The organism is Aromatoleum aromaticum EbN1 (genome assembly GCF_000025965.1).
Lineage (GTDB): Bacteria > Pseudomonadota > Gammaproteobacteria > Burkholderiales > Rhodocyclaceae > Aromatoleum > Aromatoleum aromaticum.
Map to the genome: position 1 here is coordinate 1,704,311 of NC_006513.1, position 54,906 is coordinate 1,759,216.

Here is a 54,906-nt window from a genome sequence, read left to right on the forward strand (position 1 = left end):
CGCTGCAAGCAGTTGTTAGGCACGTTGTATCAGCAATCATCTCACCTGGTTGGAAACCGCATTAATTTGGCCGCCCTAACGAACGAATAGATCAAGCTCGCTGTGGCGCAATGAGCAATACATCGACGAGCAACTTGAGTTTTGTGCGTTCGCGAAAGAGACAAGTCTTGCGCAAAACGCTTCGCGCTTTAACTCCTTATACGTCACCGCTTTTTTGCCCAAGCTGAAGGTATATTAGAATGGTAAGAAATAACAGGCCGATACCCCAAATTGGAGCCAATAATATCGAAACAATGTATACGAGTTTCTTTTGTCCGCCGGTCATTCGTCTGTACCAGTTTTGCATCGACAAATCTCCTTGTTAGCTGAAGCTTACAAAAAATATCGCGTTTGCCAGCGTCTCAACTCAGACTGAAAGTCGGAAAATAACCTCGCCGTCGACAATGCACTCTCCATCTACAAATTCCCCAATTAAAATGCATTGACCTTTATTGAATATTTTCAAATCGGAAGTGGTGTAATTTGCCGGCGCAAACACTTCATTATCCGAGATCCAATAAACGATATTACCGTTGCACTTGATCGTAGCCCCGTCAAACGCCCCAATTTCAAGTCCATTAGGATCCAGTACTCTTTTCAAAACTTTCTCCATATTGTGTTGTAGCTTACAGCGTCAACTGCATGAGTATCGAGCGTAAATGCCACGCGGTCTAGCAATTGTATTACGTAATCTTCCTGTTTTGGACCCACAATATCTCACGGCAAATAACGCTGCGGATCTTGCCAAGGCTGATGGCCTTTAACAAATTGTTCTTGGAAACGCGGTACTTTTCAAGATACCGGATAGCCTTTATTGGGTTTCCGAGGTATTCAATTTCTTCCTCGGACAGACCGCACGCGGCTGCCTCGTTTTTCGGATCGGACAACAGGGCTCGTTGTCGCGTAGTTTCTGAAATCAGTTCGTTACGCAATTGCGTGAAGCGCATCTTTACGTAAAGAGCTTTGGCTCTGGCTTCGTCCCAATCGCTGTCTGATAGAGCCTTCGTCCACAAACCTTGTTTAACCGCTGAATTTACTAGTTCGGCAGCGACGAATTCATAAAGGGCTTCATCGGTCGCATTTGGAGTGGAGCCGCGCTCTCTCAAGAAAGCCAGTATGTCCATCTATTGATCCTAAGTGATGCTAGGGGCTGACTACCTAACGGTCCGCTGCAAGCAGTGGTTGGGCAGCACCTCATCGACCCAATCCCTCCGGTCGAATCCTTTTCATCAGTTCTTCCTTTTCCACTCTACACGTTACAGTCAACTCATCATATGGATCCTCGCCCTCCTGGGAGGGATGCAGCGCAATTCTCACGGGGAGCGTCGGCAGCCATTCTCTAGCCCCCTCTTCTGGGGAAACCGTGATCACTACACCATCGCGCCTGGCAGAGAACCGAAAGAAGTTCTTTCGTTCTCCTCCGATGAAATCAAAAGCGGTAATTGTTGCAGTGTCACCGCTGACTTTTCCTTCTAGCATTAGGTAGTCAAACATGGGAACTAAGCGGCATATTGATTTCATCGCGATTTCACCGCCAATCCTGCCGTGCTCCGCTAGGAGGTGAACCTTGATATCGACATCGGAAAGCTTCATGTCTTCAAAATCAACATAACCCTCAGGATTGGCGGACCAAAGTCCCTCCCATGCCTGATCTTCGTAGTACCACGCCAGGAATTTGCCGGATACGCGCGCAAATTCAGAGGGAAGTTTCTCAGCGTTCGTAAGCAACATAGGGCCATTTGCGAGTGAACCGTACAACCCTGCGCCAACAAGAGTAATCAAGAACCACACGCGCCGGTACCAAGGCAGTCTAGCCTGAGTACTGGATGTGGCTACAGGCCCTTTGGCAGACGGCAGCCTTTTCTTTCGTGCCATATTACAATTTCGTCAGACGCTAAGAAGCCCAACGTGACGCTTCAGCGGACGGCAAAATGCGCAGCATTTTGACGGTCCGCTGTAAGCAGTTGGTAGGCAATTTTCTGGTGAAATGCGGGATGTAAATATAAATGTTTACTTTAAATTCACACGAAGGAATTCAACTATTGCTCTCCCGCCTTTCACGTCAGAGGTGCTGCTACGCCGCCTTCTCACTTCTTCAGGAGGCATACTTCCTTTTGTCTCGCCCCAAGAGCTCCATATTCCATCTTTTGGCTTGCCTACAAAAAATTCGCAACTTTCCTGGAGGCCATCGCCTCCACCTGAATAGAATCCGATTTTCTCCCATTTGCATTCTTGGAGGACTACTGTATCCACCTCCTCAGGATGGAATGGAATGTGCTTCGGATTAACTTGATTCTCATATTCTTCGAACGGAATCGGTGATCCCGACTCGGCATCAATGACAAGGATTTTGCCTGTTACCGGCAGTCTGTTCTTCACTGTTTTGGCTTCCGCAAGATATTGAACACTCGCCGCGTTAAACGGAGCCAAGCGTTGCTCAATTCGTTCCTCTTTCTTATTTGTTTGATATATTGCAAACGCGATTAATAAAGCCACGGGAAGTAGTCTTAATATGAAATTCATGTCGAGTCTTCCTGTTAGGCGTCAATCGCCTTGGACATAATTTCCGCTTCGAGAGAAAGTAGCCGATTCTGAAGCGGTTGTTTGTTTGCAATGTGGTTATCGTCGTAGTATGTAAAGATGACGTCAGATACGTCGCCTAGATCGCCGATTGCAGCATTCACAACTGTGTCGATGTCAGGAATGTTCTCGTCCCACACGACGACATCGCACTCATAGTTGAAGTCCTTGAGCTCTCCGAAGGCTCGGCGCGTAACGTTGCTGCTTCCGATGATGCCCACGACAGGTTGGCCTGCGGCCTTTGCCAAAAACACCTTGGCGTGCCAGCCCATACTCGGAATTCGCTTTTTCACCGCAGTGAAGCACGCGCATGCGTTCTTCTCCTGAATTTGTGAAAAGAAGCTGGAATATTGAGCCTTCCAACTGTATGAGTACAGGCCAAGAGTAGTTAACTTCAGCGGCGCGCAGGAGCGGTGTGCTATGAGATCGAAGTCGGCACCCGTTGAGTACTTTGCGTCGTCTTGAAAGAAGCCGCTGCAAAGTAGCGCCTCGTCGACCATATCGGATCTGAGAGTGCCGAGTACCGTGCGACGAAACTTGTTCGTGCTGCCCGTGTTGCGGAGGAAGATTGCGATGCGGTGCATGATGCCTAACAGTTGAGTAGACGGAATCACGAACTTTGAAATAGGCAGGTTCCGCCTATTTGTGCTGGTCGGAACCTGCCAATTTTTGTACAGAATGCGACCGCTCCATGCGGGGTGCATCATAGCGACCGAAGGAAGGACAATAATCAAATTGTATTAAGACGTCAAAGAATTCCTGCACGGTATCGGGCTTTGCAAGGCGTTGTCTTAGCGACACAAATGAGCAGTTGGGCATGCGGAGACGTTGGCTCTCCAAAGGCCAACCGAGGGTGGAGAGATCTAGGATTGGCCGAAGCCGTGTCGTGCCCGAGAAAACAGCAGCCGGACTGTCACTGCACGCGGTAATAGCTAGAATTCTCGAGGGTGCGGCCTCGTCGAGAGCAGCAGAGGCCGGAGCCCCTCGATCATTGACCACCGTCGGTCCCGCTGAAGACTAGCATCGCTAAGGTTGCCGCCGTCGAATGACGGCTTCGGGGCAGGTATGGCTACAGTCCGCTTCTGGCCGAACCCGGCCGATCAATCCCGCTCACCTTGTAAACATACCGGTACACCATTGCTGCTCGCATGGCATTCCGTCGTTGTTGCCATCCATCATCACGCCCGGACAGTTTTTCAGGAAGGACGTCGCCTCTGAGCAGGAGGTCATTTGCGAGCAATGGGTTCTGCCGTCGCAGCGGAATTTTGATTCAGCACTTTCGACGACACGCTGTACGCTTTCCTGTGGAATGTCGACGGCCGCTTGAGACTTGGTGAAGCGTGGGTAGATTTCGGCATAGCCATAGGCTAGGAGCGCCCCGAATACAAGCAGTTTTGCGATGGATGCGATCGGACTCCGCTTTGCCCGTTTTCGATCTAGCGCGTGACGGCGCACGGGTGCTAGCTTGGGTCGGCCAGGGCGGGAAACGCCGACGGCGCGTTTCTTGCGGTCCTTGTCGAGTTCGATCTCGAACGACAACGGCTCCCCGATTTGCGGACGACGACCGTCGCGAGGAAATGCGGAAACATGTACGAAGACTTCCGGTCCTCCGTCCTTCGGCACAATGAAACCGAAACCTCGATCGTCGTTCCATTTGCCAAGAGTGCCTTCGATTCGCATTGGTGCCGGCCCGAATGTCATGTTCGGCGAGAGGATAGCATGCTGAAAAACGAAGCGCCGCGCGCGTGCTGCAGCGCATACGAGTGCGCCGGGGCAGCTTGAGGTGGCGACTGAGCGCTGCCCTCATCGCCTCGAACGGATCATCGACCCCCATCCTGGGGTGCAGCGATTCGGTACGGCAGGGTTTATCCGCCGCACCGCCGCCGCCGCGCAATTCGAGCAGCATGAGCGGCGATACAAGCTGTCGATGGCGACCCAGGTGGATAGCGCGGTCTAGACACTGCGGATCACTCGGCATGGATTTCCGGCTGCAAGTACGCCTTCCGGAATGTCACGTGTCACGACGCTACCCGCTCCAATGATCGTTCGAGACCCGATACGGACTCCGGCCAGAATCAGTGCTCCACCTCCCACCCACACGTCTGCCCCGATCTCGATCGGCTTTCCGTATTCCTGCTTCCTGCGTAGATCGGCGTCGAGTGGATGCAACGGCGTGAGGATTTGCACGCCCGGGCCGAATAACGTGTAGTCGCCGATGCGGACTTCGCACACATCGAGAACGGTGCAATTGAAGTTGAAAAATACGCGCGCGCCGAGGCGAATGTTGGAACCGTAGTCACAATAGAAGGGCGGTTGCATCCAGACGGTATCGCCACCGGCGCCGAATAGGTCTTCGAGGACGCGGCGTCTGACGCCCTGCTCCGACTCTTTCGTGGCGTTCAGCGTTTGGCATAAGGCGCGTGCCTGGTCCCGCCGGGCAACCAGGTCCGGGTCGAACGGATCATAAAGCTCTCCCGCGAGCATTTTTTCCCTTTCGGTCCTCACGACTCCTCCGACGGCTGTCCAAACTCTGCCAGGCGGAGGCCATGGCAGGACCGATTCGGACCGGACCCTTCGCACCCGGTTCCGTTTTCCCGCTCCAGGGGTTTTACCTGACAGGCCCTCTCGCTGCCAGTCCAGGCACGCGCGTTTCACTTCGGAGCGTTGCGACGACGCAAGCCCTGCTTCCGCTTCTCCGCTGAAGAACTACTCTTTAACGGCGTCCGTTTCGACTCGGAACAGGCCGCGGCAGCCGGTGGAGGAGGACACGATGAAGCGAATGGACCTGGCGATGTACCTGGCCCGGCTCGGCGCGGCGCTGTTCGTCGCCACCGCGGTGCTAGCCCCGCTGGCGCTCGCGGCGGAAGGCGGATCAGCGTCGGCCACGTCGATCGGCGTGCCGCAAATCGACCCGGCGCAGGCTACCGGTTCGTCCGCGGGAAACGCCGCTTCTTCCCGCGGCGTCGTCTCCGTGTCGCATCCGCTCGCCGCGGCGGCTGGGGCGCAGATTCTCGAAGCGGGCGGCAACGCGATCGACGCGGCGGCCGCAATCCAGTTCGCGCTGAATGTCGTCGAACCGCAATTTTCGGGAATCGGCGGCGGCGGTTTCATGATGGTGCATCTCGCCGCGGAGAACCGCACGTTCATCGTCGACTCGCGCGAGAAGGCTCCTGCAGGGGCAAGCGCCGACATGTTCCTTGGGCAGACTTTCCTGGCTGCATCCACCAGCGGGCATTCGATCGGCGTTCCCGGCACGTTGAAGGGGATCGATTACGCGTTGCGCCAGTGGGGGAGCATGACGCTTGCTGCCACTCTCGCGCCAGCGATCCGGCTCGCGGAAGAGGGTTTCCGCATCAATCGGTTCCTCGCCGCCGACACGTACAACGTGCGCACAACGCTGCAGCCGGAGACGCGCGCGATTTTCCGCCTGCCCGACGGCAGCCCGCTGCCCGAAGGACATCTGCTCGTCCAGCCGGCGCTGGCGCAGACGTTCCGCCTGATCGCCCGCGACGGCGTCGATCCGTTCTACCGGGGGGATATCGCCCGCGCCATCCTCGACGTGCAGCTGCGGTCGCAGATCGGCCCTGCCGGCGCAGGGCGCATGACGGCGAGCGATCTCGCGGCTTATGACGTCGCCGTGCGCCAGCCGGTCGAAGGCGACTACCGTGGGTACACGATCAAGTCGATGCCGCCGCCCTCGTCCGGCGGCTTGGCGCTGCTCATGATGCTCGAGCTCCTCGAGCCGTTCCCGCTCGGCAGCGGCGACGGCTGGCGCTTTGGCGGACGCGATGCGTTGCACGCGATGATCGAGGCAATGCGGCTGACTTTTGCCGACCGGTCGGTATGGATGGGCGATCCGGACTTCGTTCCGGTGCCGGTGAAAGGACTGCTGTCCGAATGCTTTCTCGCGACGCGGCGCGCCTTCATCAACTCCGGTTCGCGCATGGCCACCCCGCTCCCTGGTGACCCGCGCGCCTGTGATTCGCCGAACCGCCGCCCTCACGACGAGCTGCCCCGCGTGCCGGCGGAGGAAGAGAAGAGCATGCATACGACCCACTTCTCGGTCGTCGACGCGGCCGGCAACTTCGTCAGCTACACGAGCACGACCGAGCACACGTGGGGAACCGGCATCCTCGTTCCGGGCTACGGTTTTCTGCTCAACAACCAGTTGACCGACTTCAACTTCACGCCGCAATTGAGCGCTTCGACCGGCAATCCGGGCGCAAACGATGCGGGACCGTTCAAGCGGCCACTGTCGTCGATGGCGCCGACGATCCTCTTCAAGGACGGCAAACCGCTCATTGCCTATGGCGCGTCAGGAGGTCCGACGATCATCAACACGGTGCTGAACATCACGCTGAACCTTGTCGATCACCGCATGGACATCCAGCAGGCGATCGACGCGCCCCGGCTGTCCGTCACGTCCGCAGCCGGAGCGGTGCGCTGCGAGGCCGGATTGCCGCCGGATTCGTTGCGGCAGCTCGTCGAACTCGGTCATGACCTGCCCGACGTGGCGGGCGTCCCTGTCTGCAATGAATCGATCGGATCCGTACAGGCTGTCGTCATCGAAATGCAGAACGGCAGGCGATACGGCGGTGCCGACCAAAGAAGCGAAGGCACGGTCATCGCCTTGCCAAGATAGGGGCGCCGATCGCCTCCGGTGAGTTTCACTGCCTTTTCGGGGCGGCAGGGGCCGAGGGGGAATCGCAGGGTGGGAACCTGCGCTTTCGCCAGTCCGAACGCCCGCCTTCTGCCTGCGTCCTTTCACGCCGCTTGCGGCAAGTGTCGCCGAAACCACGTTGCCGCGTGCTGCGCGACCGCTTCGAGCGTGCCGGGCTCCTCGAAAAGGTGCGTCGCGCCGGGGACGATCGTCAGCGCTTTCGTGCAGGAGAGCCTGGCGTACGCTTCCTGGTTCATGCGGATGACCGGCTCGTCCCGTCCGCCGACGAGGAGCAGCGTCGCGGCGCGCACCGCTTCGAGCGCGTCGCCCGCGAGATCCGGCCGGCCGCCGCGCGACACTACCGCCCTCACCTCGTCGCCGAGCGCCGCCGCCGCAACCAGCGCCGCGGCCCCGCCGGTGCTCGCGCCGAAATAGCCGAGCGGAAGATCCGCCGCGTCGGGCTGGCGCCGCAGCCAGCGCGTCGCTTCCCCGAGGCGGCCGGCGAGCAGCCCGATGTCGAAGCGCAGTTCGCCGGTCCGCGCGTCGACGGCCTCTTCGTCGAGGCTCAGCAGATCGAACAACAGCGTGCCGATCCCGGCGTCGCACAGGAAGCGCGCGACGAAACGGTTGCGCGGGCTGTGGCGGCTGCTCCCGCTGCCGTGGGCGAAAAGGACAATGCCCGCGGCGCCGTGCGGAATCGTCAGCTCACCCCCCAGCCGCACCGCACCGACCGGAATCTCGACTGCCCGTCCCGCTCCCGATGACTTTTCCGCCTGACTTGTCATGGCCGTCTCCCAGTTGATTCGCACCTCTTCATTGGGAGAGGAAGCGATGCAACGGTCGTGCCCGCAAGGGGGCTGGGCGTGTTCAGGTGCGGCGCAGCATCGGAGCCCTCTTCTTGCACCGTGGGTCGCTCGTGGCGCCATACATCCCGCTGATCGAGCCAACAGAAATTTTGTGTTGCGCCGCACAATCCGCTCGGCTATTCTTCGCCTGTCTCCTCCACCCTCCTCCTTTGGTGTGGATTTCAGCCCGGGCTCGCAAGCGCCCGGGCTTTCTTTTTTGCGGTCCACGAGGGCCCCTGCCGCCGCCAAAGCTGCGCTCCCGGCGCCGCGCGTCGCGAAAATCCGCCGCCCCTCGCAAAACGCTCGCGCTTGCGCTAGGGTGCGGGCAGTTATTCAGAACGGGAGATGACATGTTTCTATTCGACTGGTTGTTCGGCGCGAAAAAGGAAGTCGCCTCGACTGCGAAAACTCCGGACGCGACCGCGCCCGGAACCGCCGCGCCGCGTGTCGCCGCGACGGCTCCCGGCACGCAGATCCGGTACGACCCACAGCTGATCAGCGCGCTGAAGGAAGATCATCAGCACCTGCTCGGGATCTTTACCGCGATCGTCGCGGCACGCAACGCGGGGAATCTTTCACTCGCGCAGACGCAACTGGACCGCTTGCGGATCGGGCTGATGGATCACCTGCTCAAGGAAAACGTCCGGCTGTACGTCTACCTGGAACATTTCCTGAAGACCGACGCGGTCAGCCACGAGCTGATGCACGGTTTCCGTCACGAGATGGACGACATCGGCCGCGCCGTCGTCGACTTTCTCGACCGATACCGGCAGATCGGCACCCATCCGGAACTGGCGGCGCAGTTCGGTTCGGACCTCGACGCGATCGGCGAGGCCCTCGCCGGCCGGATCCGCCGCGAGGAAGAGATCCTTTACCCGATGTACCTGCCGCCGAACTGACGGCCCGTGTGTCAATGGGGGCGCCGCGCTTTTTCCGGTGTGGTGCCGGAAACGCTGCGCCCCGGCACCCGGCCGTTGCGTCGGGGAAAGCGCCTATTCGACCGTCACCGCCGTGCCGCTGACGGCGACCATCAGCATGCCGTTCTTTTCGCCCAGCACCTCGTAGTCGATATCGACTCCGACGACGGCATTCGCGCCGAGCCGGCCGGCCGCTTCGGCGAGGTCTTCGAACGCGGTTTCGCGGGCCGAGCGCAAAGTCTTTTCGTACGAACCCGACCGCCCGCCGACGATGTCGCGCACGGCAGCGAACATGTCCTTGAAGACGTTCGCGCCGATGATCGCCTCGCCGGCGACGACGCCGTGATAGCTGCGGATCGTCCTGCCTTCGATGGTCGGAGTCGTGGTCATCAGCATGGCTTGCCTCTGTCGTGGTTGCAAAGCGGATGCGGAGGATCGTGCAGGGGCTACGCGGCCCGTTTCTGCCGCGCGCCCACCGATGTGTCGCGCGATCGTCGTGCCTCGTCGAGCAGGTAGCGCTGGTAGTCGTCCAGGTCGCCGTCGAACGGCTCGACGCCGCCGCGCGCGACCAGCCAGAATTCGTCGCACACCGCGCGCAGCAGCGCGCGGTCGTGGCTGACGAGCATGACCGTGCCTTCGAACTCGTTGAGCGCGACACTGAGCGCTTCGCGCGTCGCCAGGTCGAGGTGGTTGGTCGGCTCGTCGAGCAGCAGCAGGTTGGGCCGTTGCCAGACGATCATGCACAGCACGAGGCGCGCCTTTTCGCCGCCGCTCATCGTGCCGACCGCCTGCTTGACCATGTCGCCGCTGAAGTTGAACGTGCCGAGGAAGTTGCGCAAGTCCTGTTCGCGCGCGGCGATCCAGCCGCTGCGCCCGCTGGCGAGGGTTTCTTTCGCCAGCCGTACCATGTGCTCGAGCGGCGTGTCCTGCGGGCGCAGCACGTCGAGTTCCTGCTGGGCGAAATAGCCGATGTTCAGGCCTTTGCCTTCGGTGATCTCGCCGCCGAGGACGTCGAGCGTGCGGGCGACCGTCTTCACCAGCGTCGACTTGCCCTGGCCGTTCGCGCCGAGGATGCCGATGCGCTGGCCGGCGTGCACTGAGCGGTTGATGTGGCGCACGATGACGGCAGGGGCGGTTCCGGCAGCCGCGCCCGGCGGCGGCGGATAGCCGAAGCTCGCGTCGTGCATCGACAGCATCGGGTTCGGCAAGTTGGCCGGTTCCTGGAATTCGAAGTTGAACTCCGCATCGGCGAGGACCGGCGCGATGCGCTCCATCCGCTCCAGCGCCTTGACGCGGCTTTGCGCCTGCTTCGCCTTGCTCGCCTTGGCCTTGAAGCGGTCGATGAATTTCTGCAGATGGGCGATCCGGTCCTGCTGCCGGGCCAGCGCCGACTGCTGCAACGCCAGCTGCTCGGCGCGCATGTCCTCGAAAGCGCTGTAGTTGCCGCCGTAGCGCACCAGCCGGGCGTTGTCGATGTGCAGCGTGACCTGCGTCACCGCGTCGAGGAACTCCCGGTCGTGGCTGATCACGACCAGCGTCCCGGCGTAACGCTTGAGCCACGCTTCGAGCCACACCAGCGCGTCCAGGTCGAGGTGGTTCGTCGGCTCGTCGAGCAGCAGCAGATCGGACGGGCACATCAGCGCGCGCGCGAGCTGCAGGCGCATGCGCCAGCCGCCGGAAAAGCTGTTGACCGGGTTCGTGAGCTCGGCACTGCGAAAGCCCAGCCCGAGAATCAGCGCCTGCGCCCGCGCTTCGGCGTCGTGCGCGCCGGCGTCATGGAGCGCCATGTAGGCGTGAGCCATGCGCATGCCGTCGTCGCTGGCCTCGGCGGCGTGCACCTCGGCGCGCGCGGCCAGCAGGACCGTGTCGCCGTCGATGACGAAGTCGGTCGCGCTCTGCGCGGTTTCGGGCATGTCCTGCGCGACCTGTGCCATGCGCCACTGCGACGGGATGGAATAATCGCCGGCGTCCTCGTGCAACACGCCGGTGAGCAGACCGAACAGACTGGATTTGCCGGCGCCGTTGCGGCCGACGAGGCCGACTTTTTCACCGGGATTGAGCGTGACCGAAGCGGTGTCGAGCAACACTTTGACACCGCGGCGCAGCGTGACGTTCTTGAGCGTGATCATGGGCGGGCTTTCGTTGGACGTGGCGCATGATAGCGAGCGCGCCATTCCATTCCTACGAAAACTTCCAGCGCGGATGCGAACGGCTCCCGCGCGGCCCGTGCAATCCGGGCGGCGCGAGGCGTCGCAGCTCCACGACGCCCGGCCACTGTCGCTCACGCATTTTCCGCCCGGACCGTGACCCCACGCAGCCGGATGTAAGGCCGGACCTCTTCTGCATTACGCAGGATGTCCGCAAGGGTGCGCTTGTCGAGGACCGCGAAGAAAGCTTCCAACGCGTCGCGAAACGTCGCCTGCAGTTCGCACACGGGCGACAGCACGCAGCGGTTGTTGACGCGGCTGAAGCATTCGACCAGCGCGAACTCCTGCTCCGCGGCACGCACCACCTGTCCGATGTTGATCTCGTCCGGCGGCTTCCTGAGCCGCACTCCGCCGCTGCGCCCGCGGGTGGTCTCGACGAGGCCGTCCAGGCTCAGGCGATGGATGATCTTCATCAGGTGGTTCTTGGATATGTCATAACCGTCGGCGATCTGCTGGATCGTCACCTGTTCGTTGCGATGCAGGCCGAGAAAAATCAACGTCCTGAGCGTGTAATCGGTGTAGTCGGTGAGCTTCATCCGGACCTCTTACCAGATTAAACATGTATTGGCCAGATTGCTTTTCGTAGCGCCGCAGAATAACATGTACGGCTTGTATATCTTTTGACCCTGCCGACGCGAAAGTACTCCTTCGCCGCTTCCGATTGCCATGGATATCCCCACCCTCCTCCTTTCTTCCTTCATCATCGCAGTGACCGGCCTGTTCGTTTTCATCTGGTCGCTGCGCAAAGGCGTGCTCGATCCGGATCCCGCAGCGGCCAAAGTCATCTTCGGCCCCGGCGAGATCGGCCGGGTCGAAGAGCCGGCCGTCACTTCGGCGGCCGAGCATCGCCTGCAGCGGTCAGTGACCGCTGTTGCGCCGGTCGAGCCGGATCCCGCCGCGTTGCGGACCCGGCTGGAGGCCGACCGCTCCGCGGCCCGCCCCGCGTTCGTGCTGCTGGGCTTCGCGGTACTGTGGCTGCTGGTCGCATCGCTTGCCGGCCTGACCAGTTCGATCAAGCTCCACGAGCCGGACTGGCTGACCCAGTACGCGTGGCTCACTTTCGGCCGCATCCGCAGCATCCATCTTAACGCCGTCGCTTATGGCTGGGCGCCGATGGCGGCGCTCGGCATCGCGCTGTGGATGATGCCGCGGCTGCTCAAGACGAAGCTCGTCGGTGCACGTTTCGCGATTTCCGGCGCGCTGCTGTGGAACCTCGGGCTCGCGGTCGGCATCGGCTGCATCGCCGCCGGCATCAACGACGGCATGGAATGGCTGGAAATCCCGTGGCAGGTCGGCACGCTGTTCGCCGTCGGCGGCGCGCTGATCGGCCTGCCGCTGGTGTTCACGCTGCGGCACCGGCAGGTGGAACACCTGTACGTCTCGGTGTGGTACATGGGCGCCGCGCTGTTCTGGTTCCCGGTGCTGTACATCGTCGCGAAGCTGCCGAATCTCCACTTCGGCGTCGAGCAGGCGACGATGAACTGGTGGTTCGGCCACAACGTGCTCGGCCTCTTCTACACGCCGCTGTCGCTGGCCGCAGTCTATTACCTGCTGCCGAAAGTGATCGGGCGGCCGATCCAGTCCTACAACCTGTCGCTGATCGGCTTCTGGTGCCTCGCGTTTTTCTACGGTCAGGTCGGCGGACACCATCTGGTCGGCGGGCCGGTGCCGGAGTGGCTGATCACGCTGTCGATCGTGCAGAGCGTGATGATGATCATCCCGGTCGTGGCGTTTTCGGTGAACCAGCATCTGACGATGCGCGGCAATTTCTCCGCCCTGCGCCATTCGCCGACGCTGCGCTTCGTCGTGCTGGGCGGAATGATGTACACGCTGAGCTCGATCCAGGGCTCGTTCGAGGCACTGCGCAGCGTCAGCACGGTCACCCACTTCACCCATTTCACCGTCGCTCACGCCCATCTCGGGCTGTACGGTTTCGTGACGCTGGTGATGTTCGGCGCCATCTACTTCGCGATGCCGCGCATCGTGTCGCGCGAATGGCCGTATCCGAAGCTCATCGCGCTGCACTTCTGGCTCGTGACGATCGGGTTCGCGATCTACTTCGTGACGCTGACGATCGGCGGCGTGCTGCAGGGACTGAGCATGCTCGACGCCAGCCAGCCTTTCATGGAGTCGGTACGCGTGACCCTGCCGTACCTGCAGGGTCGTTCGATCGGTGGCGCGCTGATGACGCTCGGCCATCTGGTGTTTGCCGCGCACTTCGTGGTGATGGCGTTGCGCCGGGGGCCGCAGCGCAGTGAAGCCGCCTTGCTCCGTCCCCTCGCTGCGGCTGCCTGAACCATGGAAAATGGCGTCAAACTCATCTCCGGCGCGCTGGTCACTCTGGCCATCGCAACGGTCTCCCTCGTCGTGCTGCCTTATCTGCAGCTGCAGGACGTGCCGCCCACGCCGGGCCTGAAACCCTACACTGAAGTCGAACTGCGCGGACGGCAGGAATACATCAAGCAGGGTTGCCTGTACTGCCATTCGCAGCAGCCACGCGACCCCCGCCAGGCTCCCGACGACCAGCGCGGCTGGGGCCGGCCGTCAGTCGCGGGGGACTACTATTACGACCGCCCGCATCTGCTCGGCACGATGCGCACCGGCCCCGATCTGCTGAACATCGGCGCCCGCCAGTCGAGCGTCGACTGGCAGCTCGGCCACCTGTACCAGCCGCGTGCCTACGTGCCGGGCAGCATCATGCCGGGCTATCCCTACCTGTTCGAGATCAAGGAAGCCGCCGCGCCGGGCGACAGGATCGTCACGCTGCCACCCGAGTTCGCACCCGCGCGCGGAGTCGTCGTCGCGACGCAGGCGGCCGAGGACCTCGTCAGTTATCTGCTGTCGCTCGACCGGACTTTCCCCGCGCTCGCCGCCGGTGCCGATTCCCGGCGCGCCACAAACTGACCCGCAGGGCTGCATCGACCATGACCGACCAATCCCGCAACGACATCCCGCAACGCCGCGAACACCCCGACCCGCATGAAGCGTTGAACCCGGTGCCCGCCATCCTGCTGGCGATGATCGCGCTGCTGCTCGCGTGGGCCGTCCATTATCTCTACACGGCGCAGCCGGCCACCGATCCAGCGTTGGGGGACCGGCGCAGCGTCGAGATCCTTGCCGCCCTGCCGGCGAAAGCGGCGGATGGCGGCCAGATTTTCAGCGCGAATTGCGCGGCCTGCCATCAGGCGGCCGGGACCGGCATCCCGCAGGTGTTCCCGCCGCTCGCCGGTTCGGAGTGGGTGACCGGCAAGGAGCCGGCGCTGATCCAGATTCTGCTGCACGGCGTCGCCGGCAGCATCGAAGTCGGTGGAGTGACTTACAACGGTGCGATGCCGGCGTTCGGCGACAAGTTCGACGACGCCGAGATAGCCGCGCTTCTCAGTTACATCCGCGGTGAATGGGGCAACCAGGCCGAGCCGGTCACGCCGGAGTCGGTGCAGGCCCAGCGCGCAGCGACCGCCGACCGCACGGCGCCGTGGAATGGCGGCGCCGAACTCGTGCAGCTGAAGTAGGGCGCCACGCGCAGTGTCCGTCCTGCGTACCGCCGTCGCGCTCATGCTGGTTGCGGCGCTCGGCATCATCGCGTTCGCCGGCATGACCGACGGTTTTCGCGTCGTCACCAGCGAGGCGGCGCGCCGCCTGGCGGTGGCCGAACGCCCTGCCGTCGTGCCGGACGTGCGACTGGCCGGTGCGGACGGAACGATCCGGCCGCTGCATGCGGCACTCGCCAGCGACCGGCGGGTCGCCCTCGTCGATTTCATCTACACGCGCTGCGACACGATCTGCTCCGTGCTCGGCAACGAGTTCCAGCAGCTGCAGCGGGAGATCGTCGCGCAGGGCCTGCAGGACCGGGTCCGCCTGATCACGATCAGTTTCGACCCCGCCCACGACGATCCCGCGACCCTCGCCCTCTACGCTATACGCATGAACGCGAATCCTGCGCTGTGGCAGTTTGCCACCGTCGCCGACACGCGGAAACTGATGCCGCTACTGGCGAGCTTCGGCATCGTCGTGATCCCGGACGGGATGGGCGGCTTCGTGCACAACGCGGCGATCCACGCGGTCACGCCCGATGGCCGGCTGGCCCGGATTCACGGTCTGGGCGAATTCCGCCAGGCCTTGTACGAGGCGGCCGGACTCGCCGCGGCAGGCCAAGGATGAGCGGCCGCGCGTGCGTTGCCCTCGCGCTGGCCGTCGTCGCCGCAAGCGGGCTGCCGCCGTTGCGCGCGTGGCTGGAGGCGGACATGGCCCGCCACATGCTGCTGCAGTTCCCGCTGCTGCTGCTGGCCGGCGGACTGCTGGCGTCCGCTTTGCCGGCGCGCTTGCGTCGATGCATCGACGCCTGCAACGTACACGGCCTCAGCGGACTGTTCCTGTTCCTGCTGGTGTCCGGCTTTTGGATGGTCCCGCGGGCGCTGGACGAGGCGCTGCTCTCCGTCTGGGTCGAGCTGGCCAAGTTCGGTTCGCTGCTCGGCGCCGGCGCTGGGCTGCAGCTCTCGTGGCGCGCCGCGGCGCCGATCGTCCAGGCCTTTTTTCTCGGCAACTGGGCGTGGATGAGCGCGGCGGTCGGCCTGCTTTACCAGGACGTCACGGTCCGCTTGTGCAACCTATACCTGCTGGATCAGCAGCTCGTCGCGGGGCGCGGGCTCGTCGTGCTGGCACTGGTGCTGCCCGTGATCTGGGTTGGCACTCTGGCCCGGAGCGGCTATTTGGGAAATTTCCTGTCCGACGACGCAGCGGTTGCCGGTCGTGACCGGCCTCCGTCCTCTCCTGCGGAACCGGCCCGTGCATCTCGCGGTTTCCCGGCACCGACCGATGCGCAACGCCCCTCATGACGCGCCCCCTCCGGAACATCGTCGTCGCATTCCACGGGCTTCCCGATCACCCGCTCGGCGCACCCGCGGCTGCCGGCCCTACCAGCTGCGCACGCGGCCGGTGTCGAGGTGGACGAACTGGTCGTGCGGATAGTAGCCGACGCCGCCGACACCCAGAGACAGCGCCGCATCGCGCAGATCGGCAAGCGGGGTGTCGGCGATGCGCACGTCGATCGCCTTGCCGTCCATGTGCAGGCTGCGCTTGGCAACGCCGCCGCCGCGCGTGTTGCGCAGCGTCGAATTGGTGGTCGGGCAGCGGTAGCCCGAAATCACCTGGAACGACTCGCGCGAGCCGAGCGTGAGCTTAAGCCGGTAGAGCAGATCGAACAGTTTGGGGTCCATGTGGCCGACTTCGCCGGAATAATGATCGCGCATGAAACGGTTGAGCTTCGTCAGCGCCTCGGGCACGTATCGCTCGCCGACGGCATACACGACCGAGACGCGCTCGCCGGTATGAGTATGGTCGAACGCGAGGCTGCGCGCGTCGCGCACCGAAGCGCTCGCTGACCGCGCGAAAGGCAGCGCCGCGCCGGCGACGGCCAGCCTGGCGGATTGACGGAGAAAATGGCGTCGGGAATGCACGGTCTGCTTCATCTTCGAAGTTCCAGGGTCAGGGTCAGTATCGGGTATCGCGCCCTTTCTGCTGCGCAAGGGACGGTTGGCCGCTTCGGGCGGGCTGCCGCAGCGCCGCATCGAGCAATGTGTCGTGCCCGTAGATGTCCCGGAAAAAATAGACCATGCCGTCGCTTTTGACCAGGACCGTGCTGTAGGCAATCACCACCGGCAAAGGTTCGCGAAGCCGCAGCGTCTTCGACACCCCTCCGGCCATCGCCGCGCGGATGCGCTCTTCGCTCCACTCGGGGTCATCCTGCAGCACGAATTTCGCCAGCACCACGGGCTCTTCGACGCGAATGCAGCCGTGGCTGAAATCGCGCCGGTCCTTGCCGAAGAGGCGGGGGGTCGACGTGTGGTGCAGGAAAATGTTGTCGTTGTTCGGGAAAATGAACTTGATGTCGCCCAGTGCGTTGCTCGGTCCCGGGCGCTGGCGGATGCGCATCTCGCCGCGCAGCACCGCGTCCAGGTATTCCGGCGCGAACGTCGGGATCACCTGCCCGTTGCCGGTGACGAATTCGAAGCCCTGCTGGCGCAGATACGCGGCATCGCGGCGCAGCTTGGGAATCGTTTCCGCCCGGGCGATCGACGGCGGGACGTTCCAGTAGGGGCTGAACTCGATGAAACGCATGTCCTCGTCGAAAAGCGGGGTGCGCGTGTCGAGTGCGCTGCCGACGATGACTTTCATCGCCGTCTTGACTTCGACCCGGCCATCGCGCGCCTCATAGGCTCGCAACACGAATTCGGGGACGTTGACGACGATCATGCGCGGCCCCTGCAGCAGCGGCGTCCAGCGCAGGCGTTCCAGCGTCAGCTCGATCTGCCGCACGCGCGCGACCGGCGACACGTCGAGCTGTTCGAGCGTCGCCTTGCCGACGACGCCGTCCTCGGCGAGTCCGTGGCGCCGCTGGAAAGCCTTGACGCCTTCGACGAGCGCACCCTCGTAGCGCAGCGGCACCGGCGTGGCGGCCGGCAAGTCGCCGAGCGCGACCAGGCGTTGCATCAGGACAGGCATTCCCGCATACGCTTGCCCTGGCTCCAGCTTGCGCTGCGGCGGGCGCGGCAGCGCGGCAAGCCACGGCGCAATTCCGGACGGATCGCGAGCCAGGATGCGGTAGCGCCGCAGCGCTTCGCGCACGTTCGCGTAAAGCGGCAGCACGGGCGCGACGCGGCGCACCGCGTCCGGCAGGCGGCGCTCGAGCACCGCCGCGTACAGGTAGGTGACGGGATCGAAACCGTCCGCGGCCGGTGCGACGAAATTCGCATGGACCTGGCGCGGGTCGACGCGGCCGAAACGCAGGTCCGTCAGGTAGCGCTGCATCGCTGCCGTCAGCGCGATATCGAGCTGCGCGACGTCCTCGTCTGCCCACGCCCACCCGTCGGCCGCATCGGCAACGGCGCGGCGCAGCCCTTCGGCATCGTAATCGCGCGCATCGAGCCCGTCTTCGGCGGCCGCCGCGAGGATATCGACGGCCTGCCACGCCTGCGCACTCGGTCGCCCGCCGTCGAACCACAGCGGCTCCGCTGCCGCTGCGCCCGCGCCCAGCACCGCCACGCAGAAAACCGCCGCGCGCCTGCGTCCTGCGACGCAGCTGAGGAAAACAGAAAAAAGTCCGAATATTCCGGATTGGCTCACCCTGGGTCATCTCCTTCTGGCGCGACATGAACCCGGTTCGCGTCGCCTTCCAGCCAGTCTACCGTGCTTCTTCCAGTCGTCTACGAGCGCTTTTCGCCACCCGGGTTCACGCCGGCGCGGCCGTCACTTGCGCCGCCGGCGCCTGACGACATCCATGACTTTCTCGATATGCCGTCGCGCCTGCTTGTTCGCACGCTCCGACTTGACGTCGAGCGCTTTCTGCACGAGCGCATGGAACGCGACGAGGTCGAGCAGCGGATAGTCGTCGAGCACGCCCTGATCCTGGAAGAACTCGGCGATCCAGCGCGGGTCGAGTTCGACCCTGCCCGTCTCGTGCAGGTATTCGGTGGCCGCCATCTCGACGTATTCGGAAAGTTTCCGCATTCCTCGCTCCCGCCAAGCACCCCCACGCCGGCGCGCACGCCTTTTGACCTCACGGCGGAAGACTTGTCCCGGCGTCTTGCGATGTTCGTGCCTCGTCCTTCGGACGGACGCAAATCTCGCTTCCGTGCGTTCCGTCACGCGCCGCCCGGCGATTATTGAGCGCGGTCAAGACACTCCCAAAATAGCTGACTAGACTGCTCGCCTGTTGCCTCATCCTTTTTCGACCGCGGAAAAACTCCATGCTGTTTGCGACCCACAAAAAGGCCTTTCATCTGGCCGAATCCCGGCGGGCAGCACTTGCCGAGGAGAACGTCCGCCTGCAGGCGCGCCTCGTGGCGGTTGAAACGGCCGCGCACGGATGATGGAGAATACCGCCCACGAACTGGGGCTCGACGCCGCCGAGATCGCCGAACGCAAGCGTTTCCTCGATTTCGGCGAAGAGGACGTCGTGCGCCTGCGCGCGATGGACGCGGGCGTCGCCGAAGCGCGCAGCGGATTCGCCGACGCCTTCTACGACTACCTGCGGAGTTATGCGCCGCTCGCGGCACTGCTCCACGACGAGGACGCGGTGAGCCGGCTCAAGGCCGCGCACGACCGCTATTTCGCCGAGCTGACCGAGGGCGAATACGGCTTCGACTACGTTCAGCGGCGCCTCAAGGTCGGACTTGTGCATGCGCAGATCGGCCTCGAACCGAAATGGTACGTCGGGGCTTTCCGCAAGTACCTCGCTGACATGCTGCCGGCGCTGTGGGACCAGACCGGCGGCGAGCGCGACCGGTTTCTCGCCGCCTGCGATTCGCTGCTCAAGGTCGTCGTGTTCGACCTGTGCCTGACGCTCGACACCTATATCCATGCCGACAAGCGCAGCATCGCGCTGCGCGACCGCGCGATCGAATCCAGCGTCAACGGCGTGTTCATCGCCGACGCCAGCTGCGCCGACTACCCGCTGATCTACGTGAATCCGGCGTTCGAGCGCATCCTCGGCTTCGCTCCCGGCAGCGCCTTGGGCAGGGCCTGCATCTGCCGCGACGGCGTGCCCGGTGAAGTGTGCAATGGGTACACCGACATCTGCCAGGCGATCAGCCGCGGCACCGAAGGCTACACCGTGCTGAACCTGGAACGGGAGAACGGCGCGCAGCAATCGGTCGAACTGTTTCTCGCGCCGGTCGAGAACGAATCCGGCGATGTGACGCATTTCATCGGCGTGCTGAACGACGTCACCGCCCGTACCCACGCCGAAAAACGCCTGATTCATCAGGCGAGCCACGACGCCCTCACCGGGCTGCCCAACCGCAACCTGCTCAACGACCGCATCACCCACGCGATCGCCCGCAGCCGCGGGCGGCTGACCGCGGTGATGTTCCTCGACCTCGACCGCTTCAAACTGGTGAACGACAGTTACGGCCACGCCGTCGGCGATGCCCTGATCCGTGAAGTCGCGAACCGTGTGTCGGCGTGCCTGCGGGCCGGCGATACCGTCGCGCGGCTCGGTGGCGACGAGTTCGTGGTCCTGCTGGAAGACCTCGCCAGCATCGAGGACGCGGCACGCCTCGCAGCCAAGCTGCGTGACCGACTGTCCGAAAGCGTGCGTATCGGCTCCCTCGAACTGCCGCTGTCGGCAAGCATCGGCGTCGCGCTGGCACCGCGCGACGGGCGCGACCCGGAGATGCTGCTCAAGAACGCCGACATCGCGATGTACCGCGCGAAGGAACGCGGCCGCAACAACTACTGCTTCTACGGGCCGGAGATGGACCACCACGCCCGGCGCCGGCTGACCGTCGAAAGCGAACTGCGCCGTGCGCTCGCCGGCGGCGAACTGGAAGCCCATTACCAGCCGCAGGTGGACCTCGCGACGGGCGCGCTGACCGGCGCCGAAGCGCTGGTGCGCTGGCGCCATCCCGAGCGCTGCCTGCTGCTGCCGGGCGAGTTCATCGCGGTGGCCGAGGAGACCGGCCTGATCGTGCCGCTCGGCGAGCAAGTTCTGCGCGCCGCGTGCCGGCAGAGCACGCGGTGGCGCGAAGCGGGGCGGCCGGACCTGAAGGTGGCGGTGAATCTGTCGGGACACCAGTTCCGCCAGCACGATCTCGTCGAACAGGTCTGCGACATCCTCGCCGAGACCGGCGCCCACGCCGCACAGCTCGAACTGGAGATCACCGAGAGCGTCGCGATGGCCGATGCGGACGGCAGCGTCGCGACCCTCGCCGGCCTGCGCCGCCAGGGCATCGCGCTGGCGATCGACGATTTCGGCACCGGTTATTCATCGCTGTCCTATCTCAAGCGCTTCCCGATCGACACGCTGAAGATCGACCGTTCATTCATTCAGGGTATTCCGGCGGATGGCGACGACACCGCGATCGTCCAGGCGATCATCGCGATGGCGCGCAGCCTGCGCCTGTCGCTGCTCGCCGAGGGCGTCGAAACTCCGGCACAGCGCGAATTCCTCGTCGCCCAGGGCTGCAGGTCGGGGCAGGGTTTCCTGTTCGGACGGGCGATGCCGGCGGAAGACTTTCACCACATCATCGCGCGCGCGGCCGCCGCCGGATGACGCGCAGCCGCTGAGCGTCTGCGGGCGCGCGTCACGGCCGACGCAACCCTCCGGCTGCGCCACACTGCCGGCCCGCGGGCGATCGCCGTCACCTCGTGGGCCCGGTTCGGAGATAATCGCGAAAACGGCGTTTATCACCGTACCGCCACGGGCTTCACTGGAGAACATCATGGCATCACCGCACGAAACCGCCAGCATGGCGTTGTTCTGCGACTTCGAGAACGTCGCGCTCGGGGTGCGCGACGCCAATTACGAGAAGTTCGACATCAAGCGCGTGCTCGAGCGCCTGCTGCTCAAGGGCAGCATCGTCGTCAAGAAGGCGTATTGCGACTGGGACCGCTACAAGGGCTTCAAGGCGACGATGCACGAGGCGAACTTCGAGCTGATCGAGATCCCGCACGTGCGCCAGTCGGGCAAGAACTCGGCCGACATCCGGCTCGTCGTCGATGCGCTCGACCTGTGCTACACGAAATCCCACGTCAATACCTTCGTCATCATCAGCGGCGACTCCGACTTCTCGCCGCTGGTATCGAAGCTGCGTGAGAACGCGAAACAGGTGATCGGCGTCGGCGTCAAGCAATCGACGTCGGACCTCTTGATCGCGAACTGCGACGAATTCATCTTCTACGACGATCTGGTGCGCGAGAGCCAGCGTGCGGCGGCCAAGCGCGACACGCGGGAAGCGCAGCCGGCGGCGAAGCGCTCGCCTGACGAGGAAAAAGGCCGCAAGGAAGAGCAGGAAGCACGCAAGACACAGGCGATCGAACTCGCCGTCGACACCTTCGACGCGCTCGTCGCCGAACGCGGCGACAGCGGCAAGATCTGGGCGTCGATGCTCAAGGAAGCAATCAAGCGCCGCAAACCCGGCTTCAACGAGTCGTACTACGGCTTCCGCGCGTTCGGCAACCTGCTCGAAGAAGCGCAGGCGCGCGGCCTGCTCGAATTCGGCCGCGACGAGAAGTCCGGCGCCTACGTCTATCGCAGCAACGGGGCCGCTGCAGCCCATGAGGCGGGAGCGGAGCCCGCGCCGGTCGTCGTCGAGGTCGTCCCCGAGGCGCGCGCCCCGGCGAGCGCGGGCAGACACGAGTCGCGACGCGGGCGGGGAGGCCGCAAGCCGGCCGCCACCGCATCGCCCGAAGTGCCGGTCTCGCCCGACGTCGTCGCCGAACCCGCCGTCGCCGAAGCGCCCGCCGTTGAGCCCCCCTCCGTCGCGGAGCCGGCCGTCCAGCACGAGCCGCGGCGCCGGACGCGCAGCGGTCGCAAGCCAGCCGTAAAGCCAGCGGCGGCGCCGGCCTTGGCGCAGGAGGCCGCAGAGCCGGAAACGCCTCCGGCGCCGGTGCAGGCACAGCCGTTCGCCGCGCAGCCGCCGCTCATCGTAGCCGAAGAACCTGCGACGATCCCGGCGCAGGAATTGACCGAATCGGCTATCGCGGATGAAACCCCGGTGCAGGTGGAAGCGCATCGCGAGCCGGAAGCACGGCGCAAGGGACGCGGCCCGCGCAAGCCTGCAGCAAAGAAGACCGAAGCGCTCGTGCCGCCGATCGCCGAAGCCCCTACGGAAGCTGGCGTGCCGATCGAAAGCCCGCTCCCCGCGGAATCGCATGCTCCCGCAGCGACGACCGAAACGGTCGTCAAGGCGGCGCGCAAGCCCGCTTCGCGCAGTCGCCGTCCGCGCAAACAGGAAGTCACCGACGCCGAATAAGCACCTGGCCGGAGCGCGTCAGCGGCGGCGCGCCGGGCGGGTGAACATCCTGCCGGCTCACGCACCGCACGCTGCCATTCGCGAGTCGGCCCATTGCCGGCATGGGCCGGGCTTGCGAGCGCCCGGTTGTCGATTACACCGAACGTCCCGGCTCCGGCGCCGCTTTGCCGGCCGGATGGGCGAGGAAAAAGCGCAGCATTTCCTTCGCCGCGTCCGGACCCTGCGGGTCGGTGTAGGAACCGCGGGAGCTGCCGCCGGACCACGCGTGGCCGGCGCCATGCACCGTCCATTGCTCGACGTGCGGCGAGCCGTTCGGGTGGTGGTATGTGGTCCGGGTGTAGGCGCGCCCGTTCGGCACCTGGCCCCGTTCGATGCTCGCACGCGGCTTCGACCCCACGCCGATTGATCCGGTGCGCACCCCCGCGGGCGCAAACTGCACGATCACCTGCTCGCCGTTGCGCGGATGGACCGTCGTGTCGCGGTCGCCGTGGAAGACGATGACCGGCACCGGGTGAGGCATTTCCCGGCTCGTCCCGGCGCCCGTCGCCCGGATACCGGCCGCGCGCGCGCTTCCCTGCTGCATCGCGGCGAGCGCCGACGGCAGATCGTGCGCGGCCGCATGCGGCAGGCCCGAATGGATGCCGGCAGCGGCGTAGAGATCCGGGTAGGTCGCCGCCATCGTCGTCGCCATCGCGCCGCCCGCCGACAGGCCTGCGATGTAGATGCGTTGCCGATCGACGTTGTAGCTTGCGGCGATTTCGCGCGTCATCCCGGCGATCAGCGACGGCTCGCCCTGCCCCGCGCGCTGGTCCGAAGGCTTGAACCAGTTCCAGCATTTCGACCCGTTCGCCCCCGCCGATTGCGCCGGATAGAGCACGAGGCAAGGCTCCTGCTCGGCCAGCTCGTTCATGCGCGTGCCGGCGGCAAAATCGTCCGGGTTCTGCGTGCAGCCATGCAGCATGACGACCAGCGGCACCGGCTCGCCGCCATAGTTGCTCGGCACATACAGCTTGTAGCAGCGCGTGCCGGCGGCGTTCGTGTAGGAGCCGCTGATGAAGCGCGCGCCGTCCGGCACGGTTTCGGGCGCGGCGCCGGGGACGATCGGCTCGAACGCCGGGACCGCGCCGCGAAACTTGAACAGTTTGTCGCGCAGCGCAGCGCCCAGGCGCGAAGCCAGCGGCGAGACAACAGCTTCTGCCGCCGGCGCGCCGGCTTTGGCGGTCGTGTCGGCATGATCCCGCTGCGCGGGCTGCGGCTCGGGGTCGGCGACGAACGGGCCGATGTCGATGACGCGGCAGCTGCCTTCGAGCGGCGGCTCCGCTGCCCGGTCCGCGGCCGGCGTATCGGGGGCTGCCGCATCGGCGGCAGGCGGCGGCGCGAACCGCCCGCCGAGGGCGCGCTGGATCAGCGCGGTCGCTTCGAGCAGCTGACCGGCACGCGTCAGCCGCGTGGCTTCGAGCAGATCGGGGTTGAGCAGATTCGGGTTCAGTCGGGCATTCATGGATTGAATCTCCTTGCGGACCGCAAAAGCGGTCACCTGATTCGGCCCGCCAGCGCGGCCTTGACCGCTGCGCTGGCATGCAGTGCGCCGAGCACGACGATCGATTCGATCGTCGCGAGCGCGAGTTCGGGCGGCACGTCGGCGGCGATGCTCGCCAGCCCCAGCACCTGGATGTCGAGCCGCTCGCCGGCGGCCTGCACCGCTTCGAGATCGCGGCGCGTGTAGTGCTGCAGGCCGAGGACGAAGGCCTTGCGGGCGACGGTGGTGCGGATCACTTCGTTGTGCGTGACGAGCTGGTTGCGGATCGCCGTGCGGATGAAGTCGGTGCGGTTCGAATAAAAGCCCTCCTGTACCAGCAGATCGATCTGCCCGAGGTCGATGACGCCAAGATTGATGGTGATCTTCTCGGTCGTCTCTCCCGCTTTCGGGCGCAGCTCATGTACGCTCATTACCATCTCCTCTCCATCCATATGGATGGTATTGTGGTCTTCAAGGAAGGGAAGTCAAGGGATTTTTCGAACTGCAGCAAAGACAGCGCGGCGGCCATCGACCGGAGCGCGCCGGGGCTGCAGGAGTTGCGGGAAGGGGAGAACAGGGGCGGAGAATGCGGGATACGCCGGCACGGCCGCCCCCGCGGGCACCGGCGGCTGATGGACGACGGTGGGTATGCCGCGGCGGCGGGTTCAGCCTTGCCGGCTTTCAGTCATGCGTCCGCAGTAGGCCTGGAGTTCGTCGGGCAGCCCCTGCGGACAGACGCCGCATTCGCGGTTGCCGGGCACTGCGTAGTCGATGAATTTCGGGTAGGGCAGTTTCAGTTCGGCCATGATGCGGCGGAACTCGTCGAGGGTGCGCTCGCCGCCGAGGCGCGGGTTGCGCGCGCGTTCCTGCGCGATCGACGACACCCGGCGCCCCTGGTAGTCGTGCGCCGGATAGACGAGGTGCTCGTCGGGCAGCGTGAAAAGCTTCTCGCGCACGCTGCGGTACAGCGCCGCGGCGTCGCCGCTCTGGAAATCGGTGCGGCCGCAGCCGTCGATCAGCAGCGCATCGCCGGTAAACACCCGGTCGCCACACACATAGGCGAAATGCCCGTCAGTGTGGCCGGGGGTGTGCAGCGGCGCAAGCCGGACGCTGCCGACTGCGACCGGCCGGCTCTCGTCGACGGGTACATCGACGCACGGCAGCCGGTCGATCGCGGGCGCGGCGATGCGGCTGCCGACGCGCTCTTTCAGGTGGCGCGCCGCCGTGATGTGGTCCGCATGGATATGCGTGTCGAGCGTGATTTCGAGCCTCAGCCGCAGCGCGGCGATCAGCGCGAGGTCGCGCTCGATCGCGTTGACGACCGGGTCGATCAGCACGGCCGCGCCGGTATCCTCGCAGCCGAGCAGGTAAGTGTAGGTGCTCGACAGCGGTTCGAAGAGCTGCCGGAAGATCATCGCCGTCCTCCCTGCCGATCGAAGCGTCCCCGTCCGCCGCTTCGGGGTGCGAGCCGTGCCCCTGTCATTCTGGTACACACCGCAAGCAAGTCAATGCGAAGCCGTCTCGCTGCGCCTCCGACCCCGACCGGCCGGTCGATCGCCTACCCCCCTCTCTTCGACGTGCCGAGGCTCTCGAGCAGTCCGTCGAGCTGGTCGAGGCTGCCGAAACGGATCGTCACTTCGCCGGCGCCTTTTTTGTTCGCCTTGATCCTGACGGTCGCGCCGAGCACGTCGGCGATGTCCTCTTCGATCCGCAGCAGGTCGCGATCGGGCTCGCGTTCGGCCTTCTTCTGCCGCGGATTCAGGCTCTGCTGCACAAGGCGCTCGGTGTCGCGCACCGACAGCCCGCGCGCCGCGACGTGGTTCGCAAGCTGGATCTGGCCGGCGCCGTCGAGCGGCAGCATCGCCCGCGCATGGCCCATGTCGATGTCGCCTGCCATCAGCAGCTCCTGCACCGGGCGGGCGAGATTGAGCAGACGCAGCAGGTTCGACGCCGCCGGTCGCGAACGCCCGACCGCATCGGCAGCCTGCTGGTGCGTCATGCCGAACTCGTCGATGAGGCGCTGGATGCCGCCCGCTTCCTCGAGCGGGTTGAGGTCCTCGCGCTGGATGTTCTCGATCAGCGACATCGCCAGCGCCGCTTCGTCGGGGATCTCGCGCACCAGGCATGGCACATCGGCGAGCTCGGCGATCTGCGCCGCGCGCCAGCGCCGCTCGCCGGCGATGATCTCGTACGCCGAGCCATTGACCGGCCGCACGAGGATCGGCTGCATCACGCCCTGTGCCTTGATCGACGCCGCGAGCTCCTCGAGCGAGCCCGGGTCCATGCGCGTGCGTGGCTGGTACTTGCCGGGCCGCAGGTCGCCAACCGGGAGCGCCTGCAGTTCGCCGCGCTCCGCGTCGTCGTCCTGGTTCCCGGCGAGCAGCGCGTCGAGGCCGCGGCCGAGGCCTTTGAGTTTGGGTCGGGTCATCTTCAAACGTCTTTAATGGGCAGGTTGCCGAGTTTTTCCAGTAACGGAATCAATGCCGGAATCTCGCGGGTCGCGGTGTTCCACAGCAGCGCCGGGGTTTGCGCGGATCATCGCCGGCGCCGAGGTGGAGCCTGCAGAAATGCCTGCAATTCGTCTTGATCGAGATAGGTTCTTGGCGATCACCACATCGGTTTTGAGAATTCTACCGTGCGGAGCGTTTTCCCAAGTGGTCAGCCCCATGTGCCGTATCCTCACGTCACGTCCCGAGTTTGGCAAACAGATCGTCCAACTGCGGATTGCTGTCAATCAGCAGCAGTTGCTTGACCGTCGCCGCCCTGTTGATCTCCAGCCGAGCATAAGGCTCACCTCCGGCCTTTGAAGCCTGCTTGCGGATCATCTGGATACGCCCGAACAACGCCTCGTGGCGTTCGGCGAAACGTGCCAGGCCGACGGCCTTCTCGAAGTTGTCGCCTTCATGACAAATACCTGTCGATGTCGAGCGCACCATGAAACACCCCGAGTATCTCGACGATTTCCGAGTCGCTGCGATGCAGATAGGCGACGCGATAGTGGCCGTAGAGAACCATGCGCACTTCACCTTCCGGCACGATGCGCAAGCGCGTGCCGATGTCGGGAAAGGTGCTCAGCAATTCCGCCTTGGCGACGATGCCGTCGATCACCTTTGCTGCGGCAGAAGGATTATCCGAGGCGATGTAGCGGTGGATATCTTCCAGCCAATCCAGCGCCTCGGCCGTCCATCTCAATTCCGCCATGAACGGATTCTCCGCACGACCTCTTCGTGGCTCACGCTGCGTCCGGCGCGCGCATCGGCCAAGCCGCGCTCGACCATGCCCTCGAAGGCGAGTTCGCGCATGATCTCATCAAAGCTCGCGTCCTCCGGCTGCGCCTCGATCACCTCGCGCAACAGGCTCTTGGCGCTCGGTTTTTCATTCACGTGTGCCGTCATTTCGCATCTCCTTGGTTGATCATGAAATTGACAAGGCAATCGCGGTAAAGCTGCACCACTTGCAGACCGGGATTGGCTCCACCCATCTCTTCCCGCACTTCGGCGGCCATCGCCTTGAACGACTCGTCGGAATCGGTGACGATGAAGGCGTGCGACGAACCGGAGCGGCTTTGGATGGCCTTCATCAGCCCCGCGACGGGAAGATCGGCTCGCCGAATTCCCGCACCACCAGCACCTCGTCCACCGCGAAGATCACGGTTTCGGCCGTGGCGCGAAGGGTCATCACAGGGCTTCGACAGGCTCAACCTGAACGGTATTTCGTTGCCGGGTTAATAGTTCGGTTTCATCGTCCTCACAACGCCTTGACACGTTCGATCATTTCCTGGGCGAAGGCCATGTAGGCCTGCGTCCCTTTGGCTGCCTTGTCGAACACGATGCCCGGCATGCCGTGGCTGGGCGCTTCGGCCAGGCGCACGTTGCGCGGCACGATCGCGCGGAACACCTTGTCGCCGAAATGGCTTTCGAGTTGCGCGGAGACCTGCTGCTGCAGCGTCATGCGCGCGTCGAACATGACGCGCAGCAGGCCGGTGATGCCCAGCTCGCGATTCAGGTTCGAATGCACTTTCTTGATCGTGTTGACGAGGTCGGACAGGCCTTCGAGCGCGAAATACTCGCACTGCATCGGGATGATGACGCCGTGGGCCGCGCACAGCCCGTTCAACGTCAGCATCGACAGCGACGGCGGGCAGTCGATCAGGACGAGGTCGTAGTCGGCGCCGAAGTTTTTGAGCGCGTCGCGCAGGCGGTTCTCGCGCCGTTCGAGGCCGACGAGTTCGACTTCGGCGCCGGCGAGGTCGCGGTTCGCCGGCAGCACGTCGTAGCCGCCCGACGGCGACGCGACGCGCGCTTCGCCGAGCGTCGCGAGGCCGACGAGCACGTGGTACACCGACTTCGTCACCGCCCGCTTGTCGACGCCGCTGCCCATCGTCGCGTTGCCCTGCGGATCAAGATCGATGAGCAGCGTGCGCTGGCCGGCCTGGGCGAGCGCGGCGGCGAGGTTGACGCAGGTCGTCGTCTTGCCGACGCCGCCTTTCTGGTTTGCAACGCAGAAGATTCGGGCCATTCAGTTCCTTTCGAGGATGATCAGGTGTCGTTCGGCGCCGAGCCCCGGCACCGTCAGCGGGTGCACCTCGACGACGCGGAAACCCGCCGGCAGGCGCGCGATTTCATCGCGAGGATACACGCCCTTCATCGCGAGGAAACGTCCGCCGGGCCGCAGGAGATGCGCGGTCAGGCCGACGAAATCCAACAGCTCGGAAAAAGCACGCGAGATCACCGCGTCGAACTTTGCCTCCGGCCGGACGTTTTCGACGCGTTCGTTCACGACCGTGAAGTTCGCGAGCCCGAGTTCGATCTTCGCCTGCTGCTGGAAGCTCGCCTTCTTGTTGACGGTCTCGATCGACGTCACGGCGAGGGCGGGATGGCAATCCGGCGCGGCGAGCGCGAGCGGAATTCCTGGCAGGCCGCCGCCCGAGCCGACGTCGGCGAGCGTCGTGATGCCCTCCAGATGCGGCAGCACCGCGAGCGAATCGAGCAGGTGGTGCGTGACGACCTGGCCAGCGTCGCGGATCGACGTGAGGTTGTACACCCGGTTCCATTTCTGCAGCAGCGTGGCGAACGCGGCGAGCCGGGCCTGCGTCGCCGGCGAAAGATGCAGGCCCAGCTCCGCGAGGCCCTGCTCAAGGGTTGCAGCGCTCATACCCCGCGCATCCGTGTCGCGGCCTCGCCTTCGCCGTCGGTCGCCGGCAGTCCGGTGTCGTCCGCGCCCGCTGCCGCTGCCAGGTCGCGGCGCTTGAGCCACACCATCAGCAGCGAAATCGCCGCCGGCGTGACGCCCTGGATGCGCCCGGCCTGGCCGAGCGTCCCGGGCTTGTGCAGGTTCAGCTTCTGCTGCACTTCCTTCGACAGACCGCGCACCCGGCTGTAGTCGAGATCGGCCGGCAGCAGCGTCGATTCGGCCTGCAGCTGCTTCGCGACTTCGCCCTGCTGGCGGTCGATGTAGCCCTGGTATTTCGCCGCGATCTCGATCTGCTCGATGACTTGCGGATCGGTCGCGGGGTTTTCCGGCGCGCCGGGAAGGCTCATCAGCTCCGCGTAGCGCGTGTTCGGCCGGCGCAACAGCTCGAAGAAACGGTATTCGCGCTCGAGCGCCTTGCCGACGACGCGCTCGGCATCCACTGCCGGCACGCGCGCGGGATGCGCCCAGGCCGCTCTCAACCTGGCGGTCTCGCGCTCGATCGCGTCGCGCTTCTCGCAGAACGCGGCCCAGCGCACGTCGTCGACGAGGCCCAGCTCGCGGCCCTTTTCGGTCAGGCGCAGGTCGGCGTTGTCCTCGCGCAGCGAGAGGCGATATTCGGCGCGCGACGTGAACATGCGGTACGGCTCCGAGACGCCGCGCGTGATGAGGTCATCGACGAGTACGCCCAGATACGCTTCGTCGCGGCGCGGACACCATGCCTCGCGCCCGGCCACCTGCAGCGCGGCGTTCGCGCCGGCCAAAAGGCCCTGCGCGGCCGCTTCCTCGTAGCCGGTCGTGCCGTTGATCTGGCCGGCGAAGAAGAGGCCGTGGAACGACTTCGTCTCGAGGCTGCTCTTGAGGTTCCTCGGGTCGAAGTAGTCGTACTCGATCGCGTAGCCCGGGCGCAGGATGAACGCGTTCTCGAGTCCGCGGATCGAGCGCACGACGGCGAGCTGCACGTCGAACGGCAGCGAGGTCGAAATCCCGTTCGGATAGATCTCGTTGGTCGTCAGCCCTTCGGGCTCGAGGAAGATGTTGTGGCTCGTCTTGTCGGCGAAGCGGTGGATCTTGTCCTCGATCGACGGGCAGTAGCGCGGCCCGACCCCTTCGATGACGCCGGAGTACATCGGCGAGCGGTCGAGGTTCGCGCGGATGATGTCGTGCGTGCGCTCGTTGGTGTGCGTGATCCAGCACGGCAGCTGCTGCGGGTGCTGGGAGGCGCGGCCGAGGAAGCTGAACACCGGCACCGGGTCGTCGCCGGGCTGCTCCTGCATCACCGAGAAGTCGATCGTGCGCGCGTCCAGGCGCGGTGGCGTGCCGGTCTTGAGCCGCCCCTGCGGCAGCGCGAGTTCCTTCAGCCTCGCCCCGAGCGAGATCGCCGGCGGATCGCCGGCACGGCCTGCCGAATAATTGTCGAGGCCGACGTGGATCAGGCCGTTGAGGAAGGTGCCCGCAGTCAGCACGACGGCCGGCGCCTCGAACGCGAGGCCGATCTGCGTGACGACGCCGGTGACGCGGTCGCCCGACACCGTGAGGTCGTCGACCGCCTGCTGGAACAACCACAGGTTCGGCTGGTTCTCGAGTCGGTGGCGGATCGCCGCCTTGTACAGCACGCGGTCGGCCTGCGCGCGCGTTGCGCGCACCGCCGGGCCTTTGGACGCGTTGAGGATGCGGAACTGGATGCCGCCTTCATCGGTTGCCGCCGCCATCGCGCCGCCGAGCGCATCGACTTCCTTGACGAGGTGGCCTTTGCCGATGCCGCCGATCGACGGATTGCAGCTCATCTGCCCGAGCGTCTCGATGTTGTGCGTCAGGAGCAGCGTTTTCGCGCCGATGCGCGCCGCGGCGAGCGCAGCTTCGGTGCCGGCATGGCCGCCGCCAACCACGATGACGTCGAAACGGGAAGGATAGAGCATGGGTGCGCGCCGAAAAGGCCGATCGAGCGGGAAGGGCGAGAATTTTACGCTGTTGCGGCGCGAAAGCACAGTGTTTCCCGCCGCTGTTCCACGAAAAAACGTCGTTCAAACAGTCTGTTACCGCCTGCGACGAGCGATCATGCGCCTCGCCTGCGCGGCACCGGCGCTGCCGTTGCGCTTTGCGCGGCATAATCCGGCCGACGGTTTCATCCACTCGCAACGGAGCCGGACGGCATGGCGACAGGCGACGACAGCAGCACCAGCGCGGCGCGCCGCATTCCTCCCGGCATCTGGGCGCTGGGCTTCGTGTCGATGCTGATGGACGTGTCGTCGGAGATGATCCACGCGCTGCTGCCGATCTACCTCGTCACCACCCTCGGCGCCTCGACGCTCGCGGTCGGCTTCATCGAAGGGATCGCTGAAGCGACCGCGTCGATCACGAAAGTGTTCTCCGGCGCGCTGTCCGACTGGTTCGGCCGCCGCAAGCTGCTCGCGGCGATCGGCTACGGGCTCGCGGCGTTCACGAAACCGGTGTTCCCGCTCGCCGAAACGCTCGGCTGGGTCGTCGCCGCACGCTTCGTCGATCGCATCGGCAAAGGCATTCGCGGCGCGCCGCGCGACGCGCTGATCGCCGACCTCGCGCCGCCGCAGCTGCGCGGCGCCGCGTTCGGGTTGCGGCAGTCGCTCGACACCGTCGGCGCCTTCGTCGGCCCGCTGCTCGCAGTCGGGCTGATGTGGCTGACGTCCGAGAACATCCCGCTGGTGTTCTGGGCCGCGGTCGTGCCGGCTTTCGGCGCGTTCGCGCTGATCGTGTTCGCGGTGCACGACGCGCCGCGACCCGCCGGAGTCGATATCGTGCGCAAGCCGCTGTCGGCCGCCGAGCTGCGGCGCCTGCCGGCCGAATACTGGTGGACCGTCGCGCTGTCGGCGGTGTTCACGCTCGCGCGCTTCAGCGAGGCTTTCCTCGTGCTGCGGGCGCAGGAAATCGGCGTCGCGGCGACTCTCGTGCCGTTCGTGCTCGTGCTGATGAATGTCGTCTACGCGCTGTCGTCGTACCCGGCCGGCGTGCTCGCCGACCGCTTCGACCGCCCGCGGCTGCTCGCGCTCGGCTTCGCGCTGCTGGTCGCCGCCGACTTCGCGCTCGGCCTCGTCGACGGCCTCGCCGGGCTCGCGCTCGGGCTCGTGCTGTGGGGACTGCACATGGGGATGACGCAAGGCCTGCTTGCGGCGCTGGTCGCTGACGCAGCCCCGGCTGCGCTGCGCGGCACCGCATTCGGCCTGTTCAACCTCGTCGGGGGGCTCGCGCTGCTCGCCGCGAGCGTCATCGCCGGCGCATTGTGGGACGCCTATGGTTCCGCCACGACTTTTGTCGCCGGCGCTGCGTTCGCGGCAGTCGCGCTCGTCGGCCTGCTGCCGCTGCGCGGCCGCCGGCGAGCGTCCTGATGTTTACTTCAGCGCGGCGAGCGCCCCGGCGTAGTCGGGCTCGTCCTTGATCTCGCCGACGAGCTGCGAATGCAGCACGCGGTCGTTCTCGTCGAGGACGACGACGGCGCGCGCGGCAAGCCCTTTCAGCGGTCCCGACGCGATCTCGACTCCGTAATCGTTCAGAAACTCGCGCCCGCGCAGCGTCGACAGCGTGACGACGTTGTCGAGACCTTCAGCGACGCAAAAGCGCTTCGCGGCAAACGGCAGATCGCCCGAAATCACCAGCACGACGGTGTTGTCGAGCTTGCCCGCTTCAGCGTTGAACTTGCGGGTGGACGTCGCGCAAGTCGGCGTGTCGAGGCTCGGTACGATGTTCAGCACCTTGCGCTTGCCGGCGTACTTGGCGAGCGTGACCTCGGCGAGGTCGGCGCCGACCAGCGACAGCAGCGGCGCGGTGTTGCCCTTCTGCGGGAAATTGCCGGCAACTTCGATCGGATTGCCGCCCAGTGTAACTTTGCTCATCGTTTGTCTCCTGTACCTGGGGTAGTCATGACATGCGGTGACGAAGGCGCGTCGGACCTAGTCTAGCCGCGAAAGCTGCAGAGGGGAAAGGCGCGAAGGCGTCGGCGCATTTCCTACCCCGAATAATTTCTTCGGTGCGGATGGTCCACGCCTAGAATCAAAGTTCCGCAGATCGGCGGCCACCTGGAAAACCTTGATGAATCCATCTACCGGGACAACCGGACGACCCGTTTCCCATCGCGCGACAGCGGCGTCGCTGCTGGCGGGCATCACGCTTCTGGCACTGCCTGCGGTAGCGGCCGCAGAGGACTTCCGCTACGTCGTCCGCCCGGGCGACAACCCCTGGAACCTCACCCGGCGTTACCTGAAGAGCATCGACTACTGGCCGCGCATCCAGGAGTACAACCAGATCCAGAACCCGAAGGCGATCCCGCCGGGAACCATCCTGCGCATCCCGGTGGCGTGGATGCGGGCAGAACAGGGTACGGCGCGGGTCGTCGACGTCCAGGGCGAAGCGCAATTGCACCGTGAAGGCGCGCCTGTCGCAATCACGCCCGGCATGGCGCTCACACGCGGGACGGTGATCCGCACCGGCGAAGCCAGCAGCCTGTTGCTCGAATTTTCCGACGGCAGCCGCAGCCTGGTAGGCGAGAACTCCGAAGTGCGCGTGGGCAATATCAGGCATCTGAAAGCCTCCGACGCGCAGCAGGTCGAACTGGAACTGCGGCGGGGGCGCCTGGAGAACGAGGTCGAGCCAGCGCGCAAGGCAGGCGGGCGCTACAGGATCCACACGCCGGCAGGCGTCGCCGCCGTGCGCGGCACCGAGTTCCGCGTCGCCACCTCCGAGGCCGGGATGCGCGCCGAGACCCTGCGCGGGGAAGTGGCGCTGCGCAATCGTCGCGGCGAAGTCCGCTTGCGCGCCGGTACCGGTTCGCTGGCCACACCCGGCCAGGCGCCCCAACCGCCGTCGGGCCTGCTTGCCGCCCCGCAGCTCGAGACGCTGCCGGCACGGATCGAACGCCTGCCGTTCGCGCTGGCCTTCCCGGCGATTGCCGGGGCGCAGCGCTACCGCACTCAGCTCGCGCCGCCGGGAGCACCCGCTGCAGTCGCGTCCGACCGGCTCGGCACCGCACCTGCGGCACTCGGCCGCGCCGACCTCGCGGACGGTACCTATCGCATGCGCGTGCGCGCGATCGATGCCCGCGAACTCGAAGGACTGGACGCCGAGCGCGAGATCGTCGTGGACGCGCGTCCCGAACCTCCTTACCCGAATCTGCCGGTTCAGGACGGCGTCGCGATCGACGAACGGATCGAATTCCGCTGGACGCGCAGCATCGAACCGGGGCACTACCATTTCCAGCTCGCGGCCGACGAGCAGTTTCAGACGCTGCTGGCCGACCGCGAGCGCCTCGACGAGCCCGGGCTGGTGGTCGACGCCGACCTCGCGCCGGGCCACTATTACTGGCGAGTCGCGCTGACCACCACCGACGAGGGACACGGCCCGTTTTCCGACGTGCAGCGACTGCGCCGCCCGCCGCCCGGCCCCGCCGCCGAAGCGGGCGAGGTGCGCGGCGGTCGCCTGGAGCTGCGCTGGAAAAGCGCCGGAGAGAACGCGCGCTACGAGCTGCAGCTGAGCCGGGACGCTGCCTTCTCCACGGCCGATTTCACGTTCGACGCGCAGCAAGCTGCGCTGTCGATCGAGACGCCGCCGCCCGGTGTCTATTACGTCCGCATCCGCACGCTCGAGCCGGACGGAACCGCCGGACCGTGGGGCAGGCCACAGCAGTTCGACGTTCCCCACAACTACTGGCCGGCGCTGTTGCTCCTGGTACCACTGCTCCTCATCCTATGAACCCGGCCCGCGCCGCCCGAGCGCTTGCAAGCCGCGCCGGCTGGCTGTTCGCGATGCTGCTGGCCTGCATCACGCTGCCCGCCGGCTGGGAACCGCTGCAGCGCCTCGACCTGCTCGCCTACGACGCGATCGAGCCGATCTTCCGCCTGCAGGGCACGCCCGTCCGGTCGGCGATCGTCGCGATCGACGAGACCAGCCTCGCGGCACTCGGTCGCTGGCCGTGGAACCGCGGTGTGCATGCCGAAGTGGTCGATCGCCTCGCCGAAGCGGGGGTCGCGGCGATCGGCGTTTCGATCCTGTTCGCCGAACCCGGGCCGGGCGACGAGCGGCTCGCCGACGCGATGACGCGTTCCGGTCGAGTCGTGCTGGCCGTTGCGCCGCGGGCCGCAGAACACGGCGCGAGCGGCGTCCTCGAAGTACGGCCGACGCCCGAACTCCGCGCCCACGCCGCCGCCCTCGGCCACGTCGACGTCGAACTCGATGCCGACGGCCTGGCGCGCCGCATTTTCCGCCGTGCCGGCAGCAGCAGCCCGCAGTGGGATGCTCTGGCGCTCGCGACGCTGCGCATTGCGGGTCGCAACAACGAAGCAAGCAGTCTCCCGACCCACGAAGCCTGGCTGCAATCCGCTTCACCGATCTGGAGACGGGAAGGCGAAATGCTTTTGCCCTACCCGGACGAGCGCGGCGCGCCCATCGCAATTTCCTATATCAGGCTGCTCGAGCAGCCCGCGCTCGCGGACCAGTTGCGCGACAAGGCGGTCTTCATCGGCACCACTGCGAGCGGTCTCGACGGTGCCTTGGCGACCCCGGCCTCGTCGCAGCACGGGTCGATGGCCGCGGTGGAATTCCACGCTCGCGCGTACGAAGCCGTGCGCAACGGCCAAGTCTATCGCTCCGCCGCCCCCACGCTGACGCTGGCTCTGACGCTGCTGTTTCTCGCCGTGCCCGCCCTCGTCCACCCGCGCCTCGACATCGGCCGCGCGATCGGCCTGGGCAGCCTCGTTCTGCTGCCGCCGCTCGCCAGCGGCTTCGTACTCGCCCGGACGCAGCTGTGGATTCCCCCCGCGGCGGCCACGATCGGCTTCATCATCGGCTACCTTGGCTGGTTCGCCGTCGATCTGCGGCGCAGCCGGCGCGGGCTGCGCCACGCGAGGCAAGACGCCGATGCGACGCTGCGCTCGATCGCGGATGCCGTCGTCACCGTCGACGACGATTGCCGCATCGTCCTGATGAACCCGGTCGCCGAGCGGTTGACCGGCTTGCCGCTCGCCGGGGCGCAGCAGCGCCGTCTCGGCGAGCTGCTCGATACCTTCACCGAGCAGCGGGCGCAGATCGACGAAACCCTCGGCGTCTGCCTGCAACAGCGCCGGATGATCCGTCTGCCGGAGCCGATCGCGTGGCGCATGCCGGACGGGACCGTGTGCGCGTTGCGGCTGACGATCTCCCCGATCGGTGAACGGGCCGAAGGGGCGGTGCTGGCGTTCAACGACGTCACCGAAGCGCTCGCTGCCACTTCGCGGCTGGAACACGAGGCCACGCACGATACCCTCACCGGGCTGCCCAACCGCGCGTTGCTGCTCGACCGCCTGCACCACGCGCTCGCGCAGGCCGACCGCCGGTGCACCATGATCGCGCTGCTGTTCGTCGATCTCGACCGCTTCAAGCGCATCAACGACAGCCTCGGCCACCATGCTGGCGACCGCGTGCTCGAAATCGTCGCCGAGCGTCTCACAGCGGCGGTGCGCGGTGGCGACACGGTGGCGCGCTGGGGCGGCGACGAATTCGTTGTGCTGATGGAGAACCTCGACGACCAGCCGGCCGTCGCCGCGATCGCGCACAAGATGATCGAGCTGCTCGAGCGCGACGTCGAAGCCGAGCCCGGCACCAACCTCGCGCTGTCGTGCAGCATCGGCATCGGCGTCGGACCGCGCGACAGCGCCGATGCCGGGACACTGCTGCTGATGGCGGACCGGGCGATGTATCGCGCCAAGCGCCAGGGCGGGGGCAGCTACACGTTCTATTCTCCCGAAATGAACACCTGGTCGCGCGACCGGCTGAAGATGGAAAGCGCATTGCGCGCGGCGCTGCAGAACCGGGAGTTCGAACTCCACTACCAGCCGCAGATCGACATCCGCAGCGGCCGGCTGGTCGGCCTCGAGGCGCTGATCCGCTGGCGGCGGGCGGACGGCGAGCTGATCCGGCCCGATGCCTTCATCCCCGCCGCGGAGGAAAGCGGGCTGATCCGCGGCATCGGCGACTGGGTCATCCGCGAGGCCACGTCGCAGGCCGCGCGGTGGAAGTCCGAAGGCCTGCTGCCGGTGCCGCTCGCCGTCAATGTCTCGGCGCAGCAGTGCTCGGACATGAATGTCGTCGATACGATCCGCAGCGCGCTCGAGGACAGCGGCGTTGCCCCGGCGATGCTCAAGATCGAGCTCACCGAATCGACTGCGATGCACGACGCCGAACGGGTCGCCGAGCTGCTGAGCAGCATTGACCGGCTCGGCGTCGGCGTCGCGGTCGACGATTTCGGCACCGGCTACTCCTCGCTGTCGCTGCTCAAGCGTTTTCCGATTTCGGAACTGAAGATCGACAAGAGCTTCGTTCACGACATCACCAGCGACGCCGACGACGCCGCGATCGTGCGCGGCACGATCGCGCTCGCGCACAGCCTCGGCATGACGGTGGTCGCGGAAGGGGTCGAAACGCAGGCGCAACTGCGCTTCCTCGCCCGCCATCGCTGCAACATCGCGCAGGGCCTGCTGTCGTCGCCGCCGCTGCCGGCCGACGAAGTGCGCAACTGGCTCGAAGCGAGCGCACCCGGCCTGCGGCGCACGGCGCCGTAGCCGTAGCCGTTATCCCGGCGCGACCGGCCGCGCCTGGCCGCTTCTGTCCGTCGGTTCCTTCGCCCACTTCGTCCCGATCTCATGGGGATGGCGGAGCGGGCCCGGGCATCAGCGGCCGGGCAGTTTGCCGGCCTTCATTTCGTCATGCCACAGGGCATGGTGCTCCTTCGCCCAGGCCTCGTCGACGTAGCCGGTCCGCATCGCCCGGTACGCGCCTTCCAGGCCGATCGTGCCGAGGTAGATGTGGCCGAACGACAGCGCGATCAGCAGGATCGACGCCGTCGCGTGGATGACGTTCGCCCATTGCATCGTCACCCGGAGCTGGCCGAAGTTCGGGAAATCCAGCACCAGTCCCGAGCCGGCGACGATCAGGCCGAGAAACGCGACGCCGCCCCAGAACCACGCTTTCTCGCCGAAATTGAAGCGCCCCGACGGCACGTGTTCGCCGCTTATGAAGCCGCCTCCCTTGCGGATCCAGACACGGTCGCTCGCCTCCCAGAGGTTGTCGCGGGCGAAGGCGATGATCATCAGCACGGTGAACATGAGGAACACCGGCCCGATGTAGTTGTGGATGTTCTTGCCGACGACGAGCAGCACGCCGAGCGCGTCATGTCCGAGCAGCGGGGCGACGAAATGCTTGGCGAACAGGATCGCGAGCCCGGTGACGGCGAGCAGCACGAAAGTGATCGCGGTGCCCCAATGGACGACCCGCTCGAACACGCTGAAGCGCTGGATGCGGTGCCCGGTTGGCGCGGCGTGCAGCCTGATCATGCCTTTCACGGCGTAGAACACCGCGAGCGCGAGCAGCACGACCAGCAGCAGGACGCTGCCGTACTGCTTGATCGGGCCGTTGCGCAGCTGACGCCACGTGTTGCCTTCGCTCTGGATCAGCACGCCGGTCTCCGGGCCGCGCACCGTCGTGAAGAACTCTTCGCCGGAGCGCGCCTGGCGCCACATCGGGGCGTCGTTCAGCGGTCCGGCGCGCTCCCGCTCGCGCTGCCGCGTCTGTTCACGCTGCCCGGCCTGTTCGCGCTGCCGGACTTGTTCGCTTTGCCGGATCTCTTCACCTGGCTGGAACTCTCCGCGCTGCCGAGTCTGTTCGCGCAGCTGGCGTTGCTGCTGTTCGCCGCCTGGCTCGGCTTGCGCCAGCACGGCCGGCGCGGCCAGCGCAAGCAGCCACAGCGCGAGCGCCAGCAGCACACCGCGGCCGTTGCGCCGCATGAAGCTCGTGCTCATCGCGCTCTCCTCACTCGACCCGCTGGTATTCGTTCTGGCTGCGGACGCGGTCGTGCAGCGCGCGCTCCCAGGCCGCCTTGTCGCCGTTGAACGCGCCACCTTCCCACGGCCGCGCATCGGCCTTGCCTTCGTACCTGCCCTGCTCGTACCGCGCGACCTGCGGCTCGTCGCTGCAGCCGGCAAGGAGCAGGAGCACGGCCACGGCAGCCGGCAGACTGAGCGGAAAACGCGGTTTCATTTCGCTTCCTCCTTGTCCTTGCCATACGCCGTCATCCAGCCCCACGCCTCGAACCCTTTGCCGCGCCGCAGCGCGCGTTCGCGGAAGATGTCGGAAAGCTCGGCCGCGTCGCCGGCGAGCAGTGCTTTCGTCGAGCACATCTCGGCGCACAGCGGCAACTTGCCGGCGGCGAGCCGGTTGCGGCCGTACTTCTCGAACTCGGCGTCGGAGTGGTTTTCTTCCGGACCGCCGGCGCAGAACGTGCATTTGTCCATCTTGCCGCGCGCGCCGAACGCCGCCGGGCCGTTCGGGAACTGCGGCGCGCCGAACGGACAGGCGTAGAAGCAGTAGCCGCAGCCGATGCAACCGTCCTTGTCGTGCAGCACGACGCCTTCCTCGGTGTGATAGATCACGTTCGTCGGACACACCGCGATGCACGGCGCGTCCGAGCAGTGCATGCACGCCACCGACATCGAGCGCTCGCCCGGCACCCCGTCGTTGATCGTGACGACGCGTCGGCGATTGATGCCCCACGGCACTTCGTGCTCGTTCTTGCAGGCCGTGACGCAGCCGTTGCATTCGATGCAGCGCTCGGCGTCACACAGGAATTTCATGCGTGCCATCTTCTTCCCCTCCCGATCAGGCTTTGGCTACGCGGCACAGCGTCGTCTTGGTTTCCTGCATCATCGTCACCGAGTCGTAGCCGTAGGTCGTCGCGGTGTTGACCGCTTCGCCGCGCACGATCGGCGCCGCGCCCTCCGGGTAGTACTCAAGCATGTCGCGGCCCTGCCACCAGCCGGAGAAGTGGAACGGCAGGAACACGGTGCCGGGGGCGACGCGCTGCGTGACCTGCGCGCGCACTTTCAGCTTCGCCTTCGTCGGCGATTCGACCCAGATGTAGTCGCCGTTGCGGAAACCCGCGTCGTTGGCGTCCTTCGGGTTCACCTCGGCGAACATCTCCTGCTGCAGCTCGGCGAGCCACGGGTTCGAGCGCGTTTCCTCGCCGCCGCCTTCGTATTCCACGAGACGCCCCGAGGTCATGATCAGCGGGTACTCCTTCGAGATGTCGCGGACCTTGTCCTGCAGCGTCTTGTACAGCGTCGGCAGGCGCCAGAACTTCATCTTGTCGTCGTGCGTGGGGTACTTCTCGACCAAATCCGGCCGCGGCGAGTAGATCGGCTCGCGATGCAGCGGCACCGGATCCGGGAAGTTCCACACCAGCGCGCGCGCCTTCGCGTTGCCGAACGGATGCATGCCGTGGTTCTGCATCGCGACGCGCATGATCCCGCCCGACAGATCGGTCTTCCAGTTCCTGCCTTCGGCGGCGGCTTTCTCGGCGTCGCTGAGCTCGTCCCACCAGCCGAGCTTCTTCAGCAGCACGTCGTCGAACTCCGGATAACCCATCTGCAGCTCGGCGCCTTTCGACGCCGAGCCGTCTTCGGCGAGCAGCGACACGCCGTCCTTCTCGACGCCGAAATTGGCGCGGAAGTTGCCGCCGCCTTCCATGACGTGCTTCGACGTGTCGTAGAGGTTCGGCGTGCCGGGATGCTTCAGTTCCGGGTTGCCGTAGCACGGCCAGGGCAGGCCGAAATAGTCGCCGTCGCACGGTCCGCCATTCGCGCGCAGCGTCTTCACGTCGAACGTGTGCATGTTCTGCATGTGCAGCTTCAGGCGTTCGGGTGACTGGCCGGTGTAGCCGATCGTCCAGGTGCCGCGGTTGATCTCGCGCAGGATGTCCTCGGGCTCGGGCTCGTCCCAGCCCTGCTTGTCCTTGACGAGCTTGATGTTCTTCACGAGCTCGTCCGCGAAGCCGAACTTCTTCGCGAACGCGTACATGATCGTCTGGTCGGGCTTCGACTCGAACAGCGGCTCGATGACTTTCTCGCGCCACTGCAGCGAGCGGTTCGACGCGGTCGCGGTACCGGAGGTCTCGAACTGCGTCGCCGCGGGCAGCAGATAGACGCCGTCCTTCCTGACCATCGCGGCCATTGCTGCGGTCGCCGACGGATACGGGTCGATGACGACGAGCGTATCCAGCTTTTTCATCGCCTCGACCATCTCGGCGCCGCGCGTCTGCGAGTTCGGCGCATGGCCCCAGTAGACGACCGCGCGCAGGTTGCCGCCGGGCTGGTCGATGTCGGCCGGGTTCTCGAGCACGCCGTCGATCCAGCGCGACACCGTGATGCCGGATTTCGTCATCAGCTCTTCGGACGCGTAGCGGCCCTTGACCCACTCGTAATCGACGCCCCAGACGCGGCACCAGTGCTGCCACGAACCGGCCGCGAGTCCGTAGTAGCCGGGCAGCGAATCCGGGTTCGGGCCGACGTCGGTCGCGCCCTGCACGTTGTCGTGACCGCGGAAAATGTTCGTACCGCCGCCGGAGACGCCGACATTGCCGAGCACGAGTTGCAGGATGCACATCGCGCGCACGTTGCCGTTGCCGACGGTGTGCTGCGTCTGTCCCATGCACCATACGACCGTCGAGGGTTTGTTCTTCGCCAGCGTCTCGGCGATCGTGTAGACCTGCTCCTCCGGAACGCCGGTGACTTCCTGCACCTTGTCCGGCGTCCATTTCATGACTTCCTCGCGCACCTTGTCGAGGCCGTAGACGCGCTGGCGGATGTATTCCCGGTCTTCCCAGCCGTTCTCGAAAATGTGGTACAGCATGCCCCAGATGAACGGGATGTCGGTGCCCGAGCGGATGCGTGCGTAATAATCTGCTTTCGCCGCGGTGCGCGTGAAGCGCGGGTCGACGACGATCATCTTCGCGCCGGTCTCCTTCGCATGCAGGATGTGCAGCAGCGACACCGGGTGCGCTTCGGCGGCGTTCGAGCCGATGAACAGCATCGCTCGCGCGTTCTGCATGTCGTTGTAGGAGTTCGTCATCGCGCCGTAGCCCCAGGTGTTGGCGACGCCGGCGACGGTGGTGGAGTGACAGATGCGCGCCTGGTGGTCCATGTTGTTCGTGCCGAAGAAGGACACGAACTTGCGCATCAGGTAGGACTGCTCGTTGCTGTGCTTGCTCGATCCGATCCAGTACACCGCGTCGGGGCCGGACTCCTCGCGGATCTTCAGCAGCCGGTCGCCGACCTCGTTTATCGCCTGCTCCCAGCTGATCTTCTGGTATTTGCCGTCGACGAGCTTCATCGGGTATTTCAGCCGGTGCTCGCCGTGGCCGTGCTCGCGCACCGACGCGCCTTTCGCGCAGTGCGCACCGAGGTTGATCGGCGAGTCGAACACCGGCTCCTGGCGCACCCACACGCCGTTCTTCACGATCGCGTCGATCGCACAGCCGACCGAGCAGTGCGTGCAGACGGTGCGGCGCACTTCCTCGCCGCCGGTCGCGGACTGCCCTCCCGCACTCGCAGCATCCGCGCTGCCGATCAGGTTGTACGGCAACTGCGCCGCGAGCACGCCCGCCCCGGCGCCGAGGCCGGACCGCCTGAGGAACGCGCGCCGGTCCATCGTCGCCCCGAGATGCCGGGCCATCGGGCTCGCCAACTGACGGAAGGCGTTGCCGGGCGCCGCATTCTTCTTGATGAGCATCGCGTGTTCTCCCTAGATCCGCGCGCTGCGGTAGTAACGGCGCATGTGTTCACTGACGCCAGCGTCGTGCGCGGAGGTCGCGACCGCCTCGACGACTGCCGCCGCTTCGGGCACCGTCTTCCCCGCTGCCGCAGCGACTGCGGCCGCTGCGGCAGCCCCTCCCGTGCCGAGCGTCAGCAGGAATTGGCGACGTTGCAGTGCGGGTTTCCTGTCGTCCCTGTTGCTTTCCATGTCCCTTTCTCCCAAAACCGGTTGCCGGGCGCGTTCGCCGGGTCCGAAGTCTGTAAACGCGGACTCGCGCAGCCTAATCCATTGCGAAAGCTTCGCTCTCGACATCGAAGAACGCCCGCGCCAGCGCGCCGACCCGGGCATAGAAAGACGCTTGCGGCGCCGCCGCCACCGCATCGGCCAGGCGGGCGTACCACGGTTGCAGATGGCGCGTGAAGAATGCCCGCTGGCGCGCGAGGCCGGCTGCATCCGCGCCGCTGACGACGAGATGGCGCATCACTTCGGCGAGCGCGGCGACATGGTCCTCGGTCTCCGTGACGCCGCCGCGGCGGGCGAGGCCGAGTCCGGCGAGATCGTCACGCAGATCAGCAAGAGGCTCTTCCATCAGGAAACCGGCGAGATAGAACGAGCCGTACAGCATCACTTCGGGCCGACCGATGCCCTGGAACAGCGCTTCGTATTCGTCGCGCACGCTCCGGGCGTCGGTTCGCCGCGCAGCCTCTGCAAGTTCCGCCCATGCGACCCCAAACGACGAATCGCCAACACCAAAGACGTCGCCGGCCGCGACGAGCGCGGCAAGCAGCGGTGCATCGGGAGCGGCGAGAAACAGGCGGGCCAGCAGCGCATAGTGTTCGGCGCGGGCGGCGTCTTCGGCACTCGCGGGCAGCGAAGCGGAAGTGGCGAACCCGGGCTCGCGGAGGATGGCGGCTTGTGGAGCGCTCATTCGGTCATGTCCCAGGCCTTGATGCCGTTTTCGCTGTGCATCAGATCGACGACGCGGCAGTCGCCGCACATGTGCAGACGCTGGCGCTCGGCCTCGCCGGCGAACATCGCGTGGCTGACGAGGCGCGTGAACATCGCGTCGATAAGCGGCTTTGCCCCCATCGGCTTCGCACAGCGGATGCAATGGAAAATCTCGGCTTCCCTCAGCGGCACGGTGCGTCGTGCCGATTCGTCGAGGAGCAGGCGCGGCATGAGAGTGACGGCGTTTTCCGGACAGGACGATGCGCACAGGCCGCACTGCACGCAGCTTTTCTCGATGAAGCCAAGCCGCATCGCATCGCTTGCCGCACTCAGCGCCCCGCTCGGGCAGGCGCTGACGCAGGACATGCACAGCGTGCAGGCGTCGCTGACCGAAACCGAGCCGAACGGCGCCCCGGCGGCGAGCGGGATTTCCTCCACCGGCTGCGGCGCGACCGCGAGCAAATGCCGGATCGAGAGCTCCAGCGCATCGCGCTTGCGGCCTGGCAGGTGGAACGCCGCGGGCCGGCTCGCCCCGCTTGCCGGAGCCCAGTCCCACAGCGCCGCCTCGAGCGCCGGCCAGTCGTCGGCCTCGACGACGCGGAAATGCTCGCCGGCGTAGCCGAGCCCGGCGAGGATCGTCGCGCCCTGCGCGGCCTGGACGCGCAGCACGCCCGGATCGTGCGTGCCGGCCGCGAGCACCGCGACCTGGCAGGCGCCGAGCGCGATGCTGCCGAGCAGCAGCTCGAGGCCGACCGAGTCGGCGCTCCAGGTTTCGAGCGGGATCACCCGCGCTGGCAGGCCCTTGCCGCGGCGCGCGAGCCGGTCGACCAGCGCTCGCCCGGCGCCCGCCGAATGGAACAGCACACACGGCGCTTCGCCGCCGGCGTCGCGATACGCGGCGAGCACGGTCCTGACGCGCAGGCCGAGATCTTCGACGCGCGGATATTGCGACGCCAGCGCGCCGCTCGGGCACACCGTCGAGCAGCTGCCGCAGCCCTGGCACAGGTACGGGTCGACGCGCACGGTGTCGCCGGCGGACGAGATCGCCTCGGCCGCACAGGCTTCGACGCAGTTCGAACAGCCGCGCTTCCTCGAGCGCCCGTGCGCGCACAGCCGCGCATCGAGCGCGACATAGCGCGGCTTTTCGAACTCGCCGACGAATTCGGCGAGCGCCTGCGCCGCAAGAGCCTGCTCGAGCGGATCACGCCCGGGCGCGGCGTAGCCCTGCGGCGGCTCGACGCGCCTGATCAGCGGCGCAGCGGAGAGATCGAGCACGAGGTCGAAGCGGCTTTCGCGCGTCGTGTCGCGGCGCGCAAAGTCGATCGCGCCGACGGTGCCGCACGCTGTCACACAGCTGCGGTGCGAGCGGCAGCGCGACGAATCGACCTGGTAGTCCCAGCCGATCGCCCCCTCGGGACAGGCCCGGATGCAGGCGTTGCAGCGCACGCACAGGTCGAGGTCGACCGGATTGTCCTGCGTCCAGGCGACGTCGAAAGCGCCCAGATGCCCAGCGACGCGCACGTCGCTGCCCGACCAGACGGGATAGCGGCGCTCGACCGGCAATTCGGCGTCCAGCGTTGCGCCGGTCATCAGCACCGCGACTTCGAAACGGGTCTGCAGGCGTTCCGCCCAGCCGAGCGCTGCGCCCGCTTCGCCGATGATCAGCAGCGCGTTGCCGGCCGCGAGCGTGACGCCGGGGACCGGATCGGCCTCGGGCAGCAGCGCCGCGGCGAGCAAGGCGGCCATTTTCGGCGTCGCCGCCGGCGCTTCGACCGACCAGCCGGCGTTCTCGCGCAGGTTCAGGAAATCGATGCGCGACGGGGCGTCCGCGGCAAGCTGCGCGAACAGCGCGGCCTCCTGCGTACAGCCGACCAGCACATCGCCGTCGGCAAGCGCCGCTTCGACCGCGGCGATCTCGCGACGGCACAGTTCATGGTGAACTCGGAGCGGTTTGTCGGCGCCGATCGCACTGGCGAGCGCGGCCGCGTCGAGCGTCGAGCTGCGATTGCAATCGCAGAGTTTTATCTGCCTGCGGCCTGTCGGCATCGTGGAGGTCTTCCGGTGGGGTATTCCACCTAAGCACGAGCGATACCACTGATCACGAAAGAATACGAACCGTAACGGAGCGATTTTCCGCGGCGAAAGACTCGAACCGGACGCTCTGGCGACAATTTGTCCTTCGCGCCCCAAAGTGTCGCACCCGAGAACGCTCGTGCGCCTTTCGGTTTCAGCGATCGGGGCGGGCGTTGCCGGTATCCTCGTCGGCCGTTGCGGTAGTGCAGCTCGCATCCGGAGGCCCGTCGGCGGATAGCGGATCGTCGGCAGAAACAGCCGGGGCGGGGTCTGCTCCGGTTTCGAGCTCGGCATCGACCACAACACCCGCTCCGGCACCCGGGTCGGGCTCCGCAGCACCTGGGCCGGGGATCGGCTCGACCGGCGCGGCGGTCCGCCCGTCCTCTTCCTGCTCGTCGCCGAAAAAATTCCGGAACTGCCGCAGTCGTTTCATCACGTCCGGCGGAATCGGGTCGGCAACGGAATAGTCGGCGATATACGTATCGAGGCCGTCCATGCGATTGAAGTGAGGATCGCTGAAGAGCTTGCGCAATGCCGCGCGGCGCAGCGGCTCGCCGACTTCCTTCTTCAGGAAGGCGGTGAAATCGGCGTCGAGGTCGAGCGTGTCGATCGGCGGCAGCGACGGGACGGCGCCCGGATCGACTGGCGCGTCGGCGCCGCGCGCTGCTCCCGCATCGAGCTCGCCGGCTTCGGCATGAGGACTGCCTGGGGCTGGCGTTGAGGCTTCCTCGCCCGGTGCGGTCTGATCAGGTGCGCCTGCGGCCGACGCCGTCCCGCTGTCGCCGCGGCGCTTGAGCCGCGACCAGCGTTCGAGAAAGCGCGCCGGCGTCGTCATGGCCGTTCGCGATCCTGTGCGAGCGGATCATTGCGCCGGATCTTCTTGCGCGGCGCGGGCTCGTAGTGGCGGTTCACGAACGCCCCGACCCAATCGGCAATCTCGCGCGACATCGGCACGCCATCGACCTGCTCGCCAGAGTCGAGCAGCCGCGCCGCTTCGCCGTAGCTCGCAGTGACCGTTGCCGGCCGCGCGACGCCGCCTTCCATGCGCCACATGACGAACACTTTCGGCACCGGAGAACTGAGATTGAGGAAATAGTTGGCGGCTTCGTCGCGGAACAGTTCGAGCGCGAAGCCGCCGACGCGGAACTGGTCGCAGTCGGTTTCGGCGACGATCTGCCGCATCGCCGGCTGCGTATCATCGAAAGCCGGCACGACGCCGACGGCTTCCCAGGCCTCGTCGGCCCAGCGGTTGTCGAGGCGGCGGCGCTCGATGATCACGGCGATCGGAAAGCGATCCATGGCCTTACTCCGGCGTGGCGGGATGGCGCACAGCATACGTGAGTCGCGGCGCACGGAAAATCGACACGGCGCGATCGCGATTCCCGCTTGCGGCGGGACGCCGCGTTGAGACTAGAATGGGACTTTCCCGTACGACCTTGCGCCTTCGATGAGCAGTTCCCCCGCCAAAGCCACGCGTCGTCCCGTCCTCAGCCACGCCAGCCGGCCGCTGACGGTCACGATCTCGGCCCGCAACGAGGCCGGCGACGTCGTGCCGACGCCGATCGCCGGCGAATACCCGTTGACGCTGTATGTCGACCGCCGCGAGATCGTCACGCTGATGACGCTCGGCGCCGCGCCCGAAGCGCTTGCGATCGGCTGGCTGCGCAACCAGCGGCTCGTCGACAGCCTCGACGACATCGCCTCGGTGCAGGTCGACTGGGAAACCGACGCAGTCGCGGTGATGACGCGCTCCGGGATCAAGGATGCCGATGAACGCCTCGGCAGCCGCACGGTGACGACCGGCTGCGGCCAGGGGACGGTATTCGGCGGACTGATGGACGAAATCGACACGATCCGCCTGCCGGCCGAGCGCAGGCTGTCGCAGGCAACGCTTTACGCGCTGATGGAAGCGGTGCGCCACCACGAGTCGGTCTACAAGCAGGCCGGCGCAGTGCACGGCTGCGCGCTCGCGGCGGGCGAAGACGACAGCTGCGGGATCCTGATGTTCGTCGAGGACGTCGGCCGTCACAACGCAGTCGATGCGATCGCCGGCCGGATGTGGCTCGAAGAGCTCGACGGCAGCGACAAGATCTTCTACACGACCGGGCGGCTGACGTCGGAGATGGTCATCAAGACCGCGCAGATGGGCATCCCGTTTCTCGTCTCGCGCTCGGGCCTCACCCAGATGGGCTGGGAGATCGCGCAGCGCATCGGCCTGACGATGATCGGCCGCGCCCAGGGCCGCCATTACCTGCTGTTCACCGGCGAGGAGCGCTTCACGCGATGAGCGCGCCACACGAGAAAATCACTGGCGTCGTGCTCGCGGGCGGTCAGGGCCGGCGCATGGGCGGCGTCGACAAGGGACTCGTCGCGCTGCGCGGCCGCCCGATGGTCGATTGGGTGCTCGAACGGCTGCGCCCGCAGGTCGACGAGCTGATCATCAACGCGAACCAGAACGCGGAAATCTACGCAACCTTCGGTCACCCGGTGTTTGGCGACGACATCGGCGGCTTCGTCGGCCCGCTCGCCGGGCTGCACGCGGGGCTCGCGCGCGCGCAGCATCCGCTCGTCGCCACCGCCCCGTGCGATTCGCCGTTCCTGTCGACCGACCTCGTCGCGCGGCTGCACGCGGGGCTCACCGACGCGGATGCCGAGCTCGCCGTCGCGCGCACTTTCGACCAGCCCCACCCGGTGTTCTGCCTGTGCCGGCGCGACCTGCTGGCACATCTGGAAAGCTATCTCGCCGGCGGCGGCCGCAAGGTCGACGCGTGGTATGCAACGCTGAAAGTGGTCGAAGTGCGCTTCGACGACGAGGAAGACGCGTTTCGCAACATCAACACGCGGGGCGAGCTGCAAAGCTTCGACCAATGAGCGCGACCGACAGCGGCGCGGGCTTCGAAAGCCCGTGCCTGACGGCGAAGCAGGCTGCGGTCTATCTGCACCTGAACGAGAAGAAACTCTACGAGCTCGCCAACAGCCGCGAGATTCCGGCAGCGCGCATCGGCGGCAAGTGGCTGTTCCCGCGCCAGCTGCTCGACGACTGGCTGCTCGAACAGGCGCACGGAGGCCTGTTCACCGACCGCCTGCTGATCGCCGGCAGCGGCGACCCGCTGCTTGCCGCAGCGGTCGATGCCCTCGCCCCGGACCTCGGCGCACAGGCGCTGGTCGCTTACAGTGCGACCGGGGCAGTGCCCGGCATCGAGCAGCTCGTGCGGCGCCGCGTCGAGCTGAGCCTGCTGCACTGGGGCGACGCGCAGCACAGTGTGGCGCAGCATGCGACGCTGCTGCGCAGCTACCCCGGCCACGCGCGCTGGACGCTCGTGCGCGTCGCGTTGCGCGAACAGGGCGTGCTGTTGCGCCCGCGCTTCGCGGGCCAGCCGCTCGAAAAGCTCGCGGGGCAGGAAGTGCGCTGGGCGATGCGCCGGGCAGGATCGGGCTCGCAACATTTCCTCGCCTCGGCGCTGACGGACTGCGGCATTCGCGTTGAAGACTGCAGCGCGGTCACAATTGCGCGCAGCGAACGGGACGCAGTGGCGCTGCTCGCGCGCGACGACGCCGATTGCGCTCCCGGCAGCCGCGCCGCCGCGACGGAAGCCGGGCTCGCGTTCCTCGCGCTCGGCTGGGCAGCGCTCGACGTCGCGTTACCCAGGGAAGTGTTTTTCCGCCACCTGTTCCAGCAGCTGCTCGCGAGGCTCGGCGCGCCGGATCTGCGCCATCTCGCCGCGCGGCTCGGCGGCTACGACCTCACGCCCCTGGGGCAGGTGCTGCCGCTGTGAAGGCGTTTGTGAAAGCGTAAGCGACGATGAAATCGGCGACGGCCTGCGGATCGTTGAGGTCGAGGCGCGGCAGGGAAGTGTCGACATCGGCATCAGTGGCGATCGCGACGATGTGCGGATCGTGCGGAAACAGCAGCGGTTCGCCGACTTCGGCGCGATAGACCTCGATCTTCGGCACCACGGCGTGCTTGAAACCCTCGACGAGCACGAGGTCGCAGTCGGAAAGCTTGCCGAGCAGCGCGTCGAGCGGCAGCTCCGGCTCGTCGCGCAGCTCGCGCATCAGCGACCAGCGCCGCGCCGAACTCACGAGCACTTCGCGGCAGCCGGCGCGGCGGTGGCGCCACGAGTCCTTGCCGACGTGGTCGGTGTCGAAGCGGTGATGCGCGTGCTTGATCAGCGACACCGCGAGCCCGCGCGCATCGAGCACGGCGATGACGCGCTCGATCAGCGACGTCTTGCCGCTGCCGGACCAGCCGGCGAATCCGATCACTTTCATCCGCGCGGTCCTTTCAGGTCAGCGATTCGTCCCATTCGGCGCACTTGCGTTCCAGCGTCTTGCGCGAAACGCCGAGCCGGCGCGCCGCTTCGGACTTGTTGCCGCCGCACGCTTCGAGCATGTGCAGGATATGGCGCTTCTCGACTTCGCCGAGCGACAGCTCAGTACCGACCAGCAACGCATCGCCGCGCAGGTTCGGCGCCTCCGGCGGAAATGCGCCGAGGATCAGCGAACGTTCGACGAAGTTGCGCAATTCGCGCACGTTGCCCGGCCAACGGTAATGCGCCAGCCGCGCGAGCAGGGCCTCGGGGATTGCGAGCGCGGGTACCGCGAGCTGCATCGTCAGCAGGTTCATGAAGTGATGCAGCAGGTCCGGAATGTCTTCGGCGCGTTCGCGCAGCGGCGGGATCAGGATGTCGACGACCGCGAGACGGAAATACAGGTCCTCGCGGAAGCGGCCCGCAGCGACCTCGGTGGCGAGGTCGCGGTTGGACGCGGCGATGATGCGCACATCGACCGGCACCTCCCGCTCCGACCCGACCGGCCGCAGGCGGCGCTCCTCGAGCACGCGCAGCAGCCGCGTCTGCAGCGCCAGCGGCAGCTCGCCGATCTCGTCGAGGAACAGCGTGCCGCCGTGGGCATAATGGAACAGGCCGTTGCGGCTCTCGGTCGCGCCGGTAAAAGCTCCCCGGATGTGGCCGAAAAGCTCGCTCTCGATCAGCTCCGACGCGATCGCGGCGCAATTCACGGGCACGAATGGCCGTCGCGCGCGCGGGCTCATCTCGTGCAGCGCGCGTGCCGCCACTTCCTTGCCGGTGCCGGATTCGCCGAGCAGCAGCACCGTGCTCGAGGTCTGCGCGACGCGGTGCAGCACTTCACGCAGCTGCTGCATCGCATCCGAACGACCCACCAGGCCGTTGCTGACTTCGCCGCCCAGGCCGGCAAGCTCGCGTCGCAGCACGAAGTTCTCGCGGGCGAGGTGAGCGCGCTGAAAGCAGTTCCTGACCGAATTGAGGATCTGGTCGACGCGGAACGGTTTGAGGATGAAATCCGAAGCGCCGCCGCGCAGCGCGGCGATCGCGGTATCGAGGTCGGCTTCAGCGGCGACGAGGATCGCGTCGCCGCTGAAGCCGTGTTCGCGCAATTCGTGCAGCCACGCGAGGCCCGATTTGCCCGGCAGCGCGATGTCGAGGATCAGCAGGTCGAAATGCAGCCGCGCCATCAGGCGCGCCGCCTGCTCGGCGTCGCGCGCGATCTCCACGAGCCCGCAGCGCGGACGCAGCGCCCGTTCGAGGAAGCTGCGCGTGTCCTCCTCGTCATCGACGACGAGGATCGAATGGGCCTGCCAGTTGAATTCCGCGGCTCTCGCCGGTTCGAGCGCCGGCTCGGCGTGGTCGCGCTGCATCCTCCCTCCCGGTAGCAGGCGGCCGCCGAATGCGGCGGCCTCTACCCTTTTATGAGTAACGGATGATACTCGACGATGCGGGACAGGCGACGCGTCCGGACGATCCGCCGCCGGTCGGACACACGGAATCCGGGAGATCCGTTGTCATGGGGAGCCGCTGATCGAGCGCCGTGGCAAACCCGCTCAGGCGCGGACCATGCTACGCAGTCGCGCGATGCGCTCCTGGGTCGACGGGTGCGTCGAGAACAGGCCGCGCAGGCCGCCGCCGGACAACGGATTGACAATCATCATCTGCGCGGTTTCGGGGTGCGCCTCGGCGGCGTGCATCGGAATGCCTTTCGCGTAGGCTTCCATTTTCGCCAGCGCATCGGCAAGCGCGTCCGGGTCGCCCGAGATCGCCGCGCCGCCGCTGTCCGCGCCGAACTCGCGGGTGCGCGAGATCGCCATCTGGATCACCATCGCCGCCAGCGGCGCGAGGAGCATCACGAGGATCTGCAGCACCAGGTTGGGCCGGTCCTCGTCGCGGCCGCCGAAGAACATGCCGAACTGCGCGAGCATCGAGATCGCGCCGGCGACGGTCGCGGAGATCGTCGAAATCAGGATGTCGCGGTTTTTCACGTGTGCGAGCTCGTGCGCCATCACGCCGCGCAGTTCGCGCTCGGACAGCATGCGCATGATGCCGCTCGTCGCCGCGACGGCGGCGTTCTCCGGGTTGCGGCCGGTCGCGAACGCGTTCGGCTGCGCCTCGTCGATGATGTAGACCTTCGGCATCGGCAGCTGGGCGCGGAATGCGAGTTCGCGGACCATGTTGTACAGATAGGGCGAAGTGGCTTCGTCGACCTGGCGCGCCTTGTACATCCTGAGCACCATCTTGTCCGAGAACCAGTAGGCCCAGACGTTCATCGCGCCGCCGAACACCAGTGCCATCAGCATGCCCTGCCGACCGCCGATCATCGCACCGACGGCGCCGAACAGCGCGACGATGCCCGCCATGAGGATCGAGGTCTTGAGCCAGTTGCCGAACATGTTCCGTTTTCCTTCCTTGGACGTTGCAGGGGATTTGCCCCTTTAAGTGGGGGCGGTTGCCGCGGTATTCAATCAGCGCGCCGCAGCCTCGAAGCGCTCGCCTGCACTGACCGGGAATCCACGCAGAAATTCCCCTGCAGCCAGGCGCCGGCTGCCCGGTTTCTGCAATTGCGCGAGGCGCACCGCCTGCGTCCCGCACGCGACCACGATACCGTCGGCATCGGCCACGAGCACGGTGCCGGGTTCCCCGTGCCCGGCAACGGGCTCGGCAAACCAGATCTTGAGCGGCACCTGCCGCAGGCTCGCGACCGCACCCGGGAACGGATTGAACGCCCGTACGGCACGGGCGACCGACGACGCGTCGCACTGCCAGTCGATCACCGCTTCGGCTTTGCCGATCTTGCCGGCGTAGGTCGCCCCTTCGGCCGGTTGCGGCATCGCGACGAGCTCGCCCGACGGCAGGCGGCGCAGCGCTTCGACGATCATCTGCGCGCCCAGCGCGGCCAGGCGGTCGTGCAGCGCGCCGGTGGTGTCCGCCGGACCGATCGGCACGGCGTGCTTCATCAGCATCGGCCCGGTGTCGAGCCCTTCGTCCATCTGCATGATCGTGATGCCGGTCTCGGTGTCGCCGGCTTCGATCGCGCGGTGGATCGGCGCGGCCCCGCGCCAGCGCGGCAGCAGCGATGCGTGGATGTTGAGGCAGCCGAACCGCGGCAGGTCGAGCACCGCCCGCGGCAGGATCAGGCCGTACGCCGCCACCACCAGCACGTCGGGCGCGCATGCGGCAAGCGTCGCGCGTTGCTCCTCGCCACGCAGGCTGGAAGGCTGGTCCACGGCGATGCCGTGGGCGAGCGCCAGCTGCTTGACCGGACTCGGGCTGAGCTTCATGCCGCGTCCGGCCGGCCGGTCGGGCTGGGTCAGCACCAGCGGGACTTCGAAGCCTGCGGCAAGAATCGCTTCCAGCGCTGCCGCAGCGAACTCCGGCGTGCCGGCGAATGCGACTTTCAGGGGGGCGGCCGTCACGCGGTGATCCGCGCTTTCTTGGCCAGCCGCGCCTTGATCCGCCCGAGCTTGAGCGGCGAAAGGTATTCGACGAAGACCCGGCCATCGAGGTGGTCGATCTCGTGCTGGATGCACACTGCGAGCAGGCCTTCGGCCTCGAGTTCGAACGGCTCGCCGCGCTCATCGAGCGCCCGGACTTTCACCCGTTCGGCGCGCGTCACTTTCTCATACACGCCCGGCACCGACAGACAGCCTTCCTCGCACGTCTGCTCGCCGGATTTCTCCAGGATTTCAGGATTGATGAAAGCGCGCAGCGTCGACCTGTCCTCGCTGACGTCGATCACGACGACGCGCTTGTGCACATCGACCTGCGTCGCCGCGAGACCGACGCCGGGCGCCTCGTACATTGTTTCGGCCATGTCCCTGACGAGCTGGCGGATCGAATCGTCGACCACGGCGACTGGCGCGGCGTGCTTGTGCAGTCGCGGATCTGGATAACGGAGAATTGGGAGTAGAGCCATGGATGCTTGCCGGGTTAATTCATTACGTGCAGAATTTCAAGTGCTTTGGCATGCTCGTCCGCGCGCCGTGGCATTCGAAATCAAGACCGCGGATTGGACCTTCGACCGGCCGCTGGCGTTCCGGTAACGCAGGAATCCGGTCTGCTCCAATCGGAAACGAGCATGATCCGCATTATATTCCCTCTGCTGTTCGGCATTGCGACCCTTCTGAGCGTGCCTGCGCTCGCCGACCAGGCGACGCTCGCGCACGATGCCCCCGACAGCTACACCGTCGTCCGCGGCGACACGCTGTGGGATATTTCCGGCCGTTTCCTCAGGCAGCCGTGGCGCTGGCCCGAAGTGTGGCGCCTCAACCGCGACCAGAT

At 66.0% G+C, this 54,906-nt stretch carries 58 protein-coding genes (1 of these 58 running past the window's edge); 17 read left to right on the forward strand and 41 right to left on the reverse strand.

What is annotated here, in order from left to right; genetic code table 11:
- Positions 1-406 precede the first annotated feature (406 nt).
- From EBN1_RS08035 to EBN1_RS08070, 7 genes are all read right to left on the reverse strand, one after another.
- The gene (locus tag EBN1_RS08035) at positions 407-640 is read right to left on the reverse strand and encodes a hypothetical protein (protein WP_011237447.1); all 234 of its coding nucleotides are present in this window, start codon (positions 638-640) and stop codon (positions 407-409) included.
- An 82-nt stretch (positions 641-722) separates the two neighbouring features.
- Positions 723-1,163, reverse strand: coding sequence for a hypothetical protein (locus EBN1_RS08040; protein WP_011237448.1), 441 nt, complete (start codon positions 1,161-1,163; stop codon positions 723-725).
- A 70-nt stretch (positions 1,164-1,233) separates the two neighbouring features.
- Positions 1,234-1,914: a hypothetical protein gene (locus EBN1_RS08045; protein WP_011237449.1), complete on the reverse strand. Its 681-nt coding sequence runs from the start codon at positions 1,912-1,914 to the stop codon at positions 1,234-1,236.
- A 135-nt stretch (positions 1,915-2,049) separates the two neighbouring features.
- Complete coding sequence (locus EBN1_RS08050) at positions 2,050-2,562, reverse strand: hypothetical protein (protein WP_011237450.1); 513 nt, start codon at positions 2,560-2,562, stop codon at positions 2,050-2,052.
- A gap of 14 nt (positions 2,563-2,576) precedes the next feature.
- Positions 2,577-3,203, reverse strand: a complete 627-nt coding sequence (locus tag EBN1_RS08055; RefSeq protein ID WP_011237451.1) for a phospholipase D-like domain-containing protein — start codon at positions 3,201-3,203, stop codon at positions 2,577-2,579.
- Between the two features lie 526 nt (positions 3,204-3,729).
- Positions 3,730-4,299 (reverse strand): cold shock domain-containing protein, encoded by a 570-nt coding sequence (locus EBN1_RS08060; RefSeq protein WP_011237453.1) that lies wholly within the window; start codon positions 4,297-4,299, stop codon positions 3,730-3,732.
- A gap of 273 nt (positions 4,300-4,572) precedes the next feature.
- Positions 4,573-5,124 carry a sugar O-acetyltransferase gene (locus tag EBN1_RS08070; protein WP_011237454.1) on the reverse strand — a complete coding sequence of 184 codons (552 nt, stop codon included), beginning with the start codon at positions 5,122-5,124 and terminating at the stop codon, positions 4,573-4,575.
- A gap of 265 nt (positions 5,125-5,389) precedes the next feature.
- Here EBN1_RS08070 and ggt point away from each other — a divergent pair, with 265 nt between their 5' ends.
- Complete coding sequence (gene ggt / locus EBN1_RS08075; protein WP_011237455.1) at positions 5,390-7,261, forward strand: gamma-glutamyltransferase; 1,872 nt, start codon at positions 5,390-5,392, stop codon at positions 7,259-7,261.
- A gap of 122 nt (positions 7,262-7,383) precedes the next feature.
- On the opposite strand, the gene EBN1_RS08080 is transcribed toward ggt, so the two are convergent.
- On the reverse strand, positions 7,384-8,064 hold the full coding sequence (locus EBN1_RS08080) for a dienelactone hydrolase family protein (protein WP_011237456.1): 681 nt from the start codon (positions 8,062-8,064) through the stop codon (positions 7,384-7,386).
- 410 nt (positions 8,065-8,474) lie between these two features.
- Here EBN1_RS08080 and EBN1_RS08085 point away from each other — a divergent pair, with 410 nt between their 5' ends.
- Entirely contained in the window at positions 8,475-9,023 is a 549-nt protein-coding gene (locus EBN1_RS08085; RefSeq protein ID WP_041646025.1) for a hemerythrin domain-containing protein, read from the forward strand.
- 93 nt (positions 9,024-9,116) lie between these two features.
- Here the strand turns inward: EBN1_RS08085 and EBN1_RS08090 are convergent, their stop codons facing one another.
- The 3 genes from EBN1_RS08090 to EBN1_RS08100 all read right to left on the reverse strand — a co-directional run bounded on the left by EBN1_RS08090 (position 9,117) and on the right by EBN1_RS08100 (position 11,784).
- Positions 9,117-9,437, reverse strand: coding sequence for a heavy metal-binding domain-containing protein (locus EBN1_RS08090; RefSeq protein WP_011237458.1), 321 nt, complete (start codon positions 9,435-9,437; stop codon positions 9,117-9,119).
- A gap of 50 nt (positions 9,438-9,487) precedes the next feature.
- Positions 9,488-11,170, reverse strand: coding sequence for an ABC-F family ATP-binding cassette domain-containing protein (locus EBN1_RS08095; protein WP_041646027.1), 1,683 nt, complete (start codon positions 11,168-11,170; stop codon positions 9,488-9,490).
- A gap of 152 nt (positions 11,171-11,322) precedes the next feature.
- Positions 11,323-11,784 carry an RrF2 family transcriptional regulator gene (locus EBN1_RS08100; RefSeq protein ID WP_011237460.1) on the reverse strand — a complete coding sequence of 154 codons (462 nt, stop codon included), beginning with the start codon at positions 11,782-11,784 and terminating at the stop codon, positions 11,323-11,325.
- A gap of 130 nt (positions 11,785-11,914) precedes the next feature.
- Between EBN1_RS08100 and EBN1_RS08105 the strand changes: the two genes are divergently transcribed.
- The 5 genes from EBN1_RS08105 to EBN1_RS08125 are packed head-to-tail and all read left to right on the forward strand — an operon-like array spanning position 11,915 to position 16,083.
- Positions 11,915-13,543: a cbb3-type cytochrome c oxidase subunit I gene (locus EBN1_RS08105; RefSeq protein ID WP_011237461.1), complete on the forward strand. Its 1,629-nt coding sequence runs from the start codon at positions 11,915-11,917 to the stop codon at positions 13,541-13,543.
- A gap of 3 nt (positions 13,544-13,546) precedes the next feature.
- A complete protein-coding gene (locus EBN1_RS08110) occupies positions 13,547-14,152 on the forward strand; it encodes a cbb3-type cytochrome c oxidase subunit II (protein WP_011237462.1) in 606 nt (201 codons plus the stop codon).
- A gap of 20 nt (positions 14,153-14,172) precedes the next feature.
- On the forward strand, positions 14,173-14,760 hold the full coding sequence (locus tag EBN1_RS08115; protein WP_011237463.1) for a c-type cytochrome: 588 nt from the start codon (positions 14,173-14,175) through the stop codon (positions 14,758-14,760).
- A 13-nt stretch (positions 14,761-14,773) separates the two neighbouring features.
- On the forward strand, positions 14,774-15,409 hold the full coding sequence (locus EBN1_RS08120; protein ID WP_011237464.1) for an SCO family protein: 636 nt from the start codon (positions 14,774-14,776) through the stop codon (positions 15,407-15,409).
- On the forward strand, positions 15,406-16,083 hold the full coding sequence (locus tag EBN1_RS08125; RefSeq protein ID WP_011237465.1) for a hypothetical protein: 678 nt from the start codon (positions 15,406-15,408) through the stop codon (positions 16,081-16,083). Before EBN1_RS08120 ends, EBN1_RS08125 begins: the two co-directional genes overlap by 4 nt.
- Positions 16,084-16,161: 78 nt before the next feature.
- Here EBN1_RS08125 and mepK read toward each other — a convergent pair whose 3' ends face one another.
- The 3 genes from mepK to EBN1_RS08140 all read right to left on the reverse strand — a co-directional run bounded on the left by mepK (position 16,162) and on the right by EBN1_RS08140 (position 18,754).
- Positions 16,162-16,716: a peptidoglycan L,D-endopeptidase MepK gene (gene mepK / locus EBN1_RS08130; RefSeq protein WP_011237466.1), complete on the reverse strand. Its 555-nt coding sequence runs from the start codon at positions 16,714-16,716 to the stop codon at positions 16,162-16,164.
- A 22-nt stretch (positions 16,717-16,738) separates the two neighbouring features.
- Positions 16,739-18,289: a L,D-transpeptidase family protein gene (locus EBN1_RS08135; protein WP_157866599.1), complete on the reverse strand. Its 1,551-nt coding sequence runs from the start codon at positions 18,287-18,289 to the stop codon at positions 16,739-16,741.
- 204 nt (positions 18,290-18,493) lie between these two features.
- Positions 18,494-18,754 carry a hypothetical protein gene (locus EBN1_RS08140; protein ID WP_041646029.1) on the reverse strand — a complete coding sequence of 87 codons (261 nt, stop codon included), beginning with the start codon at positions 18,752-18,754 and terminating at the stop codon, positions 18,494-18,496.
- A 239-nt stretch (positions 18,755-18,993) separates the two neighbouring features.
- Between EBN1_RS08140 and EBN1_RS08145 the strand changes: the two genes are divergently transcribed.
- The 3 genes from EBN1_RS08145 to EBN1_RS08155 all read left to right on the forward strand — a co-directional run bounded on the left by EBN1_RS08145 (position 18,994) and on the right by EBN1_RS08155 (position 23,001).
- The gene (locus EBN1_RS08145) at positions 18,994-19,116 is read left to right on the forward strand and encodes a hypothetical protein (protein ID WP_256469882.1); all 123 of its coding nucleotides are present in this window, start codon (positions 18,994-18,996) and stop codon (positions 19,114-19,116) included.
- Positions 19,113-21,299, forward strand: coding sequence for a putative bifunctional diguanylate cyclase/phosphodiesterase (locus tag EBN1_RS08150; protein ID WP_241762830.1), 2,187 nt, complete (start codon positions 19,113-19,115; stop codon positions 21,297-21,299). The genes EBN1_RS08145 and EBN1_RS08150 overlap by 4 nt, the downstream gene beginning before the upstream one ends.
- A gap of 169 nt (positions 21,300-21,468) precedes the next feature.
- Positions 21,469-23,001, forward strand: a complete 1,533-nt coding sequence (locus EBN1_RS08155; protein ID WP_011237470.1) for an NYN domain-containing protein — start codon at positions 21,469-21,471, stop codon at positions 22,999-23,001.
- 133 nt (positions 23,002-23,134) lie between these two features.
- Here EBN1_RS08155 and EBN1_RS08160 read toward each other — a convergent pair whose 3' ends face one another.
- The 12 genes from EBN1_RS08160 to mnmG form a co-directional block, all read right to left on the reverse strand.
- Positions 23,135-24,502 carry an extracellular catalytic domain type 1 short-chain-length polyhydroxyalkanoate depolymerase gene (locus tag EBN1_RS08160; protein WP_011237471.1) on the reverse strand — a complete coding sequence of 456 codons (1,368 nt, stop codon included), beginning with the start codon at positions 24,500-24,502 and terminating at the stop codon, positions 23,135-23,137.
- Positions 24,503-24,534: 32 nt separating this feature from the next.
- Positions 24,535-24,951: a CopG family transcriptional regulator gene (locus EBN1_RS08165; RefSeq protein WP_041646031.1), complete on the reverse strand. Its 417-nt coding sequence runs from the start codon at positions 24,949-24,951 to the stop codon at positions 24,535-24,537.
- A gap of 234 nt (positions 24,952-25,185) precedes the next feature.
- Positions 25,186-25,935, reverse strand: coding sequence for an MBL fold metallo-hydrolase (locus EBN1_RS08170; RefSeq protein WP_011237474.1), 750 nt, complete (start codon positions 25,933-25,935; stop codon positions 25,186-25,188).
- Positions 25,936-26,078: 143 nt separating this feature from the next.
- Positions 26,079-26,948: a ParB/RepB/Spo0J family partition protein gene (locus EBN1_RS08175; RefSeq protein ID WP_011237475.1), complete on the reverse strand. Its 870-nt coding sequence runs from the start codon at positions 26,946-26,948 to the stop codon at positions 26,079-26,081.
- A gap of 12 nt (positions 26,949-26,960) precedes the next feature.
- Positions 26,961-27,188, reverse strand: coding sequence for a hypothetical protein (locus EBN1_RS08180; RefSeq protein WP_168953420.1), 228 nt, complete (start codon positions 27,186-27,188; stop codon positions 26,961-26,963).
- A gap of 16 nt (positions 27,189-27,204) precedes the next feature.
- Positions 27,205-27,456: a hypothetical protein gene (locus EBN1_RS08185; protein ID WP_041646033.1), complete on the reverse strand. Its 252-nt coding sequence runs from the start codon at positions 27,454-27,456 to the stop codon at positions 27,205-27,207.
- A complete protein-coding gene (locus tag EBN1_RS08190) occupies positions 27,422-27,721 on the reverse strand; it encodes a type II toxin-antitoxin system RelE/ParE family toxin (protein WP_041646035.1) in 300 nt (99 codons plus the stop codon). The genes EBN1_RS08185 and EBN1_RS08190 overlap by 35 nt, the downstream gene beginning before the upstream one ends.
- A complete protein-coding gene (locus EBN1_RS08195) occupies positions 27,709-27,915 on the reverse strand; it encodes a hypothetical protein (RefSeq protein ID WP_041646037.1) in 207 nt (68 codons plus the stop codon). The genes EBN1_RS08190 and EBN1_RS08195 overlap by 13 nt, the downstream gene beginning before the upstream one ends.
- Complete coding sequence (locus EBN1_RS08200; RefSeq protein WP_041646038.1) at positions 27,912-28,100, reverse strand: hypothetical protein; 189 nt, start codon at positions 28,098-28,100, stop codon at positions 27,912-27,914. The genes EBN1_RS08195 and EBN1_RS08200 overlap by 4 nt, the downstream gene beginning before the upstream one ends.
- Positions 28,101-28,267: 167 nt before the next feature.
- A complete protein-coding gene (locus EBN1_RS08205; RefSeq protein WP_011237479.1) occupies positions 28,268-29,038 on the reverse strand; it encodes a ParA family protein in 771 nt (256 codons plus the stop codon).
- Positions 29,039-29,674, reverse strand: a complete 636-nt coding sequence (gene rsmG / locus EBN1_RS08210) for a 16S rRNA (guanine(527)-N(7))-methyltransferase RsmG (RefSeq protein WP_011237480.1) — start codon at positions 29,672-29,674, stop codon at positions 29,039-29,041.
- Positions 29,671-31,629: a tRNA uridine-5-carboxymethylaminomethyl(34) synthesis enzyme MnmG gene (gene mnmG / locus EBN1_RS08215; RefSeq protein WP_011237481.1), complete on the reverse strand. Its 1,959-nt coding sequence runs from the start codon at positions 31,627-31,629 to the stop codon at positions 29,671-29,673. The genes rsmG and mnmG overlap by 4 nt, the downstream gene beginning before the upstream one ends.
- A 234-nt stretch (positions 31,630-31,863) precedes the next feature.
- Between mnmG and EBN1_RS08220 the strand changes: the two genes are divergently transcribed.
- Positions 31,864-33,072 carry an MFS transporter gene (locus EBN1_RS08220; RefSeq protein WP_011237482.1) on the forward strand — a complete coding sequence of 403 codons (1,209 nt, stop codon included), beginning with the start codon at positions 31,864-31,866 and terminating at the stop codon, positions 33,070-33,072.
- 3 nt (positions 33,073-33,075) lie between these two features.
- On the opposite strand, the gene tpx is transcribed toward EBN1_RS08220, so the two are convergent.
- Entirely contained in the window at positions 33,076-33,576 is a 501-nt protein-coding gene (gene tpx / locus EBN1_RS08225) for a thiol peroxidase (protein ID WP_011237483.1), read from the reverse strand.
- A gap of 196 nt (positions 33,577-33,772) precedes the next feature.
- On the opposite strand from tpx, the gene EBN1_RS08230 reads away from it, so the two are divergent.
- On the forward strand, positions 33,773-35,428 hold the full coding sequence (locus tag EBN1_RS08230) for a FecR domain-containing protein (protein ID WP_011237484.1): 1,656 nt from the start codon (positions 33,773-33,775) through the stop codon (positions 35,426-35,428).
- Entirely contained in the window at positions 35,425-38,271 is a 2,847-nt protein-coding gene (locus tag EBN1_RS08235; RefSeq protein WP_011237485.1) for an EAL domain-containing protein, read from the forward strand. The genes EBN1_RS08230 and EBN1_RS08235 overlap by 4 nt, the downstream gene beginning before the upstream one ends.
- 108 nt (positions 38,272-38,379) lie before the next feature.
- Here the strand turns inward: EBN1_RS08235 and EBN1_RS08240 are convergent, their stop codons facing one another.
- From EBN1_RS08240 to EBN1_RS08280, 9 genes are all read right to left on the reverse strand, one after another.
- Positions 38,380-39,507 carry a formate dehydrogenase subunit gamma gene (locus EBN1_RS08240; RefSeq protein WP_011237486.1) on the reverse strand — a complete coding sequence of 376 codons (1,128 nt, stop codon included), beginning with the start codon at positions 39,505-39,507 and terminating at the stop codon, positions 38,380-38,382.
- Positions 39,508-39,517: 10 nt separating this feature from the next.
- Positions 39,518-39,745: a hypothetical protein gene (locus EBN1_RS08245; protein ID WP_011237487.1), complete on the reverse strand. Its 228-nt coding sequence runs from the start codon at positions 39,743-39,745 to the stop codon at positions 39,518-39,520.
- Positions 39,742-40,347 (reverse strand): formate dehydrogenase FDH3 subunit beta, encoded by a 606-nt coding sequence (fdh3B, locus tag EBN1_RS08250; RefSeq protein WP_011237488.1) that lies wholly within the window; start codon positions 40,345-40,347, stop codon positions 39,742-39,744. The genes EBN1_RS08245 and fdh3B overlap by 4 nt, the downstream gene beginning before the upstream one ends.
- A gap of 16 nt (positions 40,348-40,363) precedes the next feature.
- The gene (locus tag EBN1_RS08255) at positions 40,364-43,270 is read right to left on the reverse strand and encodes a molybdopterin-dependent oxidoreductase (RefSeq protein ID WP_011237489.1); all 2,907 of its coding nucleotides are present in this window, start codon (positions 43,268-43,270) and stop codon (positions 40,364-40,366) included.
- Between the two features lie 12 nt (positions 43,271-43,282).
- Positions 43,283-43,501: a hypothetical protein gene (locus EBN1_RS08260; RefSeq protein WP_011237490.1), complete on the reverse strand. Its 219-nt coding sequence runs from the start codon at positions 43,499-43,501 to the stop codon at positions 43,283-43,285.
- A 73-nt stretch (positions 43,502-43,574) separates the two neighbouring features.
- Positions 43,575-44,222 carry a TorD/DmsD family molecular chaperone gene (locus EBN1_RS08265; protein ID WP_011237491.1) on the reverse strand — a complete coding sequence of 216 codons (648 nt, stop codon included), beginning with the start codon at positions 44,220-44,222 and terminating at the stop codon, positions 43,575-43,577.
- On the reverse strand, positions 44,219-46,288 hold the full coding sequence (locus EBN1_RS08270; protein WP_011237492.1) for a 4Fe-4S binding protein: 2,070 nt from the start codon (positions 46,286-46,288) through the stop codon (positions 44,219-44,221). The genes EBN1_RS08265 and EBN1_RS08270 overlap by 4 nt, the downstream gene beginning before the upstream one ends.
- Before the next feature lie 181 nt (positions 46,289-46,469).
- Positions 46,470-47,150, reverse strand: a complete 681-nt coding sequence (locus EBN1_RS08275) for a DUF3306 domain-containing protein (protein WP_011237493.1) — start codon at positions 47,148-47,150, stop codon at positions 46,470-46,472.
- Entirely contained in the window at positions 47,147-47,614 is a 468-nt protein-coding gene (locus EBN1_RS08280) for a DUF3305 domain-containing protein (protein WP_011237494.1), read from the reverse strand. The genes EBN1_RS08275 and EBN1_RS08280 overlap by 4 nt, the downstream gene beginning before the upstream one ends.
- Before the next feature lie 148 nt (positions 47,615-47,762).
- Here EBN1_RS08280 and EBN1_RS08285 point away from each other — a divergent pair, with 148 nt between their 5' ends.
- The 3 genes from EBN1_RS08285 to EBN1_RS08295 are packed head-to-tail and all read left to right on the forward strand — an operon-like array spanning position 47,763 to position 50,091.
- Entirely contained in the window at positions 47,763-48,602 is an 840-nt protein-coding gene (locus EBN1_RS08285; protein ID WP_011237495.1) for a formate dehydrogenase accessory sulfurtransferase FdhD, read from the forward strand.
- On the forward strand, positions 48,599-49,186 hold the full coding sequence (mobA, locus tag EBN1_RS08290; RefSeq protein ID WP_011237496.1) for a molybdenum cofactor guanylyltransferase MobA: 588 nt from the start codon (positions 48,599-48,601) through the stop codon (positions 49,184-49,186). The genes EBN1_RS08285 and mobA overlap by 4 nt, the downstream gene beginning before the upstream one ends.
- Positions 49,183-50,091 (forward strand): helix-turn-helix transcriptional regulator, encoded by a 909-nt coding sequence (locus EBN1_RS08295; protein ID WP_011237497.1) that lies wholly within the window; start codon positions 49,183-49,185, stop codon positions 50,089-50,091. Before mobA ends, EBN1_RS08295 begins: the two co-directional genes overlap by 4 nt.
- On the opposite strand, the gene mobB is transcribed toward EBN1_RS08295, so the two are convergent.
- The 5 genes from mobB to def form a co-directional block, all read right to left on the reverse strand.
- The gene (mobB, locus tag EBN1_RS08300) at positions 50,060-50,587 is read right to left on the reverse strand and encodes a molybdopterin-guanine dinucleotide biosynthesis protein B (protein ID WP_011237498.1); all 528 of its coding nucleotides are present in this window, start codon (positions 50,585-50,587) and stop codon (positions 50,060-50,062) included. The genes EBN1_RS08295 and mobB overlap by 32 nt on opposite strands.
- A 13-nt stretch (positions 50,588-50,600) precedes the next feature.
- Positions 50,601-51,992: a sigma-54-dependent transcriptional regulator gene (locus EBN1_RS08305; RefSeq protein ID WP_011237499.1), complete on the reverse strand. Its 1,392-nt coding sequence runs from the start codon at positions 51,990-51,992 to the stop codon at positions 50,601-50,603.
- 183 nt (positions 51,993-52,175) lie between these two features.
- Positions 52,176-53,018, reverse strand: coding sequence for a zinc metalloprotease HtpX (htpX, locus tag EBN1_RS08310; RefSeq protein WP_011237500.1), 843 nt, complete (start codon positions 53,016-53,018; stop codon positions 52,176-52,178).
- A 72-nt stretch (positions 53,019-53,090) separates the two neighbouring features.
- Entirely contained in the window at positions 53,091-54,041 is a 951-nt protein-coding gene (gene fmt / locus EBN1_RS08315) for a methionyl-tRNA formyltransferase (protein WP_011237501.1), read from the reverse strand.
- The gene (gene def / locus EBN1_RS08320; protein ID WP_011237502.1) at positions 54,038-54,541 is read right to left on the reverse strand and encodes a peptide deformylase; all 504 of its coding nucleotides are present in this window, start codon (positions 54,539-54,541) and stop codon (positions 54,038-54,040) included. The genes fmt and def overlap by 4 nt, the downstream gene beginning before the upstream one ends.
- Before the next feature lie 162 nt (positions 54,542-54,703).
- Between def and EBN1_RS08325 the strand changes: the two genes are divergently transcribed.
- A protein-coding gene (locus EBN1_RS08325) for a LysM peptidoglycan-binding domain-containing protein (RefSeq protein WP_041646042.1) crosses the window boundary here: on the forward strand, positions 54,704-54,906 show its 5' portion. The gene runs 829 nt beyond the window's last position; the window shows 203 of its 1,032 coding nt (coding positions 1-203); it begins with the start codon at positions 54,704-54,706; its stop codon lies off the right edge, out of view.

Coding starts and splice junctions, on each gene's coding strand:
- EBN1_RS08095 (WP_041646027.1), bottom strand. CDS start 11,170: ATGATCACGCTCAAGAACGTCACGCTGCGCCGCGGTGTCAAAGTGTTG.
- EBN1_RS08285 (WP_011237495.1), top strand. CDS start 47,763: ATGAGCAGTTCCCCCGCCAAAGCCACGCGTCGTCCCGTCCTCAGCCAC.
- EBN1_RS08140 (WP_041646029.1), bottom strand. CDS start 18,754: ATGCGGAAACTTTCCGAATACGTCGAGATGGCGGCCACCGAATACCTG.
- EBN1_RS08080 (WP_011237456.1), bottom strand. CDS start 8,064: ATGACAAGTCAGGCGGAAAAGTCATCGGGAGCGGGACGGGCAGTCGAG.
- mnmG (WP_011237481.1), bottom strand. CDS start 31,629: ATGCTCTATCCTTCCCGTTTCGACGTCATCGTGGTTGGCGGCGGCCAT.
- EBN1_RS08170 (WP_011237474.1), bottom strand. CDS start 25,935: ATGATCTTCCGGCAGCTCTTCGAACCGCTGTCGAGCACCTACACTTAC.
- EBN1_RS08145 (WP_256469882.1), top strand. CDS start 18,994: ATGCTGTTTGCGACCCACAAAAAGGCCTTTCATCTGGCCGAATCCCGG.
- EBN1_RS08200 (WP_041646038.1), bottom strand. CDS start 28,100: ATGAAGGCCATCCAAAGCCGCTCCGGTTCGTCGCACGCCTTCATCGTC.
- EBN1_RS08260 (WP_011237490.1), bottom strand. CDS start 43,501: ATGGAAAGCAACAGGGACGACAGGAAACCCGCACTGCAACGTCGCCAA.
- def (WP_011237502.1), bottom strand. CDS start 54,541: ATGGCTCTACTCCCAATTCTCCGTTATCCAGATCCGCGACTGCACAAG.
- EBN1_RS08270 (WP_011237492.1), bottom strand. CDS start 46,288: ATGCCGACAGGCCGCAGGCAGATAAAACTCTGCGATTGCAATCGCAGC.
- EBN1_RS08280 (WP_011237494.1), bottom strand. CDS start 47,614: ATGGATCGCTTTCCGATCGCCGTGATCATCGAGCGCCGCCGCCTCGAC.
- EBN1_RS08255 (WP_011237489.1), bottom strand. CDS start 43,270: ATGCTCATCAAGAAGAATGCGGCGCCCGGCAACGCCTTCCGTCAGTTG.
- EBN1_RS08240 (WP_011237486.1), bottom strand. CDS start 39,507: ATGAGCACGAGCTTCATGCGGCGCAACGGCCGCGGTGTGCTGCTGGCG.
- EBN1_RS08125 (WP_011237465.1), top strand. CDS start 15,406: ATGAGCGGCCGCGCGTGCGTTGCCCTCGCGCTGGCCGTCGTCGCCGCA.
- EBN1_RS08085 (WP_041646025.1), top strand. CDS start 8,475: ATGTTTCTATTCGACTGGTTGTTCGGCGCGAAAAAGGAAGTCGCCTCG.
- EBN1_RS08185 (WP_041646033.1), bottom strand. CDS start 27,456: ATGGTGCGCTCGACATCGACAGGTATTTGTCATGAAGGCGACAACTTC.
- mobA (WP_011237496.1), top strand. CDS start 48,599: ATGAGCGCGCCACACGAGAAAATCACTGGCGTCGTGCTCGCGGGCGGT.
- EBN1_RS08160 (WP_011237471.1), bottom strand. CDS start 24,502: ATGAATGCCCGACTGAACCCGAATCTGCTCAACCCCGATCTGCTCGAA.
- EBN1_RS08110 (WP_011237462.1), top strand. CDS start 13,547: ATGGAAAATGGCGTCAAACTCATCTCCGGCGCGCTGGTCACTCTGGCC.
- ggt (WP_011237455.1), top strand. CDS start 5,390: ATGAAGCGAATGGACCTGGCGATGTACCTGGCCCGGCTCGGCGCGGCG.
- EBN1_RS08275 (WP_011237493.1), bottom strand. CDS start 47,150: ATGACGACGCCGGCGCGCTTTCTCGAACGCTGGTCGCGGCTCAAGCGC.
- EBN1_RS08060 (WP_011237453.1), bottom strand. CDS start 4,299: ATGCGAATCGAAGGCACTCTTGGCAAATGGAACGACGATCGAGGTTTC.
- EBN1_RS08180 (WP_168953420.1), bottom strand. CDS start 27,188: ATGGGGCTGACCACTTGGGAAAACGCTCCGCACGGTAGAATTCTCAAA.
- EBN1_RS08295 (WP_011237497.1), top strand. CDS start 49,183: ATGAGCGCGACCGACAGCGGCGCGGGCTTCGAAAGCCCGTGCCTGACG.
- EBN1_RS08090 (WP_011237458.1), bottom strand. CDS start 9,437: ATGCTGATGACCACGACTCCGACCATCGAAGGCAGGACGATCCGCAGC.
- EBN1_RS08305 (WP_011237499.1), bottom strand. CDS start 51,992: ATGCAGCGCGACCACGCCGAGCCGGCGCTCGAACCGGCGAGAGCCGCG.
- EBN1_RS08045 (WP_011237449.1), bottom strand. CDS start 1,914: ATGGCACGAAAGAAAAGGCTGCCGTCTGCCAAAGGGCCTGTAGCCACA.
- EBN1_RS08230 (WP_011237484.1), top strand. CDS start 33,773: ATGAATCCATCTACCGGGACAACCGGACGACCCGTTTCCCATCGCGCG.
- EBN1_RS08155 (WP_011237470.1), top strand. CDS start 21,469: ATGGCATCACCGCACGAAACCGCCAGCATGGCGTTGTTCTGCGACTTC.
- tpx (WP_011237483.1), bottom strand. CDS start 33,576: ATGAGCAAAGTTACACTGGGCGGCAATCCGATCGAAGTTGCCGGCAAT.
- rsmG (WP_011237480.1), bottom strand. CDS start 29,674: ATGAGCGCTGCAACCCTTGAGCAGGGCCTCGCGGAGCTGGGCCTGCAT.
- EBN1_RS08150 (WP_241762830.1), top strand. CDS start 19,113: ATGATGGAGAATACCGCCCACGAACTGGGGCTCGACGCCGCCGAGATC.
- EBN1_RS08165 (WP_041646031.1), bottom strand. CDS start 24,951: ATGAGCGTACATGAGCTGCGCCCGAAAGCGGGAGAGACGACCGAGAAG.
- mepK (WP_011237466.1), bottom strand. CDS start 16,716: ATGAAGCAGACCGTGCATTCCCGACGCCATTTTCTCCGTCAATCCGCC.
- EBN1_RS08105 (WP_011237461.1), top strand. CDS start 11,915: ATGGATATCCCCACCCTCCTCCTTTCTTCCTTCATCATCGCAGTGACC.
- fdh3B (WP_011237488.1), bottom strand. CDS start 40,347: ATGGCACGCATGAAATTCCTGTGTGACGCCGAGCGCTGCATCGAATGC.
- EBN1_RS08265 (WP_011237491.1), bottom strand. CDS start 44,222: ATGAGCGCTCCACAAGCCGCCATCCTCCGCGAGCCCGGGTTCGCCACT.
- EBN1_RS08055 (WP_011237451.1), bottom strand. CDS start 3,203: ATGCACCGCATCGCAATCTTCCTCCGCAACACGGGCAGCACGAACAAG.
- mobB (WP_011237498.1), bottom strand. CDS start 50,587: ATGAAAGTGATCGGATTCGCCGGCTGGTCCGGCAGCGGCAAGACGTCG.
- EBN1_RS08245 (WP_011237487.1), bottom strand. CDS start 39,745: ATGAAACCGCGTTTTCCGCTCAGTCTGCCGGCTGCCGTGGCCGTGCTC.
- EBN1_RS08190 (WP_041646035.1), bottom strand. CDS start 27,721: ATGGCGGAATTGAGATGGACGGCCGAGGCGCTGGATTGGCTGGAAGAT.
- EBN1_RS08220 (WP_011237482.1), top strand. CDS start 31,864: ATGGCGACAGGCGACGACAGCAGCACCAGCGCGGCGCGCCGCATTCCT.
- EBN1_RS08175 (WP_011237475.1), bottom strand. CDS start 26,948: ATGACCCGACCCAAACTCAAAGGCCTCGGCCGCGGCCTCGACGCGCTG.
- EBN1_RS08040 (WP_011237448.1), bottom strand. CDS start 1,163: ATGGACATACTGGCTTTCTTGAGAGAGCGCGGCTCCACTCCAAATGCG.
- EBN1_RS08235 (WP_011237485.1), top strand. CDS start 35,425: ATGAACCCGGCCCGCGCCGCCCGAGCGCTTGCAAGCCGCGCCGGCTGG.
- EBN1_RS08115 (WP_011237463.1), top strand. CDS start 14,173: ATGACCGACCAATCCCGCAACGACATCCCGCAACGCCGCGAACACCCC.
- htpX (WP_011237500.1), bottom strand. CDS start 53,018: ATGTTCGGCAACTGGCTCAAGACCTCGATCCTCATGGCGGGCATCGTC.
- EBN1_RS08195 (WP_041646037.1), bottom strand. CDS start 27,915: ATGACGGCACACGTGAATGAAAAACCGAGCGCCAAGAGCCTGTTGCGC.
- EBN1_RS08205 (WP_011237479.1), bottom strand. CDS start 29,038: ATGGCCCGAATCTTCTGCGTTGCAAACCAGAAAGGCGGCGTCGGCAAG.
- EBN1_RS08050 (WP_011237450.1), bottom strand. CDS start 2,562: ATGAATTTCATATTAAGACTACTTCCCGTGGCTTTATTAATCGCGTTT.
- EBN1_RS08100 (WP_011237460.1), bottom strand. CDS start 11,784: ATGAAGCTCACCGACTACACCGATTACACGCTCAGGACGTTGATTTTT.